Below are 56099 nucleotides of genomic sequence, written 5' to 3'. Positions count from 1 at the left end.
ACCAGCGGCTTTACTGGTGTCAATACCCCTATTTTTCAAGATGGCGATCATCTCATTCGCCTCTTTTTCAGAAAGGTCAGTGTAAAGGTTGTCTTTTCCGCAGCCTGCTAACGCAAGGACTATAATGGCCAGGAAAAGTTGAATAAATGGAAAACGTCTTTTTTTCAAATGGGAAAACTCGGTTATATATATAATTGATAAAGCGTGGAAAGCGTGTTGTCAATCCAGCAAAGCGATCCTTCTTACTGTGCGCGTAAGAGGCCTTGCACAGCATCCTTTACCCCTTTTAGAACAGATGAAGCCAGCCCCATTAAGGTAGATTTTACATTTACTTCATTTTGTATTTCCAAGACCATACGTTGGTTCATTGGAGACGTAGGGTCAGCATCGAGTTTGCTGATGATGTCCATTATCTTTGACTCACTTGCATGGTAGCGTTCCTTAACGCCCATAGTAGCATCCACAAGAGAGCCCAACATATTGTGCTTTGATCCTGTTTGCTCTGCGGCGGATTTTCCTGCTATGGAAAAGTCTTGCCGCATTTCGAAACTGGAATCCAGCTTATGGGCCCCCTGTGGCCCGCCTTTTTGTAACGGGCTATCGGGAATGTTTACCGTATGAGAGGGAATATCCTTACTATGCAGGGAAGGGTCCTGGGCCTTCATCATCTCATTGAATTTGGAAATAGCATCCTCCTTTGCAACCCCGGAAACATCCTTAGAAACGTCTCTTGCTTCTAGTGATTTCTTGGCTGCATCAGTAGCTTGTGCTGCTTTTCCTATCGATGGATCAATGGCCATATTATTTGTTATTCTCCTCTAGCGTTCTGTGTTTATAGTAATGCGTCAATTTCGTTGTTCCTAATTTCCTTTGCAAAGGCTACGACTTCCGGTTCGCGATTATCCTTTAGAATTTGTTCAATTAAGACGTCGCTATCCTTTTTGTCTCCTATCCTACGAAGGACAAGGGCTAAATGAGCTTTTGCGAAATCGTTCTCGGGATTGATTTCCAGTGCTTGAATAAACGCGTCACATGATTCCTTGAATCGGTGTTGCGCGAAATAAAGCATGCCTAAGGGAATCAATGGAATTTCGCTTTCTGGGCGCAGAGTCCTCAAGGCATCTATGATCGTTTCAGATTCCTTGAAACAACTTTTTATGATCCCTAAATGGCAAAGTCGCCCTAAGAGTTGTAAGAACTCACGTTCCACCGGAATCGATTTGAGGTCGAATTCTTCACCAAAGCTATGTTTGTAAATGCTCATAATCGTATTTGGGGTTGTTTAATAATATACTTAGAATCTGTTGTACATTGCTGTTGCAGCAGCTTTTTCAGCACCATAAATGGAGCTGTGCGCGCCAAGCGTCATATTGTATTGGTTCATTGCTGTTTGAAGTGCTTGTGCCAATCGTGATGTAAAAGCTGCATCCTTTCCTGAAGCTATTGCTTTGTCTAAATCGTCTTTATGTTTTGCGATCTCTTTTTCTTGCAAGTCTGCTAGTTTGTTGAGCGTGAGACTGATGCCTGTTAAATCTATACCTACTACTGCCATATTTTACCTTCTCCTTAATTGTTTAATGATTTTTTAAATTTACACCTTGTTTACGATAGCTTCAGCGGCGGTGATGCCGTGAATAATTTTTTCTAGAACTTTATATTCTTGAGGGTCTACACCTGCGTTGATCCTCGACTTCCATTTAGATTCCTCGCTCTTCAGGTAATTCAGGAGTTCTTTCTTGAACTTATCCTTTTCGTCACCTTCTAGGCGATCTTCCAAGTTTTTTAATAATTCATTTATTTTTGTCATAAACTACCTCCGGGTTGTATGGTTATTTGTTGATCTCCCCGTTTGAGGACGATTCCTTCCTTACCAATACTCTTCACTACGAATCCCCCCGGGAGCGTGCCCCCGGTAAATACTTTTTCGCCGCCTTTAACGACAATCCAACCGGTTTCACCGATGTTTACGCTATCTATTTCTGTGCTAAAGAACACTTTTCCAGCGCTTGCGATCATCACTTGGTTTTCCATCGGAACAGGGTAACCCATCTCTTCCCAGACAGCTACTCGGGCAGCTTTCCATGCATCTATCGATGATTCAGATATCGTTCCCACAACCTTAATGTAGTCCATCATCGGGAAAAAGTCAATTTTTCCATCTAATTCATATTCCGATAGTACTTTATTGGCAATCGCTTGCGCTTTTTTACCTGTAATAACTTCGTCTTGTAAGTAACGTATTCCCGCAACGTCTTTAGAAAGGTTTTTGCGGACATTATCCCAAACTTTATCATCCCCAACGTAGCCTATGGCCTTATAGACGCCTTTATCCGCTGTGGGTTCTATGGTGACGCTTACTTTGAGCATATTGATCAATTCCTGGGCATCCTCCATGATCTTTTCCTGGCTCCAGACACGGATGCTGATTCCTCCACCTAGGCGCATTAAAGCAAGCTCTATATCCTTTTTTTCTTCCCTAGCATCTACCCAACCCTCGACTGTGATACGGCCGGTGTCGCCATCGGTTCTAATAATAAAGTCATCCTCATGATCAAAATCTTGTAAAATGGCCTTGATCGCATTCGTTCGGTTTTCAATGGATTGTGCTTGAGGGATATCGTTCTTGGTGTTGCTGGGCATCAAGAAAATGACGGCCATTGCAAAGGCGATGAGGAGTATTCCCCCCACAGCGGCACCGAACACCTTATTGCTAACGCCAAAGATTTTTTGCTCTGGAACAATTTCAACAACAGGCTCTTCGGGTTCACCTTCTGCTTCAAGATTTGCGGCTGAAGCGGCTTTTCCTAGTTGTTCTTTTGTGACATCTTCGCCTACGGTAGGTTTAGCTTCTTCTTTGTCTTTTGTTAATGAAGGGGCATCTGCTGCGGAAATAGAGGGCCAATCTTCTGTGGCTGGGCCGATGACAATATGAGTCGTGCCCAGGGATATAAATTGAAAGGGGTTTATCTCGTAGGACTGCTTTTTGATTTCATTGCCGTCCAGATAGACGGGTAAGTCTAAAGGTGCAATCAGAATACTGCCTTCATCTGAGATGGTTACTTTAATATGCTGTGGGTGTATTAATACATCCGACAAAATTAAATCACATTCAGAATCGCTTCCGATAACTAAATCCCCCTTATCTAAGACGACTTCAGCGCCTTGATGGGGTCCGGATAAAATTTTTAATAAATATTTTTTTTCTTCAGGCATCTTTTACCTATATAGGGCATTCTCCCGAGTTATATTATGGATACTTTAAAACCTATCACAAATTTTGTGATTATCAAGTAAGGTAACCATTTTTTTCAAAAATCAAGTTTGTGCGATCCTTATTTTTATTTTAATGTTTGTAGATGTCTTTTTCAACTATCCTCTGATTTTTGATACGCAGTATATGGAACAAAAAATTGATCTAGAGGGGCATCGTGCTCGATTGCGTGGCCGTTTTCAAAAAAGCGGGTTTGAGGGCTTTCATGAATACGAAATCGTGGAACTTTTGCTAACGCTTTGCATTCCCAGGCGAGATGTAAAAAATTTAGCCAAACGCTTGTTTAATCATTTTGGTAGCATAAGAGGGCTTTTAGATGCGTCAGAGCAAGAACTACGCCAAGTCGAAGGCATAGGGGAGGTGACGCCTGTGGCCCTGCGCATTATAAGAGAAACCGCAAATCTTTATCTAAGACAAACAGCGGAAGAAAAAATTGTTCTTAATAACTCCACCGACCTGGAGGCCTTTTGGCGTGCTAGGTTGTCTCCGTTAACAAACGAAGTATTCGAAGTCGCATACCTAGATCATCGATTTCAGTTACAGAAAAATGGGGTAGAACGCTTGTCTGAAGGCACGGTTAACCGTACCGTTATTTATCCGCGACAGGTCATGGAATCCGCGCTAAGGCGTTCAGCAAGTGGGCTTGTACTGGCCCATAATCATCCCACTGGCTATCCGGAACCCTCCGCTCAGGATAAGAATTTGACGGATGCGTTGATCGCCGCCGGCAGGAGCCTCAATATACAAATTATTGACCATATTATCGTGGCAGCCAATAAAGTCTTTTCTTTTAGACGAGAGGGGTTAATCTCGTCTGTAGCCTGATTTTATATGGAGAAACTGCCCATTAGTCTTATTATTATCGCTCATAACGAAGCGCTCAACCTGTCTCGTTGCTTAGATTCCATCGCGCCTTGGATCAGTGAAATCGTTGCCGTGATAAACGACTGTACGGATGAAACAGCAACGATCCTTCAATCTTACAACGCAAAGGTTATCGAGCATGCTTGGATGGGGATGACAGAGCAAAAGAACATTGCGCTATCTCACGCGACACAGCCCTGGGTCATTAACTTAGATGCCGATGAAGAAGTGTCACCTCGCTTGGCAGAGTGTATTAGAGATTTCATTACAAATCAAAAGCAACATCAAGCTCTTGGGGCCTATTTCCCTAGAAAAACCTGGTTCTTGGGGCGGTGGATACGCCATGGAGATTGGTATCCTGATTATACTTTGCGCTTATTCTACCGTGCCGCAAGCAAGTTTGCCGGCGGAAAAGATCATGATAGTGTTACTGTTGACGGAACAACGTTAAAGCTCTCAGGCGACCTCTTCCATTATAGCTTTCCGAATCTAAACTTTTTGCTCCGTAAGATTATTTCCTTTAGCGATCATTATCTCGATCGTCAATTGGCCAAAAAGAAACGCTTTTCCACATTGGGGACTATCTTTCGCGCACTCTGGCGATTTGTCCGTTCCTACCTATTGCGATTAGGCTTTTTAGACGGTTTTCCCGGGCTATTTGTAGCGGTTCAACAAGCCTTTGCCACCTTCTATCGCCATAGCCGCCTTTATGAGCATGAGAAACGAAGCATAAAGCCTCAACCCGAAGCATCGGATTATGCCAAAAAGTAACGGGCAACGCCATGTCTTGATCTTCGAGCCACGGGTGGAGGGGCACCATATTCCCTATTTGGTCAACATCGCAAACGAACTCCTATCGTTAGGCAATACCGTTTCTATAGCCATTGATAACCGTACAGAAGAAGCTAAAAAACGAATTTTACAACAAGATTCAACCCTCCTCGCAAAAGTTGCCATTCTCGATTTGTTTACCCAGGAAGGCCGATTTAAAGGAGGTTCAAAACTCGCGGCGGGAGCCATTTGCTTAAACGAAACCCAGGCAGATGAGATTTTCTTTAACAGCCTGGATGAAGTTGCTTCTTCGATGTTCCGTAGGGCCGTAATCGGAATTTTCCCTCCCAAATCACTCTTTAAAAAAGTTTCTGGAATATACGTTCGCCCACGTCCACCGGATCCTTCTCAAAATGGGATAGGAAATTGGATAAAGCGAGTAGGTTTTCGAAAACTTTACAACAAGGGCTTTTTCCGTAGCCTCTTCTTGCAGGATGAATTTCTAGTACCTATTGTTGAAGCGCAATACCCGAATCTATCGGTTGCGTTTCTGCCCGAACGGCATACGCCATTGCCAACCCTTTCAACGGAAGAAGCGAGAGCAAAATTAGGCTTCAATACAGAAAGAATAGTACTGCTAAGCTATGGGATTGGTAGTCGCCGTAAGGGGCTTCACTTGGTGTTAGAGGCACTAGAGCACTTTCCTGAGCACCCCTTCTTTCTCTTGGTTGCTGGTGTGCAGGAGGATAAGGCAACCGTTGGACGGCTAAAACAACTCCAAGCAGCTGGCAAGGCGCTTGTGCTAGACCGCTATGTTTCAAGTGAAGAAGAGGCAGCGCTGTTTGCTGCAACTGATATCGTTCTCTTGCCGTACGTGTGCCATTACGGCTCGTCCAATGTACTCACGAAAGCCGCCTTTGCGGGGAAACCGGTTTTGGCTAGTGATTTTCATCTGATCGGCAAACGCGTCCAAACGCACGGGCTAGGGTGGGTGTTTAAGCATGAAGATGTAATCGACCTCCATAAACGTATGCAAGCATTGGCAGGGGATTCAAAAGATGCTATTAAGCCTTTTCGACAGGCACTAAACGATTATGCCAAACGATGCGATAGAACCGCATTTTCCAAAGCAATTCAGGCATTATTCTCATAAAAATACTTTGTAGTGGTGTTTTTATGCGTTCTCCATTTGACTTTCCCTTAAAAAGGTTACATACTATGTAATATGAAGCAAGAGTATATAGAAAACGTTTCCCCAGGTGACATATTGCGGGAAGAGTTCCTGAAACCACTGGAGCTGACTGCTGAATCGCTCGCTAAGGAGGTAGGCCTTTCTACGGCAACGATTAGCCGAATTATAAACGCCAAACAACCGATTACGGCCGATACCGCCCTTCGTTTTTCAAAATTCTTCGGCAACAGCGCTGAATTTTGGATGGGATTGCAGAATAATTATGAACTTCGGGAAGCTAGAATGAGTAGGGTAATTATGAATAAAGTGCGTAAAATAGCCGCTTTGCAGCAAAGAAAAAACCGAAAACCGGTTTCGCTCTCAAAACGCTCCTCCCGTAAACCAGCTACTTCAAGCGTACTTTAGTATTGTGATCCAATCATTCGCTTGCAAGGAAACAGAAAAGATATGGTATCAAATCCGTCCCAAAGGGCTTCCCTTTGATATCCTCAAGCGTGCTTTGATGAAACTGGATATGATAGATTGCGCTAGAGACATCAATGACTTACGAACTCCTCCGGGTAACCACCTTGAAGCCCTCAAGGGTGATCGTGCAGGCGAGCACAGTATAAAGATAAATGACCAATGGCGTATTTGCTTTGTCTGGGATAACGGTAATGCCCGTAACGTAAAGATCGAAGATTACCACAAATAAAAGAATGCCGGTTAAAAAAATCATTCTAGGCTTGATTTCAACAGCAATTCAGGCTATGATAGAATCATAGGAAATGTTCTTTGACTTGTTTACGCACGTTTATAGCTAGCAAGTTTATAATGAATCTGGGGGTGTTCCGGATTCGACTTTGTGAAATAGTCTATGACGGCATGCCGGAGATAATGGTTGGCTTCGTTAACAATCCATTACACTGATAAATGCAAATAAAAACGCAGACATCATTGAGTTCCCAGCAATGGGCCTCAAAAAAGCTGCTTAATCTATATATTAAGCACCGTCTTGGTTCCTATGTCTGTTAAGAACTGAAGACGCTACTAACAGATATAGCAGTGCCCGCGCATCCCAGGCCTGTCGTATTTTAGGATGATCGCACTCATGGAGCGCGCCGTTTCGCGCCACGCTTGTTAAACTAAAAACACGGATAAGCATGTAGATGTTATCGATGAAGGCACAGAGGACGCGGGTTCAATTCCCGCCACCTCCACCATTTTTTTACATTTTCCTATAAATTATCCCATTAAGAATCATCCCTCCATAGGGGTTGCTGTTATCGGCTAAAAACTTTCGTGATTGACCCCTGTCTTAAAGCAAGCATCATTTAATGCAATTAATAAAGCCATGACCTCTTCATTTAATTGTATAAGTAAACATTATTATAAATCCATAAATCAAAAAGTTTCTTTCTTAATTGTTAAGCAAACTGAGAGTCCATTTGATTCAGATAAAAAGTTAGAGCAAAAAAAATTCAAGAAAGCATGCAAGGCTTTAATTAGCAATAAATTGATAAAATTGATTAAAGCTGATATGGGCGCTGAGGTGTTTGAGGATGTTATGAAACAGGGATTTGTTTTTCAAAGCATTGCTCAACGTCGCAAAATCAAGAACGACATGAAAGATACTTATAAAGGTTTTATAAAGGAGTTTTTGAAGAATAATCCTAATGATCTCGATGCGTGTAAAGTGGCCTATTTTGAACTTCAAAAAATGAAGCTGACCACAGATACGATTACCATTTTTAAAGAGGGTTTAACCAAGTTATCCCAACGAAAAATCACTAAGCAAAACTAAATGATCTTAATGCTTGCGCGTCTATAAAATGAGATTGCGCTCGCATGGTTAATTTTGTTACCGTTAGGGGTGATTTTCTTCATGTGAATCCGCTTTATAATCGCATGAAAACCCTATTATCCCGAATAAAAAACAGTGCCTGGTCGAGCGTCTTGATTCTCTTGGTTGCGGTTGCCAGTGTTACGTTATTGATATTCGAACTCGAGTCTGAGCTCAATCCGCAACAAGCCCAGTTTGTCAAAAAGATAGACCTTCTGATCTCTTTCCTCTTTTTTGCAGACTTTTGTATCGGGATATATATTGCGGACAGGCGTTGGCAGTATTTTTGGAAAAACTGGACAGACTTGATTGCCGCCATTCCCTTAACCGATGGGGTTATTCAACTGTGTAACCAACTGGGCATTTTACGATTGGTACGGGTTCTACGGGTGCTTGCTCGAATTAAAAAATTGGCAACGATTGCTAATGCCATTGAGAGTGACAGCTCTAAATATATCTATGCCTCAACGATCACGACCATCTTTATATTGTCCGGTGCGATTGCCTTTTTTTCCCTCGAATATGGTATAAACCCCATGATCCATAGTTTTTTTGATGCGGTTTGGTGGGCCGTTGTTACAACAACTACTGTTGGCTATGGCGATATTTACCCCATCACGTGGGAAGGTAGAATAGTCGGCATGGTGCTTATGTTCTTCGGTATCGGCCTAGTCGGTACCGTGGCTGGCTTTACCGGTACCTATTTTTTAAGGAAACGCCACTTTAAGGATAGCAGCTCATCTGTATCAAATCACTCGAGCGAGTTGTGAGCGCTCCGTTTTTGTATAAGAACCTTTAGGAACAGGCTAATCAAGGGTTCATGATTGACTCGGGTATAGAACAATTTATCATTTTTAATTACAAAATTAATAAAATTATTGTCATGAAAAACGTAAAATTAACGAGAACTGAACCTGTGTTTATAGCACCAAAATCAACCGGCCCAAAGGGAGCCAAACGATCAGAAGAGTCATCACAAACAGTGACTATCGTGACACCTGACGAGGCTTTTAAAAACGCATGCAAACAAATCATTTGTGGTAAATTAGAGCAATGGGCCAAGTACGAACTAGGGTGCAATATCTCTATAAAAGACCGTACCGTTGTTTATCATGATGAAAAAGACGAGATTAAGGCAGAGTTAACGACGCTTTGTGACAATCTTATTAACTATTTTTATGAGAGCAAGGAAGCTCGTAAAAACCCCTATATGCGTAGACAGAAAAATATTGAGTCGTTTTTAATGCCACTGGGAAGCGTCAGAGAGGCTCAATATGCATTATATCTGTTAAAGGAAAAACAGAAACAAGACACCACAGATAACAAAGTATCGTTTGATGAAATTCCTTTAGTAGAGTCAAATTATATTGATTCAGACAGCGAGTAGCTCCTTAAAAGAACAAAACGATAATAAAAAAAGCTATTTACAACAGGCCACTCTTTCGTAAATAATACCCCATAATTATTTATGCAGTTTACTAAATATCACGCCCTTGGAAACGATTACCTTGTCCTCGATGCTCGCAATTATCCTGAGCCTCCGGATAGTGCGGATATCGTAGTCATCTGCGATCGCCACTATGGGCCGGGATCTGATGGTATTCTGTATGGGCCCACACTCTCCAAAAAGGCGGATTTTGGCCTGCGCATCTTTAATCCGGATGGCAGCGAGGCCGAAAAAAGCGGTAACGGGTTGAGAATCTTTGCCCGCTATTTGTGGAACCAGGATCTCGTGGGCGAAAAACCGTTTACAGTCGAGACCGAAGGCGGGGTAGTGACTTGTGTTGTTAATGATTATGACAGCAAGATCACCGTAGATATGGGCGAAGTAAGCTTCTTTAATAAAGACATCCCCGTAGAAGGCCCTCAGCGCGAAGTATTAGCCGAGACGCTAGAAGTAAGGGGTAAGCCCTACACCTTTTATGCGGCAACCATCGGCAATCCGCATTGTATCCTCCCAATGGATAAAATTTCAAAGGAAATTGCCTGTGAACTTGGCCCAGTGATTGAAAAGTTACCGATTTTCCCAAAACGCACCAATGTCCAATTCATGAAAGTGTTGGACAGAAAAAACATTCGTATAGAAATCTGGGAAAGAGGTGCCGGCTATACCTATTCCTCCGGGTCTAGCAGTTCGGCGGCAGCAGCAGTGGCTTTTAAAATGGGTGCTTGTGAGGCATCAATAGATGTCCATATGCCGGGGGGCATCGTCCATGTAGATATTGATAAAGACTACAATATACAGATGACAGGCCCGGTAACGCGTGTCGGAACCTTTGAGATTCACCCAGAGGCCTTCAGTCACGATATTCCCGAGCGTTGAAAAAAAATCCTGCTTTTTCCACATTAAAGCTTGCGTTCACCTATTTTTTTAAGATAATTTACTTTTCCAATATGAAAGCAATCATACAAACTCAAGGAAGACAATTTACAGTAAAAGAAGGTGATATCATCTTCGTAAATCGTTATGTCGGTTCGAAAGCAGGGGACAAGGTCACCATCAATGATGTCTTGGCTGTTGGGGAAATGGGGGCAATGGTTTTTGGTTCTCCAAAGGTAGAGGGCGCTTCTGTTCAAGTAAATGTTCTTGAAAATAAACGTGATAAAAAAATCACTATTTATAAGAAGAAACGTCGTAAGGGTTACCAAAGGAAACAAGGCCACCGCCAGGAAATTTCCGTCATCAAGGTCGAATCCATTAAGCAATAACTTTAATTTATAGGACGTCATGGCACAGAAAAAAGGACAAGGAACATCAAAAAACGGACGCGATAGCCAAAGCAAGCGTCTTGGCGTAAAAAAATTTGGTGGCGAAGCTGTTATCTCAGGTAATATCCTCATGAGACAGCGTGGCACAAAATACCATCCCGGCAAGAACGTCGGTATGGGAAGAGACCACACCTTATTCGCTTTAACCGATGGTAAAGTCGAATGGGATAGCCAACATAGGCTCGTCCACGTTCGCCCAGTATCAGCTGCGTAAGCAATCTTTTAGATCAATCTGATTTACACAGAAAGCAGGTTCTCCCAAGGAGCCTGTTTTTTTATTTAATGTTCAGGCACACTTGTTTTTAACAATGCTTGCCAACAGTATCTTCTGCTACAATATCATGTATGATTTGTTTTTGCCTTGTAGCTTCTGGATCGGCCTTGCCTTTCAAGGAAACAAGCGTAATTAACGCCTTCCATAAAGCCCAACCTCTTGCCCTGGTCCATGTGTCGCTATCTAATTGTACATGAGATTTAAATATTTGTCGGCTCGCTCCTTTAAGCAATGTCCAAGCAATCACCAGATCACAAGCAGGATCTCCTACGCCCATGCATCCAAAATCAATTACAGCTATTAATCGACCCTCTTTTATAAGGATATTTCCGCTACTGAAATCACCCTGAATCCATACAGGTTTTTTATCCCATGTGGAGTTGATCGCTTTTTCCCAAACAGCTGTTGCGGCACATGAATCAATAATCCCTTGTAACTCCTTAATGGCGGATCTGGTTTCAGTATCGTAAACCGAAGGATGCGCGCCCCGGTAATAGTTATGAGCGCCGGGAGAAGGCCCATCAGTAAGATCAATCGTATGTAGCTCGTTTAAAAATTGAGCTAGATCTAAGGCGAGTCGCTCTAAATGCAGGTTATCAACGCAAAGCATGTTCGCACTTGCCCCCTCAATCCATCGGTATATGGACCAATTCCACGGATAATGCTTGGAGGGTTGCCCCATAGCAAGCGGCTCAGGGATGTGGAGCGATAAATGGGGTGCTAGTACCGGTAGCCACTTTTGTTCTTTTTGAACTTGTGCGACATACCCTTCTGCACTGGGTATCCTGATTAGCATTCCTTCTCCCAAGCGAAAGGTGATGTTATCTATGCCTCCTGATGCGACAGGCCTAATGGGTAAATGAGCCCATTGTGGAAACTGCTCTGCAATAAGTTCTGTTACCAACGATAAAGTAATTTTTATTTCGCTCATAATAAAAATTACCCTACAAAACGCACCCCTATTACTCGGATTGCTTAACTCTCCCCACGCATAGCAGCTACTGTGCGCTTATATGTCTCTAGATTTTCAGGAGTGATGGCGGCAATGTATTGTTCGCTCACGTCAAACACATTACCCTCCGCACGCGTTTCCCCGTTCTCAATCCAGACAGCTCTGTTACACATATTGATGATCGTGTAAGGGTCGTGAGAGATCAATATGACGGTTTGCTCGGATGAAAACTTTTCGTTCATAGCTCTTCTGGATTTTTCCGCAAAATGAGCATCACCCACACCCAGCATTTCATCCAGGAGTAAGATATCCGGTTCCGCGACAATCGCTACAGAGAAGGCCAAACGAGAGACCATGCCAGAAGAATAGGTTTTGACAGGTGCATCAAAGAATTCCCCTAATTCAGAGAACTCACGAATCTCATGCAGCCTTTTCAGCATATATTTACGGGTTTTTCCAAAGAGCATGCCATTTAGAATAGCGTTTTCTCGTCCGCTGAGGCTGCGCTCGAAACCAACACCAAGCGAAAGGAGCTGTATATGTAGTTTTTTATCTACAATTACCTGCCCTTTGTCTTGGCAAAAGATCCCTGTCAGGATTTTCATTAAAGTACTTTTACCGCAACCGTTACGGCCGATGATGCCTAATTTTTCGCCTTTATACAGATCAAAAGAAACATCCTTAAGTGCCCAGAAGTTGCCGGAAGTCTTCGTAAAGATATTCTTATCTCGGCGATAGCAAAGGCCGAGGTTACGAACAGAAAGGACGACTTCTTTTTCTTTAGTCGTTATATCAAGATTTTTTGGCGTTTCTTCACTCGTAATCATGCTATTAAAATCGGTTATTTATATTATTATAAAGAAATGTCTTTGGTAATCTTTTGGTCAAAATGCTTGCATATATAAAAACCAATGCAACACAGTGTAAGCCCAAGAGCCAGTATATACCCCATTAGATAGAGGCTAGGTGCGGTGTTATCGATAATAACAGAGCGGTAGTTATGAATCATCGCCGCGGCAGGGTTTGCCAAGAACCAAGGTATTAGTTCTGCTGGGATTTTATCTATCGAGAAGAATATACCCGAAATAAAGAATAAAATTCGAAGCATGGACTGTACAATGGTAGTCAAGTCATTCAAGTAAGCGCTTGCAACGGAGAGGATTAAAGCAATCCCGATAATAAAGGTCAGGTGAATAACAATCAGTAGGGGAAGATAAAAGTAGTTCCAGTTGGGGTAGAACTTGAAGATGGAGGCAAATCCAATCAAGACAACAAAAACGAATAAAAAGCGCCAAGTATCCGCAAATATATGAACTAACGGAAATAAATACTTCGGGAGAGGGATTTCCTTCATGATGTGTAGTTTAGCTTTTATCGCTCCCATGCCGGAGTTGATGCAACTTTCAAACCACTGCCAAACCACCATACCGGTTAACAGGAATACAACATATTCGCCGCCACGGTTGCTCCACAACACACCAAAGACCACGTATAGGATAGCCGTTGTGATCATGGGTTGGAGTAAAAACCAAACATAGCCTAGGTAGTTCTGCTGGCTTTCAGCCTTTAATTCTGCCCAGGTACGATATAAAACGATGTCTCTGTATCTACTAAAATTGCTAATCATATATAAAAATGCTTATTGGCTATATTCCACTCCCTTATTTTTTAAAGGGTATAATAAGCATTTTCTTACAAAAAATCAACCTTTTGATTCAATTGACAATTATTGGCCTCTGGAGTGAGTTTTTTTGCCAATTCACAATAACTTTTGGATAATTACGGGCATCACTCCTTCTTAGACTTATCCGTCACCTGTGTACCGAAGAATACTTCATAAAAGCTGTTGGATACCTCTTCTTTTGCTTCACATATACCGGTTACATCAAAGGGATCCAGCGGGTTTATTTTAAAGTAGCAGTGCCCTTTATCTGAGTGTGAGCCGTAAGAAAACTTCGGATTAACCCAAGGGTCATGTATCGGCATTGTTTTACCATCACCTAAACTATTCTTGAGGCCTTCAAGATAATTACTAATCTCAATACCTGTAAAATTCTTTGATATCCATTCGATGACTATTTTTCCTTTATCAGCATGCATTTTTAAGAAACCCTTACCGCAATCTTTTACCCCTCCCTTAAAGAATCCTGTCAAAATAGCAGTCGTAACACGTTTATACAGGTTAACTTCCTTTTTGTTATCGGTAAATTTTTCTATAGCTCCATTGAAATAGGCCGTGGAGATATCAATTTGAGTATAATGTTTGATAATGGCTGAGGTGATGTAAGATCCCCCTTGGATTGCCCCTTTAGAAAATCCTTTACTCCAGGTTCCCTGGTTAACGACAGGAAGCTCGGAATCTTTACTGTCTTTGTTGTTTGATTCTTCATTTCCACGAACATAAGTCACAACGCGCTCTACTAGTGCCATTCCGCCATCTTTACATACAATTGTAAACATTCCTTGAGTAACCCCGTGACAGAGTCCATTAACCACCGAGTTACTTGCGAAAGGTAAATAGCCTTCTACTACAGGCCAGACGGCTTTAGTGAAAACGCTATTCAAAGCAAATGTAGCACTAACGTTGCCTATGCCGCATATAACAGATTCTTTTGACGGAACCACCTTTTGGTAGAACCAACCTGCCCAACCTAACTCCTTTTCTTTTGTGAGATCCTTTACGATTGGATTATTATTGTCATTAGAATCGGAATAATTAAAAGAAGTTCTATGATTATTACTTCCCTGTATTATCTTATTGTTCATTCTTGCGCCTTTACTTTAATTATAATTGTTATAAACAATTATATAGTAATTATAATAATAAGTAAATATTATTATTAAAGTAATTATAGCATCAATTAAATCACAGGCATCACTTCTTCTTAGACTTGCCCATTTCCTGAGACTTTAAGAATATTTCATAAAAGCTATTTGAAGAATCTTCAATTGCTTCACACCTACCAGTTACATCAAAGGAATTCAGCGGGTTAGTATTAAAGTAACATTGCCCTTTATTTGAGTTGGAACCATAGGAAAACTTCGGATTCATTCCAGGCATATATACCGGCATTTTTTTATCCTTGTTGTTACCCAAGGCATTTTTGAAGCTGTCAATATAAGGGCTGATCTCGATTCCTGTAAAATTCTTTGAGAGCCAATTGATGACCGTTTTGCCGGCCTCAAACTGCATATTAGTTAAAAATACGCTGAACTCTTTTTTGTTTCCTGCAACAAACCCTGTAAGGATGGCAGTTGTAACGCGCTTATATAGGCGAACTTCCTCTTTGTTTTTGGCGAAATCCTCTATGGCTGCACTGAAATAGGCCTTGGAAATATTAATTTGCATATAATATTTTACCATTGTTGTGGGGATATAAGATATCCCTTTGATTGAGCCTTTATAAATTCCTTTGCTCCAGGTTTCCTGATTAAAGACAGGAAACGAGGAATTTTTACCATCCTTATTGTCTGGCTCTTCATTACTCATAGTGTAATTCACTACCTCTTTACCTACCGCTATAAATGTTCCTTGAGCGACCGCTTTAACGATTCCCTGCAAAAAGGGGTTGCTTGCGCAAGGTACATAGCCTTCTACGACAGGCCATACAGCTTCGTTAAAAAGGGTGTTCAAAACGTAGGAAACCTCGGCTTCCCATACGAAATTTATAACAGTTTCTTTTGATGGAATCACCGTTTGGCGGGCCCAATCCATCCATCCTAACTTTTTTTCATGTGTTAAATCAGTTACAGTTGGAGTGCCATTCTCAATGGAATTTGTATTAAAATCCAGTTTATTAACATCGTTAACCGGATATCTACCGCTTGTTGAGTTTATTGAGCTATTCATTTGATTAATATTACTAACATCTAATTATGCTTAATTTACGCTTAAGTGCAATCGTTTTTTATTTAAAAAGTAAAATAGTTAGTCTGTGTATGTAAATTCTCAAATCGAGTATAGAAGGTTTAGTACCCGCCTCTTTCTCAAATTATTCCTACTTCAAGAGGTTTTTGATGCGTAGCGAGGATAATACATTGTTCTGCCACCGGTAATTTTCGGTTTTTTGGAGCAGTATTTTCAACGCTTCATTGTTTTTTAGGTTCTCAAAAAGATCATACAACCCCCATGCGTAGTCAACATTGATGCCTTCATCTTGTTTTGATAGTATACTCAGGAGATTATATGTGAATTTGAGATCCAATTCTCCCGGGAATGCTTCACCCAAAAGTTCTAGAAAATATTGAAAGCGCAAGCCTAGTATGTTTTTGACGTGTTTTTCTAAATAATTATTAACTAGATCAACGTCCATCGTCTTTCCTTCGTTAAGTGAAAATTGTTGCTTTAAAATGGAAATGATATCCCCGCGGTGCTTTTCCATAAGCTTGGCATAGGTAAAGCCTTTTAAACGAGGTTGAAAAAAGGCTTCTAATAGGATTTCCGTCAGCCGTGTTTTTTTATACGTTTTATCTTCAGTACTGATTTCTGCGCACAGAAGGAGGAGGTAAGCAGCCACACTTTTTGAACGACAGACTAGCGCATAATTAAACATATTTGCCTCATTCTTGGGGTAAAACCACATTGTATTTTTAATCAGAGAGGGATCTTTTTTGAGCCATTTTTGGAATTCAATCATATCGTCATTTCTAATACAGGCTTCAATGCGCAATACCTTGACGAGTTGGGTCAATACGACTTTTCGTTGTTTCAAAAGCTCTATAACAGTTTTGGGATTTTCTTCTACCATGTCCTCTTCAATAGAGGCGAGTTTTGGGTAATATTGGCAGTCTGGCATATAGGGTAATTTCATGCCTGAGGACCATTTATCTAGTTTAAGTGATTTTAATGTGTGTATATATCCGGATACTTCTTCTTCCAGTTCATTATCGGAATCATTGATTATACTTTCCAGCGCATCTGCAAGCTTGTTGATGTCGATACCTCTTTTAGCGAAGGGATGTTTTTTGTAAACGAGATCTACAATCTCTTTCCAGTTTTTAGAATACATACTCATGAAGCTCATATCATGGTCAATTTTAGCAAAATGATATTCAATCTTTTGTTGCTCATTGTTCCACTGTTTTGCCAGGAAGAGATTGGCTTCGTGGGAATCCGGGTCACTACAGAGTAACAAGGACGCAAGCAATTTATAATAATTTTTATCTTCTCGAAGATCGTTTGAAAAAATCCCATTGTATACGAAGCCTCGATAGCCGTTCACTTCGGCTTGCTCATTTTGAGTAAATTGGTAACCACCCAGTAATTGAAAATTATGATCTAGAAATTTAGAACCCATGTGGCATTTATCTTTCTTCTGATTGTAAATGAGAACGATATCGGGCGCGCAGCCTCCCAAATTCGTCTTGCAGTATCTTTTGTAAAGATTCCCTAAATACGAATTTATCTCGTCTGTACGAAAGGCACTGGTCGTTACCATATAATAATGATCCGTTTTCTTGTGCTGGTAGAGCGCTTTCAGCGGCCGATTCCGAAGTTTTTCCGTGCCGTTTCTATGATCTTTAATAAATTTAAAATGATTGAGCGTTTCAATTTCAGTAAACGATTTCACCAATCGAGCCAGCGCGGCATCTTCTTTTGATAACTTCCAATCTCCCTCCTTAAGCTGATTTATGGTGTAGCTTGAAAGTTTCTTTAATAATTTTGGGTGAATCGATTTTGTTTCGGGAAAGGTTTTGTTGAGGAAATTTTGAACGTTCTCTAATTCAACGTTCTCGCAATCAATCATTTTCTCTTTTTTACCGTCAAGATGAAGTGTCTTGTGCGAGAGATTTTGTTTCTCGGGCTTTTTGTTAGTAATAGCGTTCACTGGGAATTTTTTTATTCAATTATTTATAATGCAATATAGTTTGTTCAGGATAATATTATCTGTCAATAGTTATGAGAACTAGATAAATTTGTTTTGGAAATCTTATAATCAGTTATTAAAGGATTGACTGATAGGGTTTTCTGGGTCACAGTTTGAGCCTTAACAACACATTCATCCCCCTATGAAAAAAATGAAGCCCCTATTTCGCCTAGCAGCGACTGTTTTAATTACCTCTTGTTGTTTAGCCCCATCCATTGTGGCTTGTACAGGTATTCAAATACAAACTAAAAACAACGAATACGTCACCGGTCGTACGGCCGAATTCGGTGTTCCATTACAACTCAATGGCTTAATAATTCCTCGCCACTACACCTTTACTGGTACTACGGATAAGGGGAATGGCTTAATCTATAAATCAAAGTATGCTGCTGTAGGAGTAAGCGCCTATGGTTCTAACTACGTGCTCGATGGTTTCAATGAGAAAGGGTTAACCGTTGGCATGTTCTATTTCCCTAATTTTGCCAGTTACACGCCCCTCGATGCTCAAAATCAAAGCCGCGCAGTAGCGCCTACAGAATTTGTTAACTGGATCTTAACTCAATTTGCTTCCATCGAAGAGGTGAGGAACGCGATCGAAAGGAATGAAGTTGTTATTGTCCCGACAACCGTAGTGGACTGGGGTGGAATACCTCCCATGCACTACATTGTTTATGATAAACAGGGCAAATCCATCGCAATCGAGCCAATTGCCGGCCGTTTACAAATAACGGATAACCCTGTGGGTGTTTTTACCAATTCTCCTGAATTCTCCTGGCACTTAACGAATCTTTCCAATTATATCAATCTATCCACGATTAACGTAGAAGAGGCAAAAATTAAGAACTATGAGATAAAGCAACTTGGTTTAGGTACTGGCTTGCTGGGTATGCCAGGGGATTTTACACCACCGTCTCGTTTCGTAAGAGCTGCTATTTTTGCAAATGCGGCAACGCCGGTAGACACGTCTTTGGAGGCCGTTTTTGAAACATTCCATATATTAAATCAATTTGATATTCCTCCGGGTTCTGCACGCGCTCCAGGTAAGGAGAATGCGTTTAAACCAGGCAGCATGGATATTACGTTGGCTACAGCGGTGAAGGATCCTAATACGCTTATTTATTATTATAAAACGTATGATAACCAGAATATTCGCTCCATAGACCTTAAGCGGTTTGACTGGAATAACGAGCATTTGCAGCGTATTTCATCAGACCAGGGCCCAACTAAGGTAGAGGATGTTTCTCACTTGGCAACGCCGGACAAAGCATAACAACTTTACGTTATAAAAAACATAAAACCCCTTCCGTTCCCGGTGGGTTTTTTTTTATTTGGTTAAATAAAAAAAATGGCTGCCCGAGTAGGATTCGAACCTACGACCAAGTGATTAACAGTCACCTGCTCTACCGCTGAGCTATCGGGCAGCAATGGTACCTTATTTAAGGTGATTTTATGAAAACGTTTTTTGCCGTTTTTGTCAATGCTTAGTTCGGCTTTTTGAGAAAAAAAGTACCGGCTATTGTGTCCTGATGATGTATTCGCTTTCTGCTTTAAGCTTATCCTGCAGGCGATCAAAGGCTTGTGCGACCTCTTGTTCTCCAAGGGTACGGTCAAATGCACGGTAGCGTAGGTTAAATGCCAAGCTCTTTTTCCCTTCAGGGATTCCTTTACCTTGGTAGTGATCAAACAATGACACTTCTTCCACGGTGAAAGCGCCGCTCACAGCTTGCTTTGCGATTTTCTCGATGGTGCTTTGCACGTCATCCGCAAGTGTAGTTGCGTCCACGATAACAGAAATATCTTTATTAGAGGAAGGGTAGGGGCTAAAGGCCTTAAATACCTTTGGCTGACCGCTTTTATCAAACAACTCGGGCTTGATTAATAGCTCACAAGCCAGTACAGGAGAGTCTAACTTCAAGTCTTTGATTAACTTCAGGTTCACATGTCCTAATGTCATACGGAAACCATCTTGCAAAATATCATTACCGGTCGCGCTGTGGTTATCTTGCCACATTAACTCTCTACTTAACGGTTTGAGCGCGATCATTTTTTCTGGAATAGCTGCCAAGGAAATTAAATCCATCAAAACGCGTTTAGCTAGGAAGAAATCAGGTTTCTCGGTTGCCCGCCATCTTCTTTCTTCAGAGTTAACGCGTGTGACAAATCCGATAGACAAGAGTTCCCATAATTTGCCATCGATAAAGCGAAATACGTGGCCAATCTCAAATAGGTTGTCCGCAATATTATTGTGGTCTTGGTTATGTTTGAGTGCTTCACAAAGCCCTGGAATTAAGGAGGGGCGTAGGTGAGTATGGTCACTCGTCAACGGGTTGCCCAGGGCGAGTCCTTGGGCTTGCTTTTCGCCAAACCAAGTTTGCAGATCTGCTTTATCTCGAAAGATATAATTGTAACATTCGCTAAAGGATTTTGCTGCTAGGTAATTACGCGCTTCACTGGTAAAGCGATCAATTCGGTCGTCATTACGGGCAAGGGCTTGGAACTGCGGTTTGCCTTCCGGTATGTTAACGGTGCCGTGTATGCGTAAAAATTCTTCTACCAAGTCGATTGGTCGGTAGACTTCGGGGCGATAGGAGGGTACTGTTACCGTCCATAAGCTTTTATCAGATTGGTCTACGGTATAACCTAAACGCTTAAAAATGCTAGATATCGCTTCGTCAGTGCTATCAAACCCACATTTCGCACGTATAAAATCAGGAGAAACTTCAATCACATTTGCTTCTCGGGTTGGTTTGCCCAAGACCACTATTGGGCTGGAGAGCTTTCCGCCGGCGATTTCTAAAATCATGTCAACGGCCCGCAGGGAGGCTTGTAGGGTCTGTTGCGGGTCAATGTTTCTCGCGAAGCGGTATGAGCTATCTGTACTGATGTTCAGCTTGCGCGCGGTCTTGCGTACCGATACGGGCTCAAAATAGGCACTTTCTAGAACGATATCAGTGGTTGTCTCATCGACTTCTGCATCAAGGCTCCCCATAACGCCGGCAATCACGAGGGGTTTTTCAGTATCTGCAATCACCATCATCGAGGCATCCAGCGTATGCTTTTTGCTGTCCAGGGTCGTGATGATTTCCTTATCCTTGGCTTGGCGTATGATAATCTCGCTTCCGTTTATCTTGTTAGCATCAAAAGCATGTAGCGGCTGGCCGCTTTCCATCATCACCCAGTTAGTGATGTCTACAACGTTGTTAATCGGTCTTAACCCAATTGCTGTAATCGCTTTTTGTAACCACTCTGGGCTGGGCGCTATGGTAACGCCTTTTATTGAAATTGCGGTATAGTAAGGGCAATTTTCGGTATCCAGGGAAAGTTTTTTCAACAAGCTGTCTGCGGCAGGGGCAGTAGCTATGGGAAGGTTCGTCTTAACTTCAGGTTGCTTGATGGGAAGATTGTACCATGCGGCTAGCTCTCGAGCAACGCCTAGGTAGCTCAGGCAATCACCCCGATTGGCGGTGACTTCTAAATCGAAAACATAATCCGAATCATTAAAAATATCATTAATCGGGGTGCCGATTTCCGGATTACCTTCAAGGATCATTAATCCTTTGGCATCTTCACCCAGGCCAAGTTCTGTCGCGCTACACATCATGCCAGATGAGGGCACGCCGCGCAGTTTTGTTTTCTTAATTTTAAGATCTCCGGGCAAGCGAGCTCCTACAAGGGCTACCGGTACACGGTCACCGACTTTAAAATTAGAGGCACCGCACACAATTTGCTCTGTTGCGCCAGACTTGTCTATCGCAACTTCACAAACGCTCAATCGATCCGCTTCCGGGTGTTTTTCTTTTTTAAGAACTTCGCCAACCACAATGTTTTCGAGTGGCGGAAGCCCTAGGCACTCCACGGATTCTACTTCCAAGCCGAGCATCGGGAAAACGTGCTCCAATTCTTCCGTAGACGCGTTGATATCAATATAACGTTTGAGCCAGTTAAGACTGATTTTCATGAGAAAAAGTAATGTTTGCTGTTAATTAACGGAATTGGCGAAGAAAGCGAACATCGTTCTGGTAAAAATAACGAATATCATCAATGCCGTATAAAATCATCGCAAGGCGTTCCTGGCCTATACCAAAGGCGTAACCGGACCATACTTCCGGATCGTAGCCAACGGATTTAAATACCTCCGGGTCTACCATCCCGCAGCCCATAATCTCAATCCACCTATTGCTCAATTTACCAAGCTTGGGTGACATAAAGTCTAGCTCAAAGCTAGGCGAAGTGAATGGAAAGAAACTTGGCCTGAGGCGTGTTTTAGCCTCTTTGCCAAAAATTTCATGAAACAGAAAATCAAGTGCCGCTTTTAGGTCTTTTACCGTGACATTCTTATCCACGTACAAGCCTTCAAATTGATGAAAATTGGCGCTATGGGTAGCATCCACCGTGTCACGGCGGAATGCCCGACCGGGAGCCAAAATCCTTAACGGTGGTGTTTCTTTCAACATCGTACGGATTTGTACCGTAGAGGTGTGGGAGCGCAATATATACCGCTCGTCACCTTTCTTGGAAACATTGCCCATTTGAGTATTCTCGGGCAAGAAAAGCGTATCATGGTCGTCCCTTGCAGGGTGAGACTCCGGGGTGTTCAGCGCGTCAAAGCAATACCACTCCGTGTCTACTTCCGGCCCTTTTGCGATAGAAAAACCTAGTTTACGGAAAATACGGGTTACTTCTTCGCAAATCTGAGTCAATGGGTGCTTTGTTCCATAAGACGCAAAAGGCGAGGGGAGTGTTGGGTCCACTTCTGGTCCCAATTGCCCAGCTAATGCCTCTGTTTCCAAAGATTCGTGAATACCAGCCAATAGGCCTTCTATTTCACTTTTAACTTCATTGACCACTTTGCCAATCAAGGGGCGCTCTTCAGGGGAGAGCTTTCCAATCCCTTTGGCAGTAACTGTTAAAATACCTTTAGGCCCAAGAAATTTGGACTTAAAGGTATCAAAATCACTAAGAGAGCGTAGATCACTCACGCCCTCTTTAGCTTGTTTTAAAATTAGCTTAAGCTCGTCTTCCATAGCTTTTCAGTATGTGTTATGAGCTTAATGTGTCCTTACGCAGCAGTGGATTGCTTTGTCTTCAAAGCTGCTTGAGCCGTTTCGACCAAAGCTTTGAAGGAAGCCTCATCATGAATGGCCAATTCGCTTAACGATTTGCGGTCCATCTCGATGTTTGCTGCTTTTAGACCTTCAATCAGGCGACAATACGTAATACCTAAAGGACGGCAAGCCGCGTTTAGACGTACAATCCATAGTTGACGCATAGTAGACTTCTTCTTCCGGCGGTCGTTATAGGCAAATTTGCCCCCGCGGATGACAGCGTCTTTCGCGTAACGAAATAGACGGGATTTGTTTCCGAAGAAACCTTTAGCTGCTTTAAGAAAACGCTTTCTACGATTTCTAGTTGCTTGTGGATTTGTTGCTCTTGGCATGTTTGTTCTTTCTTTTTAGTAGACCAGCCAGGTCGCCTTCACCTGGTCCGTTCTTGGTTAATTATTATAATTGATATTCAAGAATTACGCAAACGGCATTGCTTGCTTGTAACGTGCTTCCATTCCAGCACCCATGCCTTGGTCTTGACCCATGCTACGACGCTGCTTTGTAGACTTGCGACGTAGAAAGTGCCTCTTACCAGGCTTGCGGCGTAGAAGTTTGCCCGTTCCTGTCTTCTTGAATCGTTTTACGACTGATTTTTTGGTTTTATTCATTGCTAAAACTTGGAATTACTAAGTAAAACGGCTTTCCCATTAAATGTAAAGGGAAAAATCCATATTTCGATAAAGCATTTACACGCGTAATCGCTCACCGTAGGAGTGAATACCCTAAATTTTCAGTATGTTTATTTTCTGTAAAAAATGCGTGTCTAGATTTCTCATATTTCGGCAATAGGCTTGCTTTCATGAGGGTTAAATATTCATATTACAGGTGTAACTCCCTCATTTTACTCACACAATGTCCCTACTACCGGATCAAATTAAACAGGCTCTCAGTAATAACCTCGTCTTCCATGGCCTTACGGAGGAGCAGTACCGTGAAATTACCCCGTTCTTTAAGCAAACAACGTTTCCGGCTAATACCGTTTTTATAGAACAGGATACTAGGGAAAGAAATCTATTCATTATCATAAAGGGACGGGTTAGTGTCATGAGAAGCGATGCGGATAATACGCTCCACCGCATTGGCACGTTGTCTAATAATGATACCATTGGAGAACTCGCTTTTGTCGATAAAAGTCTTCGTTCTGCTTCTGTCAAAACAGAGGAAGATACTACGCTCATTACGCTGGATATTCCGAAATTCTGTGAGTTTTTTAAACAAAGCCCCGTTCTTAACCTCATCTACAAAAATTTAGCCAATCATTTCAGCTCTCGTCTTCGACACACGAATGAAACGGTTGTCATGTCTTTGAGAGAGAATTTGAAGCAGGCTCAAAAACAGGCCAGTCTCGGTCGTCTTACCGTCACAACGCTCATCATTCTTGCTGTCTTTGTTTTTTCCCTCAATGCCATTCAGGCGATTTCTCATAAAATGGCCTATACGACCATCTTGACTCTGCCGCTGCTCGTCCTCACCTTTATTGCTATCGCATTGAATATCAAGCTCAGTAGCTACCCACTCCAATTCTACGGGATTACGTTAAAGAATTATAAACCGGCCATCATTACTGCCGTCCTCTATACTATACCGGTGCTCGCATTCATTACTTTTCTTAAATGGTATACAATCAAGGCTATACCTGCGCTTCATAATGAGCCTCTCTTCAATCTCAGTTCAAGTCTGATTACAAATTCAACTACCCAAACTGTTATTCTTGTCCTGATTGCTTCAGCATACATCCTCATCTCTTCTCCGATTCAAGAACTCATCTTTCGTGGGGTGCTCCAATCAAGTCTCGAGGAATTTTTGGTGTCAAAATACAACGTCCTTCTGGCCGTCCTCGTCACCAATCTTATTTTTGCAATGATGCACTTGGCCATCTCTTTCGTCCTGGCCGCTTCTTCTTTCTTCGTTGGTCTCTTTTGGAGTTTCCTCTACAGAAAACACAGGTCGCTTGTAGGTGTCACACTCTCGCACCTCATTATTGGTTTCTGGGTCTTTTTCATTCTTGGTATCAAGAATGTGCTTGCTCAATTAATGTAAGTGGTTGGCCTATAGTTTATCGGTGGCAATACCGGCCTTTTTGTAGAGGTCTTCCGGTTTAATAAAACTTCTTCTTTATCTGAACCGTAACTCCTGTAATTCACCATAAGTTCAGTGCTGTCTCATTCTGTTCTATCACGCCACGATATAGAATCGCTATACTATTTTGTATTCGAAGTCTACATTGTTTACCAAGATAATGATTGACAGTCAGCAAGATATTGCGATTCTTATTTAACAACAAAAGTTTTGCTTTTATATTAATACATTATACATGGATAATACTCCCAATAATAAGGTTCGCGTTCGTTTCGCCCCCAGCCCAACGGGTTTCTTCCATATTGGAAGCGCTCGTACCGCCCTTTTTAACTGGTTATATGCCCGTCATACGGGGGGCACATTTGTCCTCAGAATTGAAGACACGGATGCCGAACGCAACACCCCTGAAGCGTTACAATGCTTAATGGATGGCATGCGCTGGCTAGGCCTTGATTGGGATGAGGGCCCCGAGGTCGGGGGAGCTCATGGTCCTTACTTTCAATCTCAACGTACAGAGCTTTACAAAAAATACATCCAGCAGTTATTGGATGAGGACAAGGCTTACGAAAAGGATGGCGCTATTTGGTTTAGGGTCTCAGGCGAAGTACAGGTCATTGAGGACGAAATTCGTGGCCGTGTCGAGCGTCTCGAGGAAAAGGACTTCGTCATCGTCCGTTCCAATGGCATGCCGGTCTTCCACTTTGTGGTTGTTGTGGATGATATTACAATGGGCATCACACACGTCATCCGTGGCGAGGATCATCTTTCTAATACCAGTAAACACACGGAGCTCTTTAAGGCATTCGGAGCTCCCGTACCAAAGTTTGCCCATATTCCTTTAATTCTAAAATCCAATGGGCCGGGCAAAATGAGCAAGCGGGATGTCGGCGCTTTGATCGAAGAATATCAAAAACGTCACTTCCTCCCTGAGGCCGTTCGTAACTATTTATGTTTGCTCGGGTGGTCTCCTAAAGATGACCGCGAGGTACTGCCGATCGCAGAAACCATCGAGCTCTTTGAACTCAAGGGGGTTAATAAAAACAATGCTCGTTTCGATGAGCAAAAACTTTCTTTCATGAACGCGGAGTATACTCGTAGCCTCCCATTGGAGACATTTGCTGAAATAGCGCGCCCTGCGCTTGTTTCCGCTGAAGAACTTCCAGAGGTGGGTAACCGCGGAGATTATCTCCTACAAGTCCTGGCGCTTTGTCAGGAAAAGGTTCGTTCGATCGAGGAACTGCCACACTTCATTCGCTACTTTTTTAATGATAGCTTCTTAATCGATCATGATACCGAAACTAAAGTCTTTAAGAAGGGCGATCCCGTCAACCGCTTACAACTCGTAAAGGCTGGCTTCGCTCAGCTCGAAGCGTTTACAGCCGAGGCCATCGAGCAATGTATCCATCAGGTTGCTACTGAAAATAATTTAAAACCAAACGAATTCCTGCTTCCTATTCGCTTTGCCGTATCCGGTATGGGCATGGGGCCTTCTTTCTATCCAATGCTCAGCGTACTGGGTAGGGAAATTGTATTAAATAGGATTGATCAATTCGTGGAAAAATATTACGATAGGGCCACTTCATAAGTTATGATAGACATGCACACACATCTTGGAGGGGCAGTACCGTCATCGGTACTATGGGAGATCTTGTGTGATAGTGGTCTGCAAACAGAATTCAAGACATTTGACGATCTTCACAACTTCTTAACTGTTGAGCAGGGCGCCTTGCGCGATTTAGACGACTTCTTGGGTCGGTATTTTCACGCAACCGAGTTGATACAATCTTCTCCTCAAGCCGCAAGTGTCGCTGCTTATCAAGCCGTTGCCAAAGCCTACCGCCGAGCCCATATCACCGGCATGGAGGTTCGTTATAATCCTTTAAAACGCCTACGTCGCGGGCAGCACACGCTCGATGCCATTATTTTGGCTACTATTCAAGGTCTCCAGAGAGCATCAGTACACTATAATGTGCGCACAGGCATTATTTTTTCCCTTGGTAAAGAGCTTTCTCATGAAAACAACTGGAAAATCGTAGAGGCTGCTGTCCGTTTTCGTAACCATGGCGTACTGCACGGCGCTTATGGCGTAGTGGGTATCGATATGGCTGGCCCCGAATCCCTCTTGAGAGATCACGACAAAGAATGGCTTGCCGAGGTTGCAACAATGGTCGAAGCCGCCAGAAAGGTAAATCTTGGTGTCACTTGGCACGTTGGCGAAACAGAGCACACGGGTGTAGATGGTATTGCAAACGTCCTTGACATCATCCAGCCGGATCGTATTGGCCACGGTATCCAGGTCATTAAAGCAGAGGGTAAACAAAAGAAGCGCATTTTTGATCAACTTCGTAAAAAGAATGTCTGTTTTGAAATTTGTCCTTCCGTAAACATTGTCACGCGTTCTGCTCCGAATTACGCAATGATAGCGGATGTTATTCGTCTCCTCGAAAAAGAAAAGGTTCCTTTTAGTATTAATACAGATAACCCATACCTCATCCACACCAATCTCCAGCGTGAGTATGATGTTCTTATTAAGGAACTGGGAGAGGATTTTCACTTGGTTGAAAAGGCGCGTGAGTTTATTGAAGAAGCCACTTTCTTGCAATTACCGGGATAAAAATTAACCGATTAATCTGTTGACGCTTCTCTAAAATTTCTTTTTTTATAAAGCATAGGCTATGCTTGTTTTTTCATTACTTTTTTCAGTAACAATAAACAATCATAGTTTTTTTTGTTTTAATCCTTAAAAGAAAGAACCGGTATCATGTTTAATAAATGTAAAAAACCACTTCAAAATCTTATAAAGTTCAACCAGAATTTTATCATCAATGATAATGGTTTAAAACTACTCAAGAACTACAACATCCTGTTCTCGCCTTTTGATAGTCAAACACGCTTGTACTCGAAGGATTCTAAATTTCAGTTTAATCCAAGCGAGAAAAAAAATAGAATCATTGATGTCGAATTCGAAGAATTTGATCTCCAAAAATCAAAACAAACAAAACAGTTATCATGGCGTAATAAAGAGGGTACCGATATTGCCCCGCACCGCCAGGCGCTCATCAATTACATCATAGAAGGATGGAGGGCCTTTCAGGCCTCGGCCTGTGAGTGGATGCTGAATTTGAATGAGGGGCTTAATAATGGAAAAATTTCTTTTGATTTGAGCGGAAAGCTTGCCACTGAACTCCTTGACTACGCGTCTTCGGATCACTCAAAAACGATCAAGGAAACTACAGAACAAAAGATCCATAAGCTGCTTTCAGACAAGGAAAAATCACCTTATCATATCGCCGTTGAAGTTACTTTTCTTAAAGATAACTTGGTTGAGATTAATCGTACCACTCACCGAGTTGAGGGTGATGAGTATGTCGAAAGCCGCATCGTCTACAAACTTAATACCGATAAAGAGGGTAACGTTACTTCCGTAACCCGAGTCTCTAAAATCGTTTCATCTAGCTCGGAACACAAGGCTTTCTCTGTAGAAGAACGCGGAGCCGAAACTTATATTCCGTACGAAAATTAATTCAAAATAATCACGTACTGAAAGTTTGAATACCCGTTTGAGATAGACACTAGAGTTTCAATATAATACACTCGGGCTAACTTATTTTGTTAACCCCTAAAGAAAGTGTATTATGTTGAAGCTTAAAAAACTGATTGATCCTACCTCCTTCTATAAGATATCGACCAACCTCATTGTTGGATCTCTGCAAAAGAGAACAGTTCACATAAAGCAAGAAGGTATAAAAATTCCCTCAAATATCCAGTCCTATAGTACGGATAGCAAAAACAAGGCACCTCTTTCACAACGTCTCCTCGAAAGCTCAGTTAAATATCCCATCCTCTCGCTTCCCGAAACGGCTACTCCTATTAAGGTCGAGATCACTCCTCTCGAAAGTACTCAAACAGAAACGGATCCCTATACCGTAATTCATAACAACTGGAACACAGAAAGAGGTAGCTCTGTACCAGCCAAAAAGGCGCGTTGGCTAAACCTTCTAAAAGACACGTGCGAAAAAATCTATTCTTCGGAGGATTCTAAGAATAACATTTTGAACGATGCTAAGGGCACTATCAAAAAACTCCTTCACGCAGAGGGGTTGACGTCAGATACCGATGATATCCGAATTTATCATTACCCGCCTGAATATTTTGAAAATATTTATGGCGAAAACATTTTTTCTATAAACTTCTGCTATAGGGGTTCACATGGTAAAGAATGCTCTTTTAATGCTTTGTATACAGTTTGTTTAAACGAAAATACAAATTCTGTAACAAGTATAACTAGGCAGAATCAGACGTTTTATAAAGGGTTTGAGAAAAAGGAAAAGCACGATCCTGAAACCTATTTTCTGAAAGAAATCAAAGTGCCTACTCTGGTTCACGGGCTTATCCCTAAAATCCTTGAAGCGAGGGCAGTTTATTTAAATGCGGCTACCGTTGAGTCAAAATACCTTCAAAAAAATTTAAAAAACGAAGCGCTTAAAAAATTAGCTAACTATATTCACGGATATTTCGAGCAGGAAAATTTAATTTACTCCTTCAATAAAATTGAGTTCCTGGGTAAGAATAATATACGCATCCATTTTGGCTACGGTCTGTTTGATGGTGCCAAAATATTCGAACTGTGCTTGCATGAAAATGGCCTCGTCTCTTCCCTGTTAGAAATGGGAAGTGAGCCAACGGTATATTAACCATAAAAGGGCGTAGATAACCCAGGGTTATTTTTATTCTACAAAACTGCCTACCATAAGCTTGCCTTCTCCCTGTTTCCCAAATAAGCTTTATCCTCGGGGTATCACTTTATTATGGGAAACAATCTTCATCCAGAAACATCTGTTGTACACGAGGGGGTAGGGCAGGATTCCGCGTACCACTCAGTCAGCACACCTATTTACCAAACCATCAGCTTCGAATTCGACTCCCCGGATAGCCTCCCAGAGCACCACTACACACGTGTCAGTAACCCCACGCGGAATGCTTTAGAGGATAACCTAAACGCCCTGGAAGGCGGCGCGGGCGCTTTCGCTACGGGAGGGGGCACCACGGCCATCTTTTTAGCCATGTCTTTGCTCAAGGCGGGTGACCACGTGATCGCGGCTAATGACCTCTACTGTGGTACCTACAGGCTGCTAACAGAGTACTTTTCTAAGTTCAACATAGAGGCAAGTTTTGTAAGTCTCTACGATTCCGGTGAGGTTCGCCGTGCTGTTAAGCCGAATACCAAGCTCATTTGGATGGAAACGCCTAGCAACCCTTTGCTTCGTATCGTAGATATCCCGTCAATCGTTAAAATCGCCCAAGAGCACGGTCTCTTAACGGGTATCGATAATACTTTTATGACGCCGCTCTGGCAAAGTCCTATGCAAATGGGGGTTGATCTGGTTGTCTACTCGAGTAGCAAGTACATTAGCGGCCATGGGGATGTTCTTAGTGGAATCGTTATCGCTCGTACACAGGAGCTCGCTAATGAAATCGCTCGTTGGAGAAATCTGCTCGGTATCAGCAGCAGCCCTATGGAGTCTTGGATGGTTCTGCGTGGTTTAAAAACATTACCTCACCGTCTCAAGGCACATGAGCGTAACGCGCAAGCTTTGGTCGATTTTCTGTCTCACCTGGATTTTGTTAAACAAATCTACTATCCAGGTCTCAAAACCCATCCGGGGCACGACATTGCGGCAAAGCAGCAAAAAAGTTTCGGGGGCATGCTTTCTTTTGAGGTCGATGAGGATCAAATCGATATCAAGCAATTTTTCTCAATGCTAAGGCTCTTTAAGCTCTCCATGAGCTTGGGTTCCGTAACGTCTCTCATTTCTCAGCCGTGGGCTATGTCTTTTAGTGTTCTTTCACTGGAAAAGCGTCAAGCAATGGGCATTCAGTCAAACCTTATTCGCATCTCTACGGGCATCGAGCACCCGGATGATTTGATAGCGGACTTGTCTCAAGCCTTGAATAAATCCCACAGAGCAAAAGCGCACTCTGAAAATTTTCCCCTTTCCTCTGTTTCGGTAAACGCTTAGTATACCAACTATGAATATTATCGCTGGCGCAGGCATTTTTATTTACCCTCTTGGCCTTTGTTCTCTCCTGGCTGTTTTTATCATCGTCGAGCGTTTGTTCTCTTTGCGGACAAACAGGGTTATGCCTAAAAATTACGTGGCTGCTTTTATCGCGGGTAGGCTCCCTTCTAGTGATGCAGATGATTGTTCCGTGGTTGGTCGTATGGTTCGTTTTTATAAAGAAAACCGGCCGGATCCCGATGCCCTTAAGGCCTATGCCCAACTCGAGGTCACGCACATGGAGCGTGGCTTGTATGTGTTAGATATTATCATTTCAGCTGCCCCTTTGATCGGGCTTCTGGGTACGGTTGCGGGTTTGGTTCAGGTTTTTTCAAATATTTCTCTCGAAACGGGCATGCCGGATCCGGGTACTTTTGTGCAGGGGATAGCCCTTGCGCTCACCACAACGCTCATCGGTCTCTCGATCGCCATTCCCGCAATCGTGGGTAATCGCTATCTCTACCGGCGTGTGGACAAATTTACTTCCCAGATCAGTGTTGCCTTGGAACGTCTCATAGATCTCTCTAAAGAAGATGAAGCTTCAGCTTAAAAAAAGGCCTAGCGCGGATGTTAATATCGTGCCGCTTGTCGATGTCCTCATCGTCTTGATCTTCTTTTTTATGATAACGATGCAGTTTCGTAATGAAAATGTGCTCAATATTACCCCGCCGGATATGGAAACCGCGGGTCGCAATCAGCCTAACCAACAGCTCACGATTGGTATTGATAAACAGGGCACCTACTATTTTCAGGATGTGGCTGTAGGAGAAAAAGATCTCTCCGCGCTTATTAAGGATGCTTCCTCTAAACAAAAACAAAGCGTCCTCATCGTTTCAGATCAGGACACTGCTTTAAAATATACCACTCAGGTAATGGATCTTTGTAGAATAAACGGTCTGGATAAAATTCGTCTCCAGACCCGTTAATTCTTCTGCTAAATCCTTACATGTTTACGCTCTTGAGCTCATTCGGGAAATCAACTTCTAGCTCGACATCTTTTTCATAGTCGACTCCGGAGAGTCCAAACCCAAATAGCCTCAAGAACTCTTCTTGATACCCTTTGAAATCAGATAGCGTATCGATATTCTCCGTGCTCACCATCGGCCACAAAGAGAATACTTCTTTTTGCACGTCTTCACGCATCTCCCAATCATCAACTCGTATACGCCCTGCTTCATCCAGTTGAGGACCCTTAGGGTTATACAAATGATCAGCCAGTAAGCGGTACATCTGCTCAATACAGCCTTCATGAAGATTCTTTTCTTTCATTACTTTGTACAGAAGAGAGATGTATAGCGGCACGACAGGAATGGCGGAGCTCGCTTGTGTTACCAACGCTTTATTAACAGAAACATACGCATGGCCATGAAGCGCCTGCAATTTCTTGTTAATGGCTTTCGCGGCACGCTCTAAATCTTGCTTCGCTTTGCCAATCGTACCGTCTTTATAGATTGGCCAGGTTACTGATGGCCCTATGTAAGAAAAGGCTACACTCTGTGCGCCTTCGGCTAGGAGACCTTCTAGAGATAGTCTATCCATCCACATCTCCCAGTCTTCACCGCCCATAACTTGTACCGTAGCTTCAATGTCTTCTTCATTGCCCGGTTCAATGGTCACTTCGTTGATGACTTTCTTGTCTGTATCCAAATTCTTACTATGGAAGGGTTCGCCAACGGTCTTAAGCGCAGACTTGTAAACAACGCCTGTCTTCGGGTGCGTTCTTCTAGGGGAAGCTAAGCTGTAAACAACCAGATCCACTTTGCCCATGTTTTCTTTGATTAACTCAACGGCTTCGTCTTTGACTTCATCTGAGTACGCATCGCCATTGATGCTTTGAGCATACAGCCCTTGCGCTTGCGCGGCCTTCTCAAATGCCACGGAATTGTACCAGCCAGCGGATGCCGGGCGGCCGTTACTCGCAGGTCTTTCCCAGAAAACACCGACCGTGTTTGCTTGCGCGCCAAAGCCCGCAGCTATCCTGCTCGCTAAGCCATACCCTGTCGATGCCCCGATAACAAGCACATTCAGCTTATCTTTAATAGCAGGTTTAGACTGTATAAATTCAATTTGCTCTTGCACGTTTTTCGCACAACCTTCCGGATGTGATGTAATGCACACAAATCCACGTATCTTCGGTTTTATTGCCATAAGTTTTATGTTGTTCCTCAATATGGTACAAATTTTCACTATAATACTGAAGTTAAAAATGCTTCAACTAACGAAAAATCTTGCCAGTCGGTTCCTTTCCCCTCATGTTCGTTTAATGCTGTTAGGAGCGATTTTTGATTGGGATGGAGTTATTATAGATTCCATTAACCAACATAAAGAAAGTTGGATAAGATTAGCCAAAGAAGAATCCCGTACCCTCAACCCAGCCAACTTTCATAAGGGTTTTGGTCGCAAAAATACGGATATTATCCCCAATCTCCTCCAGTGGACAACTGACCCTGACGAGATTCACCGTATTTCTACACGTAAGGAAGAACTCTACCGTGAGGTTTTAGGGGAAACTGGCCTTTATTGCTTGCCAGGCGTACAAGATTTGCTAGAGTGTCTTCAAGAGGCCAATTTTACCTGCGCCATCGGCTCCTCTACCGAACGCAAGAATATTGAACTCGCCCTCGATATGTTGAATTTACGTTCATACTTTACCGCAATTGTTTCGGCAGACGATGTTGATCGAGGCAAACCGGATCCGCAGGTCTTTTTAAAGGCCGCTATGGCAATTAACCGCGATCCCAAAAACTGTGTTGTCTTTGAAGACGCCCCTGTTGGTATACAAGCAGCTCTCGCCGCAGGCATGAAGGTTGTCGGAGTAGCGACCACTCATTTCGCAGATGCGTTGGCTAACGCCCATAAAACCGTCCAAGCTTTATCAGATCTCGATCGTTCCTTCTACCAGGAACTTTGGGCTTAATTTATTACTAGAAGAAAGGTTATTTTTTTATCATGAAGTTGAAATTACATTGGCAGATTCTAATCTCCATTACCTGTGCGCTTTTACTGAGTATTTTTATCCGATCGTTTGATTTGCGTGAGGCCTTTTTTGGCACCGCTGTCATCGGGGTTTGTAACTTCGTGGGTACCGTTTTCTTAAACGCCCTGAAAATGATCGTGGTTCCTCTGATCGTTGCTTCAATCATCGGCGGCATGATCGGTATCGGTAATGAGAAAAGTTTCGGCCGCATGGGTCTCAAAACAGTGGCTTATTACGTGGGAAGTACTCTCATAGCTGTTTTAGTAGGTCTTCTTGTAGTTAATATCATGAAACCCGGCCATGTGGACTCCGCTACAGCAGAGGCTATGCTGGCTCAAGCTCGCGATCCTGGTCAATTTGAGGAAAGGCTCGGCAAGACCGGCGCCGAAGAGGTTATCCAGGTCTTCATCCGCATGATTCCGTCTAATATCATCGATGCTGCTGGTGATAACAGCCAAATCCTCGGTATTATCTTTTTCTCTCTCTTGTTTGGCTATTTTGTCACGCGGCTTCCTGAAAAGCAGCGAGAGTTCCAAGTCAAGCTCTGGCAGAGTTTGCAGGATGTCACGCTCAACATCGCCGACCTCATCCTGCTGTTTGCCCCCATTGGTGTGTTCGGTCTCGTCACGCCCAAATTTATAGACTTTGGTTTCCAACTTTTCCTCCCCATTATGAAGTTTACGATGACGGTGCTGCTGGGTCTCGGCATTCACTTCTTCATCGTCATGTCCATATTCTTGTTCTTGGCAGGGATTAAACCTTGGCTCCATTTCCGTGCCATGGCACCTGCTTTATTAACCGCTTTCTCAACCTCATCTTCCATCTCGACGCTCCCGATTACCATGGAGTGCTGCGAAAAAACTGCAAATGTCTCCAATCGTGTCAGCAGTTTTACGCTTCCTTTAGGTGCTAGTATTAATATGAATGGTACCGCTCTGTACGAGTGTGTTATCGTCATCTTTATCGCCCAATTCTATCAAACGCTCAATCCTGCTTTTGAATTTGGTATAACATCCCAAATCACCGTTGTCCTCTTGGCACTTATGACTTCTTTTGGGGTCGCGGGCATCCCAGCAGCCAGTATCGTGGCAATCGCGATCATCACGGGTGTCGTCGGCTTACCGTTTGAATACGTGGGCATCGTGCTCGTGGTAGACCGTATCCTCGATATGTGCCGTAGTGTCGTCAATATCTTTAGTGATAGCGTTGGCGCGGTCGTTATCGGCAAAAGCGAGGGTGAGACGGAAATCTATAAAAAGGAACGACCTCTCAGTATCCATCTTTAGGATACAAGCCAACTCCCTTCCTGAAGTATGCTAAAGAATGTTCCATTCCGGCTCTCTTCAGAATTTGAGCCCAAGGGCGACCAGCCTCAAGCCATTGAGGCGTTGACGCAGTCTATCCGTCTGGGCAATAAATATCAAACGCTTCTCGGTGTGACGGGTTCTGGCAAAACGTTTACAATGGCTAATGTCATCCAGCGTCTCCAGCGTCCTACGTTAATTATTTCTCATAATAAAACACTCGCGGCCCAGCTTTATTCAGAGTTTAAAACATTTTTCCCGGATAACGCCGTAGAATACTTCGTCAGTTACTATGACTACTATCAGCCGGAGGCCTACATCCCGCAAACAGATACTTATATCGAAAAGGATGCTTCCGTAAACGAGGAAATCGACCGTCTACGCATCTCAGCAACCAGTTCTCTGATTAGCAGAAAAGATGTCATCGTGGTTGCCAGCGTCTCTTGCATCTATGGGTTGGGTTCGCCGGAGGATTTCACTGATCTCATGATTCCGCTCAAACGGGGCGAAACGCTACGTCGTGACCATTTTTTGGAGCGTCTGGTCGAAAACCTTTACGTGCGTAATGACGCTGCTCTTATTCGGGGTAATTTCCGGGTCCGCGGAGAGATCGTGGATGTCATGCCGGCATACATGGAAACTGCCGTGCGTATCGAGTTTTGGGGAGACACCATCGAGTCTATCCAAGAATTCGACCCGGAAACAGGCGAGTACTCCGATCCTATAGACTCTTTTCAAATCTATCCTGCTAATCAATTCATCACGCGTCGTGATAAGCTCGAGGGCGCCCTCGAGTCCATTAGAGAAGAGCTCGATACGCGGGTTACCCAGCTGGAAAAAGCGGACAAACTCATCGAAGCTCAACGCCTGCGTATGCGCACCGAGTACGATCTCGAGCTTATGCGCGAAATGGGTTTCTGTTCCGGTATCGAAAACTATTCCCGCCACCTCAGTGGCAGGCAGGAAAATGACCGGCCTTCTTGCTTAATAGACTTCTTTCCTAAAGACTTTTTGCTCATCCTTGACGAAAGTCACGTCACCGTCCCTCAAATTGGGGGTATGTATTTTGGAGACCGTTCTCGTAAGCAGCGTCTCGTAGAGTATGGTTTCCGCTTGCCTTCTGCTATGGACAATCGGCCTCTTCGTATCGAGGAGTTCTGGTCCATCGCTCATCAAACATTGTTTGTTTCCGCAACGCCCAGTAAACACGAGTTCGAGGTCTCTTCTGTCATCGCGGAACAGCTCATTCGCCCTACAGGCCTTCTCGATCCTATTATGGATGTGCGTCCCGCAAAGGGCCAAGTGGAGGATATGATCGGCGAAATCCACAAAGCTGTTGCAGAAAAGGAACGTGTCCTGGTCACAACGCTTACAAAGCGCATGTCAGAGGATATTACGCTTTTCTTGCGAAAGGCCGGTATCCGTGTCGAATACTTGCACTCGGATATCGATGCCATCGAGCGCGTTGAAATTCTTCGCAATCTCCGTCGAGGTGAGTTCGATGTCCTCGTGGGCGTAAATCTTCTTCGCGAGGGTTTGGATCTTCCGGAGGTCGCGCTCGTCGCTATTTTAGACGCGGATAAAGAGGGTTTCTTGCGTAGTCAAACAAGTCTTATCCAAACCGCTGGTCGTGCCGCCCGCCATGAAAAGGGTCGCGTCCTCCTCTATGCGGATAAAATGACAAATTCTCTCAAAAATACGCTCGAAATCACCCACTATCGCCGCGAAAAACAAGAGGCCTACAACCGCGAGCACGGCATCACGCCTCGGGGTGTCCGTCGCAAGTTGGATGACAGCCTTCAGGTCATCGATTCTCAAATTGAAAAGGATCCCATCTTGCTCTCAGACGCTCATGGAGACCGCGATCTCGCCGCTGTCCTCGCCCAACTCGAAACCGAAATGCTCGATGCTGCCCGAGAGCTCAACTTCGAACAAGCCGCCGTCATCCGTAACCAAATCAATACGCTCAAGACCGGTACGCCGATTAAACCGAATACTAAAAAGCCTCGCAATTGATAGTGCTCAAATGATCATATCTTTTCGGCGTTTTTGTTTCAGGTGAAACAAACTGCCTTCCTCATAAAAGCCTTATTAGGAATTTATATATAGTTGGCGCATAGGAGGGCTTTGCCGGAAAAACATCCTGCGACCCTCCCTAAGACCAGTTCCTTGTGAAAGTTAAATTACTTATAGATAGCACTTTTATTAACAATCAGGCTACAGATTTATTTCAAAATAAATTCGTTATAAAATAAGGTCTTACCTCACTTGCTCACCCTTGCCTTATAACCGCTTGTCACAAACTCGGGTCCTCGGGCAATTAACCCGTCTATAATGCTTATGCTAGAGACAATAACGGTCTCGATTCCCATCTTTTCCATGGTTGCGTAAATTAATATTAAGTCCGTTAAATGGCTTTTTACAAACTCCGGGTTCGGTCTATCTGCGGAATACCGGCTCATGGCCTCATCGCCTTTGCCTGCCAGTTGCATGATGGCCTGCTTCAGCTCTTCTTGGCTAAATGCTGTGCATGCTCTACCGTTTAGCGCTTCCAGTGTCCGGGCCGCAGTACGTTCATGAATCGGGCTTATGCCGTAAACGATCCCGCCATTAGTCGCTATTACTTCCTTTATTCTACTTTCATCGTTTGGCTCAAATCCCAAATTTAACTTTGCGAGTGTAATGGCTTGGTCGATTTCTCGCATTGTCATGGGGTGTGGCGAGTGGTGTCGGCTTGTTCGTTTAATCTCTTCACGTACCTTGTAGGTGAAGTTTTGTGTCGCAAGGCTACTTTCGGCGGTTATAAAGCTGTTCTGATCGCCTTTAGTAACGATTTGCATGCTTCCGCCACCAATATCCCACACCACAACGTTGTCCTGCTTCACGTGTGTGGCAATGCCTTCATAGCCTAGCTCGGCCTCTTCTTTTTGGGAAATAATCCTTATGGGAACACCGGTTTTATTATAAACGCGGTCTCGTAAATCGTCGCCATTAAACGCTTTTCTCCAAGACGCTGTGGCAACACCGTAATATTCAATGGCTCCATTATGGCCATACTTCGCTTCCATGTAGGCTTTGATGGTTTCAATGGCTTGAATGCCTTTTACGATAACGGCTTCCGAGAAACGGTTGTCTTGGCTGTTTTCTAGATCCAGGGCATAATGCACGGGTACGTAGTCGTCAAACAGGGTTATATAGGTCCCTTTTTCTGAATCAAGGCTGTAAGTGGTGTATTTTGTTCCTGCAGACCCTATGTCAAAATAGGTGACGATTTTATGGGCAGCTTCGGCACAAAGACTAGCCAGAACCAGGGTGATTGTGAAAATGAGTTTTGTTTTATGTTTTATGATATGCATATAATTACAATTAAGATGGTCTTTTTTGTAATTGATTATGCTAAATTAGTCAATATTAGATCAGTAGATCGGAATGAGCGAGGATGAAGAATGATTCAAAAGCCTTTCAACACAAACTCAGGACCACGGGCAGCCAGGCCGTCTATGCTGCTGGTTTCTGTGGTGATTACTTTCTCAACACCCATCTTTTCCATCGTTGCGTAAACGAGTATCAAGGCCGTTAAATGGTTTTTTGTGAACTCTGGGTCCGGCCTGTCTGTGGAATACTTGGCGAGTACGTCATCACCCTTGTTGGTGAGCTGCTCGATGGCATATTTCAGGTCGGCACGGGTAAATTCTTTATGTTCTAGGCCCGTTAAGATAGCTAATGTCTTAGGAACAACAAACTTATGAAGCGGGCTAATACCATAAACAACTCCTCCATTGGAAGCAATGATCCGCTTTATTGCCGCTTCATTGGCGGCGTTAAATCCCAAGTTTGCTTTCGCTAGGGCAATCGCTTGGTCAATTTCTTGTGCATGCATCGGGTTCGGGGACTCATACTGGCTAATGTGCTTAATGTGCTCGCGTACTTTGTTGGTAAACGTTTGAGCAGCAAGCTTTCCCTCAGTCGTAATGAAATCACCTTTATCGTCTTTGGTCACAAATTGCATGCTCCCGCCACCTATATCCCAAACGACAATGTCTTTCCTGTGCACTTTGTCTACAACGCCTTCATAGCCTAATTCGGCTTCTTCTTTTTGCGTAATAATTTTTATCGCAACGCCGGTCACTTCATAAACTTGGTTTTGTAATTGTTCGCCATTCTTAGCGTTTCGCCAAGCAGCCGTGGCAACGCCGTAATATCCTACTTCGCCGCTTTGGCCGTATTTGGCATTCACGTATTCTTTGATTAATTGTATCACATGAACACCTTTTGCTTTGATGGCCTCCGAAAAGGTATCGTCACCACTGGTTTCTAAATCCAAAGAATAATGCACAGAAATCATATCGTTGAACAATTTCTTGTGGTCTCCTTTTTCTAAATCAACCCTGTAAACAGCGTATTTTGTTCCGGAAGATCCCACATCATAATAGGTTATTATTTTTGTGGCTGCTTCGGCACAGAGACTGAAAAGAGAAAATGTGGTCGCAACAAAAAAGAGCGTTATGGTTATCTTGTTTCTTATCATAAATATTTTTTTGTCTTACCTAATATATGTTAATGTGTAACTTTTGTCAAAATAGTTAGATATATTATTTGTTTTATAAACAATAATTAACAAATTACTCTTATGTACCCCATCTCAAACTCGAAGTGCACCAGTGTGGTGAAATATTGTTGCAATGGAAAAACGATACAATCACTTAACCTTAGAAAAACGACACCTAATTAAACTCATGCTCCCTGAAAACGCCTTAAAGTCTATCACCTTTGACAATGGTCTCGAATGTTATGATCACCGCTTTTTGAAAGAAAAATTTGGGAATCGCCACTTATTTTTGCGGCTCTTACAGCCCTTGATGGCTAGAATCAGCCGCATTCCAAGGAGATCCCTCCACTACTTATCGCCCATGGAATATTTCTTGCTTTTTTCTTCCGGTTCCTTAAAACTCTTTAACTTTAATTCCGCATATGTTGCACTTCGAGTTTGAACTCGGCTCCTGACCCTATATCATATATCTAAAAATAAATTAAATTACTACCAAATTTGAAATTTAAAAATAATGTTGTATTGTTAGTTTATGAACTTCTTTAAAACATTGTTTGGTGGTGGTCCGAGTAGTCGATATGACAGTCGATCGGAGTCGGAGAAAGAATCTAAAACTTCAAATAGCAATAGCCTAATTTCCAATAGAGAGATTCGAAAGGAAGTGAGCGACGAGAAAAACTTCATTTCAAAAGTGGTTTCCATAGAGGGAATGAAGGTCAAGGACCTCCAGAATCGAGATGTCAGTACCGTGGTTACTTTGACGTTTGGCGAAGATAAGAATAAAAAGAATTTTAACATACAGGTTATAAGTGTTCTAACTGAATTAAAAGCTGGGCTTAGTAATAAAACATTAGGAAAATCTGAGGTTATCAATTTTTTAGCAAAGCCGCTTAGCAGCAGTAAAAATGCGCTACTGTGTGAGTTATCGAAGGAGGACAGTGATTTAGACCTGTATTTGGGTGAAGTATTAACCTCCCTTAAGAAACGAGGCTTTTCTGCAAAAGATTTTGAGGAGCTTTTCGATACCGCCATTAAAAATAGCAATAGCGAGGATCAAACGCTCTACTCAGATATGGCGAGAATTTTAAATAAGTGTAACGATAGCAATCAAATAGTCTTTGGCAAAGTATTTATAAAAGAAGCTACTGGTATTGAGGTAGAAGTAAAAGGGGAATTTTCCAATATAGAGGAAAAACTCGACCTAACAGAACCGGTAGAAAACAAAGATGAAGAGATTAAAGAGAAAGTTTCTAATACAAACGAGGAGTTCAAGCTAACAGAACAGAAAGAGGTAAAAAAGGAAATTTTTGATATAAATGATGAATTTGAGATTGTGGAAGACAAAAATGATGTAGGGTTTTTGGATCTTTTTGACTACAATACCAGCTTTGGAATGCGATCTATTGATAAACAATTACTGAGAGGCATTGAACAAACCACCGAAATAATAGAAGAAAACTACATAGGGAAGAACGAAAATCCTAGAGAAAAAGCATTCAAAATCTTCAACTATCATGATGCTTCTAACGAAAAACCTTTGGTAAAGTTATTCGAAGCATCAAATGACAAAAATAAGCTTAACCAAGAGCTCAGTTATTTGAAAGAACATTATAGTTTTTCAACAGAAGAGATGGAGATTCTGTTAACACCAGTAAATAAAAAGTAATTTACTTTAACAATACAGCACAAAAGGGTAAGAAGCTGTCCTGCTAAACGAGGCGCGCGGTAAGGATCCTAAACATAGCGACACGAATGGTGTTCTCTGAATAAGAAGGGTTATGCTCATAGTCCTCCCCATCTCAAACTCGAATTGCAAGAGTATGATACAATACTGTTGCAATGGACAAACAAAACTACTTTTGGGAGCCAAAATGCACTCCAGAAGCTCCGAGGAAACGATAGGCTATATGGCAACCATCTCGATCCACTTACCTAAAAACGCCTTGAAATCGATCACGTTTGATAACGGCCTGGAGTTCTATGACCATCAGATGCTTGCCCTAAAGTTCAATATCCCGACTTACTTCTGTGACCCTACTCCTCTCATGGCAGAAGGGGGGAGTAGGGAATGCTAATTGCTAATGGCCTCATCAGGGGTCGCTACGTGCCTAAAGGCTCTTCTGAAAAGGATTTTTCCCCTTATCAGCAACAAACCTTCATCAAGAGAATTAATCATACTCCAAGAAAGTACCTCAATTACTTAACGCCTATGGAATCTTTCTTCCGCTTCCTTCACCCTCTTTTCTTTCTTTTCACCTAGTGTTGCACTTCGAGTTTGAAATCGGCTTTCAGAAGGCTCGATTGCTATTTTTTTTGATATTAATCTCAATTTTAACTTTTCGCTCAGGCAGTGTTTTTTTGCTTTGAACAGTTTTTTTCTCGAATGTGTACGGATTAACTTCGTCAATTTTTTTCTTAACTTCAGTTGGTTTTTTTTCTTTAGTCTTTTGGCTGCTCTCGATGTCGCGGTCAAAGATGCTGCTAACATCTTCGCTTAAGAATGAGGAAAAACGGCTCCTGCCTTCAGATTTTCCGGTGTCTATGCTTCTGCTACTAAAATGCTTAGAAGTAAATTCTGGCTTACTACTGTATTCGGATTTTACGGTTAATATGTTCTTTATTGATTTTAGCGACTTAAATATTGAATTCATAGTTGATAGTAACTCATTTTTTACTAAAATCAAATTATTGATTCACTTTTGTTATTAGTAGTTGTATGTCTATTTTTGTGACCTAATCGCTAAGCGTGCCCACCAAAGCCTTGGCGTAGGCGGTCCGAACACTCCCGTTTAATTGGCATAGCTCTTGCTCTATCAGGAGTATGAATCCAGGATTAGATTACGGTGCCTCTGCTCTCAATGCCTTACAGAAATGGCAGGATGTCACAGCGCTCAATATCTCCTCTAATGTCTACACGGGGCATAAGCAGCAGGTCGTTGCGTTTGAGGCCGCTGGTGGTACTAAAGATGCTTCTTTTGATAATGTTATGCAAGCGGTTACGCCAAAGGCTGTGGTGACAACAGATTTTGCCCCGGGTAAGGTAATCCCTACGGGTAACCCCACCGATATCGGTATCACAAGCGCTAAGGGCTTTTTTAAGCTCGAAACCCCAGGGGGGGATGTTGTTTACTCTCGTGATGGCGAATTTCACTTTAATCAAGATTATACACTCGTAAATAAGCAGGGCTACATCGTCCAGGCAAATGGGGGCGCTATTGTTAAAAATCCCAACAAGGGTGAAATTAGCATAAATCCCGATGGTAAGGTTTATCAGGGTAAAACCCTTATCAATCAACTGACTTTGTATGATTTTAACGATAAAGCAGCTCTTATTAAGGTCAATGGGGGATATTCTTTCCCTCCAGATAAGCCAGTTCCTGAGGAGGCCGTAGAAAAGCCTACTTTTCTTCAGGGTGCTTTGGAGCATTCTAATTCCAATCCTATAATGGAGATGGTCGCTTTGATTCAAGTATCTCGTGCCATGGAATCTAATATGACGGCTATGAAGAGCCTGGATGAGCAAATGGGTCGCGCTATCCAGTTTCTTAACCCTATGGGCTAATATTAATGTTTTTTACAATTGATTTTTAACGACTAAACGCAGGACAAATTATGGGATTAGCTATATACGCAGGCGGTACAGGGATGGATGCAGAGCAAATTAATCTGGATATCATCGGTAATAACTTGGCTAACGTGAACACTGTGGGGTACAAGCGTTCTAAGGCCGAATTTCAGGACTTGTTGTATCAAAATGTCCAAGCCATCGGCGCGGACTCTGGTACGGGTAATGAGGTTCCCACGGGCGTCCAGGTCGGTAATGGTGTGAAACTAGTCTCAACGAGCAAAATATTCACTCAGGGCGAACTCACGCTTACTAATGAGGATAAGGATATTGCGATCGATGGTGTAGGCTTTTTCGAGGTCACTATGCCGGATGGTACCAAGAGCTACACGCGTGATGGCGCTTTCAAGGTAAACTCCAACGGAGAGTTCACAAACAACAGTGGTTATTTGATCTCAGGTTTTCAGTCGCTTCCGGCGGATGCGCAAAAGATATTTGTTTCCGATAATGGTCAAATTACGGTCCAATCGGCGAGTGGCTCCCAAACCTATCGTCTCCCTATTTACCGTTTTGCTAACCCAGGGGGCTTGAAGAGCATCGGGGGGAACTTATTAGTCGAAACGGATGCCAGTGGTACAGCCGAACAGGGTAACCCTGGTGAGCTCGGTTTTGGTACTTTAAAGCAGGGTTACTTAGAAATGTCCAACGTGAAGCCGGTTACCGAAATGGTCAATTTGATTGTCGCTCAGCGCGCCTACGAAATGGATTCCAAGGTCGTCCAGGCTGCTGATGAAAATATGTCCAAGATCAACCAACTGAAGCGCTAATTTAATTAAGGTACAACCATGAGATACCTCGTCATATCACTCCTAATGTTCGTCTTCACAGCCTTACAGGCTGATTTAGCTTCAATTCTCGAGCCGATAAGTCTGCCGTCTCTTTCTCAGCACAAGGTAACGGGATCGCTCAGTAAAACCCCAATTACAGTAGCTCAGAATGATACTGTCTCAAGGGTGTCTTCAGAGAAGAAAATCGAGAAAAAGATTTTTGTTATTACTTGGGCGGATGTTTCCAATGCCTTGAAGGAACAACTTTTCCTTAAATACGAACTTAAGGGTGATTTTAGAATGACTCCGGCAACGCTTTGGAGTGGGGTCAGGGCAACTAACCCCGATTGGTCCGTTGAATTAAACTATACCCCTCCCGATGGCATTTCTTCACGTTTTGTTATAGGGTTTGCGATCTACGCGGATGGCCAAAAACTCGGGGAATGGAAAATCCCTGTCCAATGCGAGCTCTGGAACCCGATCCTGGTCGCTAAAGAGTTTATACGCCGCGGGGCAGCTCTCGATAGGAGCATGTTTGAAGAACAGTCAATTGATACCCTAAGGGTAAAACAAGATATCCTACCCAGGGATGTTGAGATCGATCACTACGAATCCGCCCATGCCATATCCGTTGGCAGACCTCTCCTGTGGACTTCTGTTATCGAAAAGCCCCATATTCGCAAGGGTCAAGTCGTAGAGCTTGTTGCCAAAGAGGGTATGATGAGAATCACCACTAAGGGCCAAGCCCTCCAAAATGGGCTTGTCGGCGAATTCATCAGCATCCGCAATTTAAAATCCAGAAAAGACATCCAAGCCCAAATTCTAGATGAAAATACCGTACAAGTATATTTTTAACCTGTTTTTAATAACCGCATTTTCTTTCACTTCGGCAAATGCGATTTCGTTGTGGAGAAAATCCACAAACAACGAACGTGGCATGTTTGCAGACAAAACGGCCAGCCAGGTTGGTGACATACTCACCATAATTGTATCTGAAAGCACCACAATGAAAAACGAAATAAAGACGACCACTGATAAAGTTGCCGGCATCGACAACACCGTAACCCAATTCCTATACAGCGCCGCCGTAGACAAAGTCACCACCGTAGGCGGCGAATTCCCCAAAACCAAAATCGACGGCAAAAATACTTACACGGGTGGCGGTAAAATAGAAAACAGTAATACGCTTAATGCTCGTGCCGCTGTAACCGTGATCGATGTCCTCCCTAACGGTAATTTGGTAATCGAAGGGGCTCGCATGATTTCTTATTCAGGGGAGACTCGATTTGCTATTCTGCGTGGGGTTGTTCGTCCTTATGATATTTCAACAGAGAATACAGTAGCTTCTACCAACATTGCAGATGCCCAAGTAGAATTCATTTCTGAAGGCGAACTGACAGATGCTCAAAAGAAGGGTTGGTTGCTGAGATTTAACGATTTTGTTAACCCCTTTTAATCTTTCCATGAAATTTGTTTTATATATTTTGATTCTAATGATGAGCTCCATGGTCACCCTCATGGGCTCAAGAATAAAAGATCTCACGCATATAGAAGGCACACGAGATAACCAACTCATCGGATATGGTTTGGTCGTGGGTCTTGCGGGCCAGGGAGATAGTAATGGGATTAAATACACATCACAAGCGTTGGTTAACGCGTTAAAGGCGTTAAAGGTAAATGTAAATCCAGATGACATTAAGTCTAAAAATGTCGCTGCTGTGATGATTACCTCAAACATAGGTCCTTTCATCAGAGAAGGATCTAAGATAGATATCACCGTTTCTTCAATTGGAGATGCGAAGAGCTTACAGGGCGGGGTTTTACTACAAACCCCGCTTGTGGGCGCTGATGGTGTTGTTTATGCGGTTGGTCAAGGGCCAATCGCGGTTGGTGGTTTCCTGGGAGGCTCCGGCGGAGAGGGGGGGGCAACGGTTCAGCAAAATCACCCGACGGTCGGCATCATTACAAGTGGCGCTATTGTGGAACGGGAGATCCCAACGGAATTCATGCATCATGGAAGTTTAAACTTATTGCTGGAGAGTCCTGATTTTGTTTCTGCGGTTCGTGTTGCGGATGCCGTTAATAAAATTTTCCCAGGCACATCACAGGCTATGAACTCTGCAACGATTAATGTCCTTGTTCCCCCTGAGTATCGTGGGCAAGTACCAAATTTTATTGCTTCTATCGGAGAACTGGATGTTATACCGGATCTTGCCGCTAGGGTCATTATTAACGAGCGTACAGGAACGATTGTAGCTACGTCTAATGTTCGTATATCAACGGTTGCCATCAGTAATGGTTCGTTAACAATTTCAATTTCGAATACTCAAGGGGTAAGCCAACCAAACGCATTGAGTAACACAGGGGATACCACAACATACTCCAATACGGAGACGAATGTGGATGAAACAAAAGGCGTTTTCCAGGTCGTTGAGGATTTACCTACTATCGAGCGCTTAACCGCCGCACTCAACGCGCTTGGGGTATCTACGCGTGAAATGATGTCTATTTTGCAGGCGATTAAAAGTGCTGGGGCGCTTCACGCAGAACTTATTTTAAATTAATTTATCTTTATTTGATAACATGTCCGAAATTCTCAATAGCAACTCGCTCAATGAAGCCAATAAGCCTACTTATATGGGTATTCAGGAGCTGCGTGTGCTTAAGGGCAGTAAGAAAATTTCGGAAACGGACAAATTATCTGAAATGGACCGTCAGTTCGAATCAATTATGGTACGCATGATGCTTAAAGATGCTTTTAAAGACATTAAGGGATATGACTACTTTGTTACAGATGTTCTCGCCGATAGTATTACCTCTCGTGAACGTTTGTTCGGAATCAACTACAGTTCTCAAATTAAACAACTTTCTAACCCGCAACAGTAATAATAATAAATACTATGTTTGCCATGACTAACCAATTTCACAATCAACTTTACCAAAGTCTTGTCGAAGCGCTTCGATCTGAGATAGAAGAATATGGGGGTTTGTTAAACCTTCTGGAGGAGCAGCAAACCTATATACTGAAGCACGATTCTGTAAATGTCCTGGAGTATAAACAAAAGATAGATGAACAAATTGCCATTAACCAAGATCTTCGCAACAAGCGGGAGTTGATTATTGAATCTCTGGGCAAAAATTTGGGAGTTGCTGTAAACGGTTCTATCCTAAAACTGTTACCTCTTTTTCCGGAACAAATACGGGGATTAGTGGAGGCGCTTGTGTTGGAGGTCATTGCGCTTATTGATAAAACGCAACGAAAAGCAGGCCAGTCTCATTTGCTGCTTTCTCGGGCGTACGAAGTTACAGAAGAGGTCATACGCGCCTTTCAACCCCACAAGGTCATGAAGACTTACGATCGCAAGGGGTCTCTTTCTCTCAAAACAGGTTCAGATGGTTCTCATGTGAGTGCTTCCGTCTAACAAGTTTTTTAATAATATATGTCAGGATTATTTTCAGGATTAAAACAAGCAGCAACGGCCTTGGATATCCATGCCAAGCAGGCTACGATTGCGGGCAATAATATTGCCAATCTTAATAATGATAAATACGCGCGTCAGTATGCCATTATCTCTACAGCGGGTTCTACGTTAGCGGGTAGTGGTGTGGAAAGCTTAGGCATCGAAATATCTACCATTCAAAATGTACGTAATGTCATTTTAGATAATCAAATTGTGAAAGAGGGCATGGTGCAGGGTTCTCTAAAATCACAACAAATTTTCTCTGCAAGTATCGAAACTGCCATTGGCGAAAAAATCGATCGCTCACAAACTACAAGTTCTATCAGTACTACGAGTGATAATGGTTCAACCGGGGGAATAGCACAGGGTATTGATGATTTTTTTAACGCCTTTAAGGGATTGTCTGCTACGCCTACCGATTCTAGCCAAAAGGTTGTTTTGGTGGAAAAGGCATCTGCGTTGGTAAGTAAGTTGAACCTCGTTTCTAGTCGTCTGGCAACGGTCGATGCCAGTGCGGTTGAGACGATTAATGGAGATGTTAATAAGGTAAATGATCTCTTGGGTAAAATCGCAACTTTTAACACCGCTATATCCCGACTTGAGGTGGGTAAACCGGGATCCGCACTTGAAGTGCGGGATGAATTACAGGGGGTATATGAAGAATTAGCCCAATATGTTAATTTTAATGTAAAACCGATTGATAGTTCGCCGGGTAATGTACAGGTTGTTATCCAGGATACTTCAGGAAATGATATCGTTTTAGTCAATAAAGGCGTGGTTGATAACGCGCTCAATTATAATGGTACGAGCTTTGTTGCTAGTGGGACTTCATCGGCTACTTTGGATGTTAAATCCGGCTCACTAGGTGGGGTTCAATCTGTTAGAACCGGTGTTTTAGCCCAAACCCAAACGCAGCTGAATGCGCTCACGTCGCAAATTGTTGGTTCCGTTAATACAGCTTATAATCCTACAAGCGCCACAGGCCAGGATTTCTTTTTATCAACGGGAACAACGGCGGCAACGATTGCGCTTGATCCCAATCTTACAGTAACTTCGCTTAAAACAACGAATACGTCAGCCGCTTCTGCGAACGAGCTAGCCATTGCCGTTGCTGGTCTGGTAGACCAGACTTTCTCAACCGGTTCGGGAGCCTCAATCAATGGTACGTTTACGGATTATTTTAATCAAATAAACACCGGTGTAGCCAAAGAGGTTACGTCTGCAAAATCTGCATTATCTGGCTCAGATCTTGCTTTACAGTCCTATAAGAAACAACGCGCAACGATCGGCGGGGTTTCACTGGATGAAGAGGTCACGAATCTTATGAGATATCAGAAAGCATACCAGGCTAGTGCGCGCGTAATGTCAGTCATTAGTCAGTTAATGGACGAGCTCGTCGGATTGGTTCGTTAATTAAAGAGGCAAGCCGAGTATAAACTTTAAGGAAAAAAGGAGACATATAATCGATGAGTGAAATAATTAGAGCAGCCAGTAATACTTTTACGACAGACTTACAGATGAATTTAATGAAGCTGAATGGTCGTCAATTTCAATTAATGGCTCAAATTTCTTCCGGTCAAAGAGTGGCCGTTGCGAGTGATGATCCCGCTGCCGCAGCTCGAGCGATTGGTTATCAGTCTTTACAGCGAGATTTAACTCAATATCAAAAAAATGCTCAAAGAGCAGAAAATGTGCTCAATATGAGCGTGAATGCTATTCAAAGTCTTAAGTCAACCGTCAGCAGAGCTCAAGAAATTGCAACGGTTACGCAATCCGGAGTTTCAACAAGAAATTACACAGACTATGCAAAAGAAGTAAATCAGCTTCTGGAGCAAGCGGTATCATCCTCAAACTCGGAATACCTGGATGACCCTCTGTTTGCGGGAACAGCAACGTCTGCAAGTCCTTTTTCAACAACGCGTGATTCAAATGGGAAAATAACCGCCGTAACTTATGTCGGAAATAGTGGTTCCGCTAGTTTTTCCATTTCCGAAAATGCCATGGTGGATCCCCATACCGGTGGGGCTGAAAATAATAAGATGCTGACTGCCATTAATAATATTTTGAATTTAAGGGACGCTTTGGAATCAAGTAATACAACCGCTGTTACTTCCTCCCAGACTGCTTTAATCACTTCTGAGAACGACATCGTGGACAGTCTCAGCACCATGGGTGCAAAATTAATGCGGGTTCAGACCGCTAAATCTCAAAATAGCGCATCTTATCAAAATTTGGATAAAAGTATTTCCGGTGATGTTGATGCGGATATGTCACAAACCATTTTAGAATTAAATAAAATTCAGACAGCTTACACGGCAGCCATGCAGGGCGCCGCTAGAGTAATGAGCGAGTCTCTGATGAATTATATCAGGTAGAGCAATTTCACAATTAACCCCACAAATACTATGTACATGAAGTTAGATCAAGATAACGCGATAACAATGGAAATGCCCAAAGATGCCCATAAGATCAAGCTCGTTCGGGGGTTGCTTGGGTTTTCGGAATTAAGAGAAATGGAAATCGTTTATGATGAGGGCGAACTCCCTTTTATGCGATTAAGAGAAACGCAACAGGGTCCTACTAAGGAAGAGGCGCTGGAATTCTTTGTGGTAGAACCAGCGGGCTTAATCGATAACTACTCAATCAGAATTTCTGAGGATGATGTCGAGCAGCTCAATATTTCTGAATCGGATGGTACTTGCTTGCTCAATATTGTGACAATACATAATACCGGTGGCGGCAGGGTTGTTACGGTTAATTTGGTAGCTCCGTTATTGATTAATAAAAAAACCTTGAAGGGGAAGCAGGTTATCATAGAGAATTTTAATGAATATTCTCCCAGACACTTGCTTTATGAAGATTAATACTCTAACAAAACTCAGCTTTAATAAGAGGAGGAATCTCCTATGTTAGTTCTTTCAAGAAAAGAGGGGGAGTCTATTATTATTGGCTCCGGGGAAGACGAAATCTTAGTTAAAATAGCCAAGATAGAGAAGGATCTTGTCAAGTTAGCCATCGAGGCTCCTAGAAAAATCTCTATCTTCCGTAAGGAGGTCTTCGATTCCGTGATGGAGAGTAATAAGGAAGCTGCTTTGCGTAAGCAAAAGGGAAATCAGCGCCTGTCCTTGCCTAAAGAGGCCTTGAGGGCTGTCCAAGATAAGAAGACCAAAAATACTTCAGCTTCTTTCTTGCAAGAATAAAGCAGCTTTAACCGATTTTGTAGGCTCAGCACCCTCAATTGAATCACAATAGACAACAAAAAAGCCAAAAACATTGTTTTTGGCTTTGAAAATAGATTTGAGCATCTTATAGCACCCTAAAGTGCTATATAAACTACCAAGTACGCTTCTTATGGCGATTCTCGCGGGAACGTTTCCTGCGTTTGTGCTTGTTTATCTTTAAACGTCTTTTTTTCTTAAGATTTCCCATAATGATATAAATTACTTCAAAAATGCTCTTTAGTGAAGATACAAGCAAAATACATTTTGGGAGGTATGTAAAGCTTTTTTTTCATTTAGTGGATCATCGGGAACGAGATGCTTGTTTTTTAACCAATTAACTGACTTGAAACGTTATCGCTTTGGCCGGAAGGGGGCGGGTGTCGATAACATGGAATAAAAAATTTACAGTGCTTATTTTTGATTCAGCGAATTAATTATATTGGCATTTCCGGAACCGTTGTTTAGGATTTTGCCCTTCTTGATAATAATCTAGCTCCCTCAATTAACCTATTACATATCTCAAAAATAACAATGAAAAATTGTAGCTTTCCTCGACCTCTCTTTGTGCAAAAAATAATTTTCTGTGCCGCAATGATTGCTATTAGCCATGTCGCTTTCGCACAGGGAAATGACCATAAACTTAATGTGGTAGCAACCTACAGCATCCTTGGCGATTGGGTTCACCAGGTTGGTGGAACTGATATTAACCTCACTGTTCTGGTTGGGCGTGAAAGCGATGTTCATACGTTTGAGCCTACGCCCGCGGATGCCATTGCACTTGCGGAGGCTGATGTAATATTTGAAAATGGCCTTGGGCTGGAATATTGGCTGGATAAGCTATACAAGGCTTCGAATTCGAAAGCCGAACGTGTTATTATTAGCGATGGTATAGCATTCCTAACTGCCTCAAGCTATCTGGAACCAAGAAATAAGCAACAACCGCTCCTTGATAAAAAGGCTTGTAAACCTTGCTGCTGTTCTTGCGCACATGAGGATAAAGAAAAGCAAATCGATGCTAATAAGCCTGCTGCCGTTGCTAACGAAGCTTCAGCAACAGAGTCGCACCACGCGCATGATCATGGTGAGTATGACCCTCATTTCTGGTTCGATGTTAATCGTGCCATGATTTCGGTACTCACGATTCGGGATACGTTAGCGGATATTGATGAAAAACATGCTGCCTATTATGAGGAGCGTGCCAATACCTACATCGCCAGTTTGGTTGTTCTAGACAACTGGATAAAGAAGCAGGTGAGTGTATTACCTAAAGATCAGCGCATTTTAGTTTCTAACCACGATAACTTGGCATACTTTGCCCAGCGTTACCACTTTTGCTATCTCGGAAGCGTTTTAGACTCCGTTACAACCGATACTCAGGATCCTTCAGCTCAAAAGTTTGCGCAATTAGTTGACCTTATTAAGGCCAATCAGGTTCGGGCCGTTTTTGGTGAAAATATACAAAACCCTATCTTGATTGATCAGTTGGCGCGTGAGGCGGGTTTACCTAAACCTATTTTGCTCTACACAGGAGCGCTGGGTAAAGAGGGCTCTGAGGGGAGTACCTATGTTGACATGATGCATTATAATGTGAATGCTATTGTCAAAGCTTTGAATAATAAGTGATTATTAGATTGTGAAATTCCCCTATCAAGGACCCTGTGAACATGAGAAACTCCTGGCTGCTCCGGCACTAGAGGCTCACCATGTTTATTCGGGTTATCCGGGGGGCAATAGATCCGCGCTCAAGGATATTTCTATTACGATTGCCCAAGGCATGCGAGTTGCTCTGGTGGGGGCTAATGGCGCTGGTAAATCCACTCTCCTCAAGGCTATAGCAGGTCTGTTGCCTATTGTTTCTGGTACATTAAAGGTCTTTGGCCATAACGTGGGTGGATGTCTTCACCAAGTTGCTTATTTACCTCAAGGAGCCGCTATTGACTGGTCATTTCCCGTTTCGCTGTTCGATTTTTTATTAGCGGGTAGGTACGTTCATCTCGGGTGGTTACAGTATCCTTCTAAATCGGATCGCAAAATAGTGAATGAAACGCTGGAGCTCCTTCAGCTAGTAGAACTGAAAAATAACTCCATTCAACATCTTTCCGGAGGCCAGAAGCAGCGCGCTTTGCTGGGTCGAGCTTTAGTTCATAAGGCAGATTTATTTTTACTCGATGAACCTTTGAGTGCGATTGATGCTCGTAATCGGCACATTATTTCAATTGTCTTGGATGATTTGCGTAACAAGGGTAAAACAGTTTTTATGGCGACTCATGACTTAGGAGGACTGGAAACAGATTTTGATAATGCATACTTTATGCATGATGGTAAACAGGTCAACTCTGCTCAATGGGCCAGTAAGCATAAAATGGAGGATTCTTAATATATGCTATCTTGGTTAACAGACCCCTTTTCTTACCCTTTTATGCAAAAGGCGATATGTGGTGTTGCGCTCGCAGGGATCAATTGCTCCATTATTGGTACTTATGTTGTGCTCAGGCGTATGTCTTTTATCGGGGGCGCTCTTTCCCATACAATACTTCCGGGTATCGTATTTGCTTACATAAAGGGGTTTGCCATGGTTTGGGGAGCTTTGGGAGCTAGTGTAATAACCGCATTTGGTGTGGGTTGGCTTTCTTCGCGAAAGGAAATTAGAGAGGACACCGCCATAGGCGTCGTTTTATCTGCCATGTTTGCCTTGGGTGTTCTGATGATGAGTTTTATTCGCTCTTTTCGTGATTTTGGTAGCATTCTTTTTGGGAGCGTTTTGGGCATTACTTCACAGGATTTGCTGTTTATGAGCGGCGTTACAATTGTCGTATTGAGCGTGGTCTTTGCCTTATATAAGGAACTGAAACTGAGCTCTTACGATCCGGACTATTCCAAAACGATTGGAATTAATCCGGGTAAAATTCGATACGTTTTACTCTTTTTAATCGCTCTCAGTGTCGTTTCAGCCGTGCAGATTGTGGGCGCTTTGCTGACAACTGCCTTACTGATCACTCCTGCGGCAAGTGCTTGTCTTATTGGCCGATCAGTGAAGTCTATTATGCTAGCTTCTGCTTGCATAGCCGTCTTTTCGGGCATAGCGGGATTGGTTATATCCTACCACTTTAGAATATCATCAGGTGCCGCAATCGTGATTGTGTGCTCGCTTATCTTTTTGATCACATGGTTCTATCGCACAATTTCGGACAAATTGTGGCAGAATAAATCTGTGTGCTGATATTATTCTTTAGCGTGTTTGCCTTTATTGAAGATGAGGGCAAGGATAACGTAGAATACCACAATAATGAAAAAGACATAACCCGGAATGCGTATATAACCCATAATATCGATCACTTTAAGCAGAAGGGCAGGGGTCATTGCCAACACCGTGGTGCGTAGACACTGTAAATAGGTGAAGTGCGCGCGGATGATTAAGCTAAGAATAAGGGTCAATATCGATAATAAGAGCGCGTACAGAATTCCGGAGATATATAAGCCCAGTACAATAAGCGGGTAGAGTGTGATTCCGGACCATTTGACTGCCATGTTTAGCCATTTGTAGGCCATCTTTTGGTCTACATGGAGGTCTTTTATGTTCGCAAAGCTATACGTTCTTGTTTCGTAGCTGTTTTTGCGGATGATTACCTCTGTGCGCTGTACCAGGATTTTTGGCTCTTCTCCGTTCTCAGCAAGGGTAGCGTTCGTGGGTGAGATGAGGGCAATCAGCTCCTGTGTATCGGTATCGCGTATTTCGTACGTTTTATTGTTTGGGGTAGAGAGAATGCCTTCTTTAATATTCATATCAGGCATCTGGTCCACAAGGCCTTGTACATCCTTTTGAAGGGTATTGCCAATCCCAACTTGTATGACGAATGCTGCGGGTACAGCCAGGAGAGCTGCTAGAAAGAAGAGGAAGGCGAAGCCGGTTCCTGTCCAATTGCGGGCAACATCTCTATAAAAAGCTTTTGAGTAAAAACTCATTATTAGGGCGTAAATGGCATTGTATTTTCTCATAACGTCATGGGGTGTAGGGTTACTTACCAACAAGTAACTCTTAACCTAATGGGTTAATGCTAAACGAGCAACACAAAATTACGCTTCTTAGATGAGGCCAAGTTGCATTTTGCCTTCTTCCGAGATCATGTCTTGATTCCAGGGAGGATCCCAGACAATGTCAACAGTCGCGTCTTTGATTCCGTTGACTGCCAAAAGTTGGTTCTTTGCGTCTTCGGCGATGACCGGGCCCATGCCACAGCCGGGCGCTGTCAATGTCATGTGGACGAGTACATGGTTTCCTCCCGTTTCCAAAGGAGTGGTTTGGAGGGAGTAAATGAGGCCTAGATCGACAATGTTGACGGGTATTTCTGGATCGAAGACCTTTTTAAGGGCTGACCAGAGGGCTTCTTCGTCAACCGAGCCATCATGATTCTCGGGTGTGCTTTCTTCTTCTTGGGGGACTTCGGCAGGGATAGGCTCACCGATGGCATCAGCATCTTTACCTTGAATCCGAAACATGCCGTAATCTGATGTGACGGTGAAGTTGCCGCCCAGGCGGTGAGTAATGGTCACTTTAGTGCCGGCGGGCAGGTTTACATGATCGCCGACCGGGATCATAGTGGCCTGGCATTCGCGGGAAAGAATTTTATGGTTTTCCGAAGACATAAGGGTGCGCACGCAAGTTAAAGGCCACTAAGCTATCATCTCATGCCCCGATGTTGCAAGAAGGAATATTTTGCAATTTTACCACTCAGGTTTTCCCGACTCTGTTTCCCAAAGGTGTTGCACTTGTATTTCTCTTTCCAATTTGTGGCTGCGTTTTCGGCATCTCAGATCCAAACCTTCATCAATAGGATCAATTAATCTCGAGGAAATTCTATTTATGATTTAACTTTTGTGGAATTTTTCTTCCGTTTTTGCGCCAATTCTTTAACTCTTTTTAAATTTTTTTCAACAAATGTTTCAATTCGACTTTTCAATCCCTTTCCATCTCAGATATAATGGCTTGAGATCGTCTTTCTTAAGCCCTACCTCCTCTAAGGTTTTGATTAAATCTTCATTGTCTTCACCACCAAATAAAAGCGTGTAGCCGTCCTTATTTGTGATGGACAGGAGTTTTATGATGTCTTCTGGGGAGAAACCGCTGTCTTTTAACGCTATTATCATCGCTGGCAATTTGCCTTCCCTTGCC

At 42.9% G+C, this 56099-nt stretch carries 62 protein-coding genes, 1 tRNA gene, 1 other RNA gene and 2 pseudogenes (1 of these 66 running past the window's edge); 42 read left to right on the top strand and 24 right to left on the bottom strand.

Annotation, left to right across the window (positions count from 1 at the left end; all coding sequences use genetic code 11):
• From AUJ82_07700 to AUJ82_07675, 6 genes are all read right to left on the bottom strand, one after another.
• On the bottom strand, positions 1 to 168 hold the 5' end (the start) of the coding sequence (locus AUJ82_07700; GenBank protein OIO58862.1) for an EscJ/YscJ/HrcJ family type III secretion inner membrane ring protein. Its footprint begins 603 nt before the window's first position; only the first 168 of its 771 coding nucleotides appear in the window; the start codon lies at positions 166 to 168; the stop codon falls past the left edge of the window.
• Positions 169 to 242: 74 nt separating this feature from the next.
• Positions 243 to 800 (bottom strand): hypothetical protein, encoded by a 558-nt coding sequence (locus tag AUJ82_07695; protein ID OIO58861.1) that lies wholly within the window; start codon positions 798 to 800, stop codon positions 243 to 245.
• Between the two features lie 32 nt (positions 801 to 832).
• Entirely contained in the window at positions 833 to 1264 is a 432-nt protein-coding gene (locus AUJ82_07690; protein ID OIO58860.1) for a hypothetical protein, read from the bottom strand.
• A gap of 30 nt (positions 1265 to 1294) precedes the next feature.
• A complete protein-coding gene (locus tag AUJ82_07685; GenBank protein ID OIO58859.1) occupies positions 1295 to 1552 on the bottom strand; it encodes a hypothetical protein in 258 nt (85 codons plus the stop codon).
• Positions 1553 to 1591: 39 nt separating this feature from the next.
• On the bottom strand, positions 1592 to 1807 hold the full coding sequence (locus tag AUJ82_07680; GenBank protein OIO58858.1) for a hypothetical protein: 216 nt from the start codon (positions 1805 to 1807) through the stop codon (positions 1592 to 1594).
• Positions 1804 to 3213, bottom strand: coding sequence for an EscD/YscD/HrpQ family type III secretion system inner membrane ring protein (locus tag AUJ82_07675; GenBank protein ID OIO58857.1), 1410 nt, complete (start codon positions 3211 to 3213; stop codon positions 1804 to 1806). The genes AUJ82_07680 and AUJ82_07675 overlap by 4 nt, the downstream gene beginning before the upstream one ends.
• A 184-nt stretch (positions 3214 to 3397) precedes the next feature.
• Between AUJ82_07675 and AUJ82_07670 the strand changes: the two genes are divergently transcribed.
• The 12 genes from AUJ82_07670 (at position 3398) to AUJ82_07615 (ending at position 10903) form a co-directional block, all read left to right on the top strand.
• Entirely contained in the window at positions 3398 to 4096 is a 699-nt protein-coding gene (locus tag AUJ82_07670) for a hypothetical protein (protein ID OIO58882.1), read from the top strand.
• Between the two features lie 6 nt (positions 4097 to 4102).
• Positions 4103 to 4906 carry a hypothetical protein gene (locus AUJ82_07665; GenBank protein OIO58856.1) on the top strand — a complete coding sequence of 268 codons (804 nt, stop codon included), beginning with the start codon at positions 4103 to 4105 and terminating at the stop codon, positions 4904 to 4906.
• Complete coding sequence (locus tag AUJ82_07660; protein ID OIO58855.1) at positions 4893 to 6059, top strand: hypothetical protein; 1167 nt, start codon at positions 4893 to 4895, stop codon at positions 6057 to 6059. The genes AUJ82_07665 and AUJ82_07660 overlap by 14 nt, the downstream gene beginning before the upstream one ends.
• Before the next feature lie 72 nt (positions 6060 to 6131).
• Positions 6132 to 6503: an addiction module antidote protein, HigA family gene (locus AUJ82_07655; protein ID OIO58854.1), complete on the top strand. Its 372-nt coding sequence runs from the start codon at positions 6132 to 6134 to the stop codon at positions 6501 to 6503.
• 4 nt (positions 6504 to 6507) lie between these two features.
• Entirely contained in the window at positions 6508 to 6792 is a 285-nt protein-coding gene (locus AUJ82_07650) for a plasmid maintenance system killer (GenBank protein ID OIO58853.1), read from the top strand.
• A 127-nt stretch (positions 6793 to 6919) separates the two neighbouring features.
• Positions 6920 to 7300: a transfer-messenger RNA gene (ssrA, locus tag AUJ82_07645) on the top strand.
• A 131-nt stretch (positions 7301 to 7431) separates the two neighbouring features.
• Positions 7432 to 7881: a hypothetical protein gene (locus AUJ82_07640; protein ID OIO58852.1), complete on the top strand. Its 450-nt coding sequence runs from the start codon at positions 7432 to 7434 to the stop codon at positions 7879 to 7881.
• A 44-nt stretch (positions 7882 to 7925) separates the two neighbouring features.
• A complete protein-coding gene (locus AUJ82_07635; protein OIO58851.1) occupies positions 7926 to 8690 on the top strand; it encodes a hypothetical protein in 765 nt (254 codons plus the stop codon).
• A gap of 50 nt (positions 8691 to 8740) precedes the next feature.
• Complete coding sequence (locus AUJ82_07630; protein ID OIO58850.1) at positions 8741 to 9307, top strand: hypothetical protein; 567 nt, start codon at positions 8741 to 8743, stop codon at positions 9305 to 9307.
• An 81-nt stretch (positions 9308 to 9388) separates the two neighbouring features.
• A complete protein-coding gene (locus tag AUJ82_07625; GenBank protein ID OIO58849.1) occupies positions 9389 to 10243 on the top strand; it encodes a diaminopimelate epimerase in 855 nt (284 codons plus the stop codon).
• A gap of 71 nt (positions 10244 to 10314) precedes the next feature.
• Positions 10315 to 10629 carry a 50S ribosomal protein L21 gene (locus tag AUJ82_07620; GenBank protein ID OIO58881.1) on the top strand — a complete coding sequence of 105 codons (315 nt, stop codon included), beginning with the start codon at positions 10315 to 10317 and terminating at the stop codon, positions 10627 to 10629.
• A gap of 19 nt (positions 10630 to 10648) precedes the next feature.
• On the top strand, positions 10649 to 10903 hold the full coding sequence (locus AUJ82_07615) for a 50S ribosomal protein L27 (protein OIO58848.1): 255 nt from the start codon (positions 10649 to 10651) through the stop codon (positions 10901 to 10903).
• Positions 10904 to 10991: 88 nt separating this feature from the next.
• Here the strand turns inward: AUJ82_07615 and AUJ82_07610 are convergent, their stop codons facing one another.
• The 6 genes from AUJ82_07610 to AUJ82_07585 form a co-directional block, all read right to left on the bottom strand.
• On the bottom strand, positions 10992 to 11894 hold the full coding sequence (locus AUJ82_07610) for an acetyltransferase (protein OIO58847.1): 903 nt from the start codon (positions 11892 to 11894) through the stop codon (positions 10992 to 10994).
• A gap of 44 nt (positions 11895 to 11938) precedes the next feature.
• The gene (locus AUJ82_07605; protein ID OIO58846.1) at positions 11939 to 12742 is read right to left on the bottom strand and encodes a hypothetical protein; all 804 of its coding nucleotides are present in this window, start codon (positions 12740 to 12742) and stop codon (positions 11939 to 11941) included.
• 26 nt (positions 12743 to 12768) lie between these two features.
• A complete protein-coding gene (locus tag AUJ82_07600) occupies positions 12769 to 13542 on the bottom strand; it encodes a hypothetical protein (GenBank protein OIO58845.1) in 774 nt (257 codons plus the stop codon).
• Between the two features lie 161 nt (positions 13543 to 13703).
• Positions 13704 to 14681 (bottom strand): hypothetical protein, encoded by a 978-nt coding sequence (locus AUJ82_07595; GenBank protein OIO58844.1) that lies wholly within the window; start codon positions 14679 to 14681, stop codon positions 13704 to 13706.
• Positions 14682 to 14790: 109 nt separating this feature from the next.
• Positions 14791 to 15765, bottom strand: coding sequence for a hypothetical protein (locus AUJ82_07590; GenBank protein OIO58843.1), 975 nt, complete (start codon positions 15763 to 15765; stop codon positions 14791 to 14793).
• Between the two features lie 148 nt (positions 15766 to 15913).
• A complete protein-coding gene (locus AUJ82_07585) occupies positions 15914 to 17743 on the bottom strand; it encodes a hypothetical protein (protein ID OIO58842.1) in 1830 nt (609 codons plus the stop codon).
• A 181-nt stretch (positions 17744 to 17924) separates the two neighbouring features.
• Here AUJ82_07585 and AUJ82_07580 point away from each other — a divergent pair, with 181 nt between their 5' ends.
• Complete coding sequence (locus AUJ82_07580; GenBank protein ID OIO58841.1) at positions 17925 to 19052, top strand: hypothetical protein; 1128 nt, start codon at positions 17925 to 17927, stop codon at positions 19050 to 19052.
• Between the two features lie 76 nt (positions 19053 to 19128).
• On the opposite strand, the gene AUJ82_07575 is transcribed toward AUJ82_07580, so the two are convergent.
• The 5 genes from AUJ82_07575 to AUJ82_07555 all read right to left on the bottom strand — a co-directional run bounded on the left by AUJ82_07575 (position 19129) and on the right by AUJ82_07555 (position 23495).
• Positions 19129 to 19203: transfer RNA gene (locus AUJ82_07575), tRNA-Asn, on the bottom strand.
• A 92-nt stretch (positions 19204 to 19295) separates the two neighbouring features.
• A complete protein-coding gene (locus AUJ82_07570; protein OIO58840.1) occupies positions 19296 to 21740 on the bottom strand; it encodes a phenylalanine--tRNA ligase subunit beta in 2445 nt (814 codons plus the stop codon).
• Positions 21741 to 21765: 25 nt separating this feature from the next.
• Positions 21766 to 22806, bottom strand: a complete 1041-nt coding sequence (locus tag AUJ82_07565; GenBank protein OIO58839.1) for a phenylalanine--tRNA ligase subunit alpha — start codon at positions 22804 to 22806, stop codon at positions 21766 to 21768.
• Between the two features lie 35 nt (positions 22807 to 22841).
• Positions 22842 to 23219, bottom strand: coding sequence for a 50S ribosomal protein L20 (locus AUJ82_07560; GenBank protein ID OIO58838.1), 378 nt, complete (start codon positions 23217 to 23219; stop codon positions 22842 to 22844).
• 84 nt (positions 23220 to 23303) lie between these two features.
• Positions 23304 to 23495, bottom strand: coding sequence for a 50S ribosomal protein L35 (locus AUJ82_07555; GenBank protein ID OIO58837.1), 192 nt, complete (start codon positions 23493 to 23495; stop codon positions 23304 to 23306).
• Between the two features lie 244 nt (positions 23496 to 23739).
• Here AUJ82_07555 and AUJ82_07550 point away from each other — a divergent pair, with 244 nt between their 5' ends.
• The 8 genes and pseudogenes from AUJ82_07550 (at position 23740) to AUJ82_07515 (ending at position 31951) form a co-directional block, all read left to right on the top strand.
• Positions 23740 to 24927 carry a hypothetical protein gene (locus AUJ82_07550; GenBank protein OIO58836.1) on the top strand — a complete coding sequence of 396 codons (1188 nt, stop codon included), beginning with the start codon at positions 23740 to 23742 and terminating at the stop codon, positions 24925 to 24927.
• 274 nt (positions 24928 to 25201) lie between these two features.
• Entirely contained in the window at positions 25202 to 26551 is a 1350-nt protein-coding gene (locus AUJ82_07545; GenBank protein OIO58835.1) for a glutamate--tRNA ligase, read from the top strand.
• 3 nt (positions 26552 to 26554) lie between these two features.
• The gene (locus AUJ82_07540) at positions 26555 to 27580 is read left to right on the top strand and encodes a hypothetical protein (GenBank protein ID OIO58834.1); all 1026 of its coding nucleotides are present in this window, start codon (positions 26555 to 26557) and stop codon (positions 27578 to 27580) included.
• Between the two features lie 147 nt (positions 27581 to 27727).
• Positions 27728 to 28489, top strand: coding sequence for a hypothetical protein (locus AUJ82_07535; GenBank protein ID OIO58833.1), 762 nt, complete (start codon positions 27728 to 27730; stop codon positions 28487 to 28489).
• 112 nt (positions 28490 to 28601) lie between these two features.
• Positions 28602 to 29660 (top strand): hypothetical protein, encoded by a 1059-nt coding sequence (locus tag AUJ82_07530; GenBank protein ID OIO58832.1) that lies wholly within the window; start codon positions 28602 to 28604, stop codon positions 29658 to 29660.
• A gap of 183 nt (positions 29661 to 29843) precedes the next feature.
• A pseudogene (locus AUJ82_07525) lies at positions 29844 to 30986 on the top strand (hypothetical protein).
• A 10-nt stretch (positions 30987 to 30996) separates the two neighbouring features.
• Positions 30997 to 31575 (top strand): hypothetical protein, encoded by a 579-nt coding sequence (locus AUJ82_07520; GenBank protein OIO58831.1) that lies wholly within the window; start codon positions 30997 to 30999, stop codon positions 31573 to 31575.
• Positions 31559 to 31951 (top strand): hypothetical protein, encoded by a 393-nt coding sequence (locus tag AUJ82_07515; GenBank protein OIO58830.1) that lies wholly within the window; start codon positions 31559 to 31561, stop codon positions 31949 to 31951. The genes AUJ82_07520 and AUJ82_07515 overlap by 17 nt, the downstream gene beginning before the upstream one ends.
• A gap of 16 nt (positions 31952 to 31967) precedes the next feature.
• On the opposite strand, the gene AUJ82_07510 is transcribed toward AUJ82_07515, so the two are convergent.
• Entirely contained in the window at positions 31968 to 33173 is a 1206-nt protein-coding gene (locus AUJ82_07510) for a trans-2-enoyl-CoA reductase (GenBank protein OIO58829.1), read from the bottom strand.
• 115 nt (positions 33174 to 33288) lie between these two features.
• Here AUJ82_07510 and AUJ82_07505 point away from each other — a divergent pair, with 115 nt between their 5' ends.
• The 3 genes from AUJ82_07505 to AUJ82_07495 are packed head-to-tail and all read left to right on the top strand — an operon-like array spanning position 33289 to position 37322.
• A complete protein-coding gene (locus AUJ82_07505) occupies positions 33289 to 33942 on the top strand; it encodes a hypothetical protein (protein OIO58828.1) in 654 nt (217 codons plus the stop codon).
• Positions 33943 to 33980: 38 nt separating this feature from the next.
• Entirely contained in the window at positions 33981 to 35288 is a 1308-nt protein-coding gene (locus AUJ82_07500; GenBank protein OIO58880.1) for a dicarboxylate/amino acid:cation symporter, read from the top strand.
• Between the two features lie 27 nt (positions 35289 to 35315).
• Positions 35316 to 37322, top strand: coding sequence for an excinuclease ABC subunit B (locus AUJ82_07495; protein OIO58827.1), 2007 nt, complete (start codon positions 35316 to 35318; stop codon positions 37320 to 37322).
• A gap of 248 nt (positions 37323 to 37570) precedes the next feature.
• Here the strand turns inward: AUJ82_07495 and AUJ82_07490 are convergent, their stop codons facing one another.
• Positions 37571 to 38662, bottom strand: coding sequence for a hypothetical protein (locus AUJ82_07490; GenBank protein ID OIO58826.1), 1092 nt, complete (start codon positions 38660 to 38662; stop codon positions 37571 to 37573).
• A gap of 95 nt (positions 38663 to 38757) precedes the next feature.
• Complete coding sequence (locus tag AUJ82_07485; protein ID OIO58825.1) at positions 38758 to 39834, bottom strand: hypothetical protein; 1077 nt, start codon at positions 39832 to 39834, stop codon at positions 38758 to 38760.
• Between the two features lie 208 nt (positions 39835 to 40042).
• On the opposite strand from AUJ82_07485, the gene AUJ82_07480 reads away from it, so the two are divergent.
• The 4 genes from AUJ82_07480 (at position 40043) to AUJ82_07465 (ending at position 42115) form a co-directional block, all read left to right on the top strand.
• Positions 40043 to 40297: a hypothetical protein gene (locus tag AUJ82_07480; protein OIO58824.1), complete on the top strand. Its 255-nt coding sequence runs from the start codon at positions 40043 to 40045 to the stop codon at positions 40295 to 40297.
• A 219-nt stretch (positions 40298 to 40516) separates the two neighbouring features.
• The gene (locus tag AUJ82_07475) at positions 40517 to 41521 is read left to right on the top strand and encodes a hypothetical protein (protein OIO58823.1); all 1005 of its coding nucleotides are present in this window, start codon (positions 40517 to 40519) and stop codon (positions 41519 to 41521) included.
• 205 nt (positions 41522 to 41726) lie between these two features.
• Complete coding sequence (locus tag AUJ82_07470) at positions 41727 to 41930, top strand: hypothetical protein (protein ID OIO58822.1); 204 nt, start codon at positions 41727 to 41729, stop codon at positions 41928 to 41930.
• Complete coding sequence (locus AUJ82_07465) at positions 41924 to 42115, top strand: hypothetical protein (GenBank protein OIO58821.1); 192 nt, start codon at positions 41924 to 41926, stop codon at positions 42113 to 42115. The genes AUJ82_07470 and AUJ82_07465 overlap by 7 nt, the downstream gene beginning before the upstream one ends.
• Positions 42116 to 42143: 28 nt before the next feature.
• Here the strand turns inward: AUJ82_07465 and AUJ82_07460 are convergent, their stop codons facing one another.
• Entirely contained in the window at positions 42144 to 42506 is a 363-nt protein-coding gene (locus tag AUJ82_07460; GenBank protein OIO58820.1) for a hypothetical protein, read from the bottom strand.
• A gap of 170 nt (positions 42507 to 42676) precedes the next feature.
• Here AUJ82_07460 and AUJ82_07455 point away from each other — a divergent pair, with 170 nt between their 5' ends.
• From AUJ82_07455 to AUJ82_07390, 14 genes are all read left to right on the top strand, one after another.
• The gene (locus AUJ82_07455; GenBank protein ID OIO58819.1) at positions 42677 to 43417 is read left to right on the top strand and encodes a hypothetical protein; all 741 of its coding nucleotides are present in this window, start codon (positions 42677 to 42679) and stop codon (positions 43415 to 43417) included.
• Positions 43418 to 43467: 50 nt separating this feature from the next.
• Positions 43468 to 44247, top strand: coding sequence for a flagellar basal-body rod protein FlgG (locus AUJ82_07450; GenBank protein OIO58818.1), 780 nt, complete (start codon positions 43468 to 43470; stop codon positions 44245 to 44247).
• A 45-nt stretch (positions 44248 to 44292) separates the two neighbouring features.
• Positions 44293 to 45102, top strand: coding sequence for a flagella basal body P-ring formation protein FlgA (locus AUJ82_07445; protein OIO58817.1), 810 nt, complete (start codon positions 44293 to 44295; stop codon positions 45100 to 45102).
• Complete coding sequence (locus AUJ82_07440; protein ID OIO58816.1) at positions 45074 to 45703, top strand: hypothetical protein; 630 nt, start codon at positions 45074 to 45076, stop codon at positions 45701 to 45703. Before AUJ82_07445 ends, AUJ82_07440 begins: the two co-directional genes overlap by 29 nt.
• A gap of 7 nt (positions 45704 to 45710) precedes the next feature.
• Entirely contained in the window at positions 45711 to 46811 is a 1101-nt protein-coding gene (gene flgI / locus AUJ82_07435; protein ID OIO58815.1) for a flagellar biosynthesis protein FlgA, read from the top strand.
• A gap of 19 nt (positions 46812 to 46830) precedes the next feature.
• Positions 46831 to 47133 (top strand): hypothetical protein, encoded by a 303-nt coding sequence (locus AUJ82_07430; protein OIO58814.1) that lies wholly within the window; start codon positions 46831 to 46833, stop codon positions 47131 to 47133.
• Between the two features lie 14 nt (positions 47134 to 47147).
• A complete protein-coding gene (locus tag AUJ82_07425) occupies positions 47148 to 47669 on the top strand; it encodes a hypothetical protein (GenBank protein ID OIO58813.1) in 522 nt (173 codons plus the stop codon).
• 18 nt (positions 47670 to 47687) lie between these two features.
• Positions 47688 to 49121 carry a flagellar hook-associated protein FlgK gene (locus AUJ82_07420; protein ID OIO58812.1) on the top strand — a complete coding sequence of 478 codons (1434 nt, stop codon included), beginning with the start codon at positions 47688 to 47690 and terminating at the stop codon, positions 49119 to 49121.
• Between the two features lie 53 nt (positions 49122 to 49174).
• Positions 49175 to 50083, top strand: coding sequence for a hypothetical protein (locus AUJ82_07415; protein ID OIO58811.1), 909 nt, complete (start codon positions 49175 to 49177; stop codon positions 50081 to 50083).
• A gap of 36 nt (positions 50084 to 50119) precedes the next feature.
• Positions 50120 to 50572: a hypothetical protein gene (locus AUJ82_07410; protein OIO58810.1), complete on the top strand. Its 453-nt coding sequence runs from the start codon at positions 50120 to 50122 to the stop codon at positions 50570 to 50572.
• A gap of 42 nt (positions 50573 to 50614) precedes the next feature.
• On the top strand, positions 50615 to 50908 hold the full coding sequence (locus AUJ82_07405; GenBank protein OIO58809.1) for a hypothetical protein: 294 nt from the start codon (positions 50615 to 50617) through the stop codon (positions 50906 to 50908).
• A 552-nt stretch (positions 50909 to 51460) separates the two neighbouring features.
• Positions 51461 to 52552: a hypothetical protein gene (locus tag AUJ82_07400; protein OIO58808.1), complete on the top strand. Its 1092-nt coding sequence runs from the start codon at positions 51461 to 51463 to the stop codon at positions 52550 to 52552.
• A gap of 10 nt (positions 52553 to 52562) precedes the next feature.
• The gene (locus tag AUJ82_07395) at positions 52563 to 53306 is read left to right on the top strand and encodes a hypothetical protein (protein ID OIO58807.1); all 744 of its coding nucleotides are present in this window, start codon (positions 52563 to 52565) and stop codon (positions 53304 to 53306) included.
• 3 nt (positions 53307 to 53309) lie between these two features.
• Positions 53310 to 54149, top strand: a complete 840-nt coding sequence (locus AUJ82_07390; protein OIO58806.1) for a manganese ABC transporter permease — start codon at positions 53310 to 53312, stop codon at positions 54147 to 54149.
• Between the two features lie 2 nt (positions 54150 to 54151).
• Here AUJ82_07390 and AUJ82_07385 read toward each other — a convergent pair whose 3' ends face one another.
• The 3 genes and pseudogenes from AUJ82_07385 to AUJ82_07375 all read right to left on the bottom strand — a co-directional run bounded on the left by AUJ82_07385 (position 54152) and on the right by AUJ82_07375 (position 56099).
• On the bottom strand, positions 54152 to 54925 hold the full coding sequence (locus tag AUJ82_07385; protein ID OIO58805.1) for a hypothetical protein: 774 nt from the start codon (positions 54923 to 54925) through the stop codon (positions 54152 to 54154).
• A gap of 87 nt (positions 54926 to 55012) precedes the next feature.
• The gene (locus AUJ82_07380) at positions 55013 to 55573 is read right to left on the bottom strand and encodes a putative Fe-S cluster assembly protein SufT (GenBank protein OIO58804.1); all 561 of its coding nucleotides are present in this window, start codon (positions 55571 to 55573) and stop codon (positions 55013 to 55015) included.
• A 297-nt stretch (positions 55574 to 55870) separates the two neighbouring features.
• A pseudogene (locus tag AUJ82_07375) lies at positions 55871 to 56099 on the bottom strand (hypothetical protein).

This window comes from Verrucomicrobia bacterium CG1_02_43_26 (assembly GCA_001872735.1).
Classification (GTDB): domain Bacteria; phylum Verrucomicrobiota; class Verrucomicrobiia; order Opitutales; family CG1-02-43-26; genus CG1-02-43-26.
The sequence above is the reverse complement of the archived record's forward strand: the minus strand, read 5'-3'. Positions and strand labels throughout refer to the sequence as shown.

What these genes read in the sequence shown, in the direction of transcription:
- AUJ82_07540 (OIO58834.1), top strand. Translation starts at nt 26,555, where the DNA reads ATGATAGACATGCACACACATCTTGGAGGGGCAGTACCGTCATCGGTA.
- AUJ82_07695 (OIO58861.1), bottom strand. Translation starts at nt 800, where the DNA reads ATGGCCATTGATCCATCGATAGGAAAAGCAGCACAAGCTACTGATGCA.
- AUJ82_07565 (OIO58839.1), bottom strand. Translation starts at nt 22,806, where the DNA reads ATGGAAGACGAGCTTAAGCTAATTTTAAAACAAGCTAAAGAGGGCGTG.
- AUJ82_07660 (OIO58855.1), top strand. Translation starts at nt 4,893, where the DNA reads ATGCCAAAAAGTAACGGGCAACGCCATGTCTTGATCTTCGAGCCACGG.
- AUJ82_07625 (OIO58849.1), top strand. Translation starts at nt 9,389, where the DNA reads ATGCAGTTTACTAAATATCACGCCCTTGGAAACGATTACCTTGTCCTC.
- AUJ82_07675 (OIO58857.1), bottom strand. Translation starts at nt 3,213, where the DNA reads ATGCCTGAAGAAAAAAAATATTTATTAAAAATTTTATCCGGACCCCAT.
- AUJ82_07670 (OIO58882.1), top strand. Translation starts at nt 3,398, where the DNA reads ATGGAACAAAAAATTGATCTAGAGGGGCATCGTGCTCGATTGCGTGGC.
- AUJ82_07515 (OIO58830.1), top strand. Translation starts at nt 31,559, where the DNA reads ATGAAGCTTCAGCTTAAAAAAAGGCCTAGCGCGGATGTTAATATCGTG.
- AUJ82_07635 (OIO58851.1), top strand. Translation starts at nt 7,926, where the DNA reads ATGGTTAATTTTGTTACCGTTAGGGGTGATTTTCTTCATGTGAATCCG.
- AUJ82_07505 (OIO58828.1), top strand. Translation starts at nt 33,289, where the DNA reads ATGCTGTTAGGAGCGATTTTTGATTGGGATGGAGTTATTATAGATTCC.
- AUJ82_07445 (OIO58817.1), top strand. Translation starts at nt 44,293, where the DNA reads ATGTTCGTCTTCACAGCCTTACAGGCTGATTTAGCTTCAATTCTCGAG.
- AUJ82_07380 (OIO58804.1), bottom strand. Translation starts at nt 55,573, where the DNA reads ATGTCTTCGGAAAACCATAAAATTCTTTCCCGCGAATGCCAGGCCACT.
- AUJ82_07455 (OIO58819.1), top strand. Translation starts at nt 42,677, where the DNA reads ATGAATCCAGGATTAGATTACGGTGCCTCTGCTCTCAATGCCTTACAG.
- AUJ82_07400 (OIO58808.1), top strand. Translation starts at nt 51,461, where the DNA reads ATGAAAAATTGTAGCTTTCCTCGACCTCTCTTTGTGCAAAAAATAATT.
- AUJ82_07535 (OIO58833.1), top strand. Translation starts at nt 27,728, where the DNA reads ATGTTTAATAAATGTAAAAAACCACTTCAAAATCTTATAAAGTTCAAC.
- AUJ82_07595 (OIO58844.1), bottom strand. Translation starts at nt 14,681, where the DNA reads ATGAACAATAAGATAATACAGGGAAGTAATAATCATAGAACTTCTTTT.
- AUJ82_07545 (OIO58835.1), top strand. Translation starts at nt 25,202, where the DNA reads ATGGATAATACTCCCAATAATAAGGTTCGCGTTCGTTTCGCCCCCAGC.
- AUJ82_07690 (OIO58860.1), bottom strand. Translation starts at nt 1,264, where the DNA reads ATGAGCATTTACAAACATAGCTTTGGTGAAGAATTCGACCTCAAATCG.
- AUJ82_07485 (OIO58825.1), bottom strand. Translation starts at nt 39,834, where the DNA reads ATGATAAGAAACAAGATAACCATAACGCTCTTTTTTGTTGCGACCACA.
- AUJ82_07410 (OIO58810.1), top strand. Translation starts at nt 50,120, where the DNA reads ATGAAGTTAGATCAAGATAACGCGATAACAATGGAAATGCCCAAAGAT.
- AUJ82_07600 (OIO58845.1), bottom strand. Translation starts at nt 13,542, where the DNA reads ATGATTAGCAATTTTAGTAGATACAGAGACATCGTTTTATATCGTACC.
- AUJ82_07665 (OIO58856.1), top strand. Translation starts at nt 4,103, where the DNA reads ATGGAGAAACTGCCCATTAGTCTTATTATTATCGCTCATAACGAAGCG.
- AUJ82_07450 (OIO58818.1), top strand. Translation starts at nt 43,468, where the DNA reads ATGGGATTAGCTATATACGCAGGCGGTACAGGGATGGATGCAGAGCAA.
- AUJ82_07440 (OIO58816.1), top strand. Translation starts at nt 45,074, where the DNA reads ATGAAAATACCGTACAAGTATATTTTTAACCTGTTTTTAATAACCGCA.
- AUJ82_07420 (OIO58812.1), top strand. Translation starts at nt 47,688, where the DNA reads ATGTCAGGATTATTTTCAGGATTAAAACAAGCAGCAACGGCCTTGGAT.
- AUJ82_07680 (OIO58858.1), bottom strand. Translation starts at nt 1,807, where the DNA reads ATGACAAAAATAAATGAATTATTAAAAAACTTGGAAGATCGCCTAGAA.
- AUJ82_07590 (OIO58843.1), bottom strand. Translation starts at nt 15,765, where the DNA reads ATGAATAGCTCAATAAACTCAACAAGCGGTAGATATCCGGTTAACGAT.
- flgI (OIO58815.1), top strand. Translation starts at nt 45,711, where the DNA reads ATGAAATTTGTTTTATATATTTTGATTCTAATGATGAGCTCCATGGTC.
- AUJ82_07580 (OIO58841.1), top strand. Translation starts at nt 17,925, where the DNA reads ATGAAAAAAATGAAGCCCCTATTTCGCCTAGCAGCGACTGTTTTAATT.
- AUJ82_07495 (OIO58827.1), top strand. Translation starts at nt 35,316, where the DNA reads ATGCTAAAGAATGTTCCATTCCGGCTCTCTTCAGAATTTGAGCCCAAG.
- AUJ82_07490 (OIO58826.1), bottom strand. Translation starts at nt 38,662, where the DNA reads ATGCATATCATAAAACATAAAACAAAACTCATTTTCACAATCACCCTG.
- AUJ82_07610 (OIO58847.1), bottom strand. Translation starts at nt 11,894, where the DNA reads ATGAGCGAAATAAAAATTACTTTATCGTTGGTAACAGAACTTATTGCA.
- AUJ82_07390 (OIO58806.1), top strand. Translation starts at nt 53,310, where the DNA reads ATGCTATCTTGGTTAACAGACCCCTTTTCTTACCCTTTTATGCAAAAG.
- AUJ82_07385 (OIO58805.1), bottom strand. Translation starts at nt 54,925, where the DNA reads ATGAGAAAATACAATGCCATTTACGCCCTAATAATGAGTTTTTACTCA.
- AUJ82_07510 (OIO58829.1), bottom strand. Translation starts at nt 33,173, where the DNA reads ATGGCAATAAAACCGAAGATACGTGGATTTGTGTGCATTACATCACAT.
- AUJ82_07555 (OIO58837.1), bottom strand. Translation starts at nt 23,495, where the DNA reads ATGAATAAAACCAAAAAATCAGTCGTAAAACGATTCAAGAAGACAGGA.
- AUJ82_07615 (OIO58848.1), top strand. Translation starts at nt 10,649, where the DNA reads ATGGCACAGAAAAAAGGACAAGGAACATCAAAAAACGGACGCGATAGC.
- AUJ82_07570 (OIO58840.1), bottom strand. Translation starts at nt 21,740, where the DNA reads ATGAAAATCAGTCTTAACTGGCTCAAACGTTATATTGATATCAACGCG.
- AUJ82_07640 (OIO58852.1), top strand. Translation starts at nt 7,432, where the DNA reads ATGACCTCTTCATTTAATTGTATAAGTAAACATTATTATAAATCCATA.
- AUJ82_07630 (OIO58850.1), top strand. Translation starts at nt 8,741, where the DNA reads ATGATTGACTCGGGTATAGAACAATTTATCATTTTTAATTACAAAATT.
- AUJ82_07530 (OIO58832.1), top strand. Translation starts at nt 28,602, where the DNA reads ATGTTGAAGCTTAAAAAACTGATTGATCCTACCTCCTTCTATAAGATA.
- AUJ82_07465 (OIO58821.1), top strand. Translation starts at nt 41,924, where the DNA reads ATGCTAATTGCTAATGGCCTCATCAGGGGTCGCTACGTGCCTAAAGGC.
- AUJ82_07470 (OIO58822.1), top strand. Translation starts at nt 41,727, where the DNA reads ATGCACTCCAGAAGCTCCGAGGAAACGATAGGCTATATGGCAACCATC.
- AUJ82_07685 (OIO58859.1), bottom strand. Translation starts at nt 1,552, where the DNA reads ATGGCAGTAGTAGGTATAGATTTAACAGGCATCAGTCTCACGCTCAAC.
- AUJ82_07425 (OIO58813.1), top strand. Translation starts at nt 47,148, where the DNA reads ATGTTTGCCATGACTAACCAATTTCACAATCAACTTTACCAAAGTCTT.
- AUJ82_07605 (OIO58846.1), bottom strand. Translation starts at nt 12,742, where the DNA reads ATGATTACGAGTGAAGAAACGCCAAAAAATCTTGATATAACGACTAAA.
- AUJ82_07550 (OIO58836.1), top strand. Translation starts at nt 23,740, where the DNA reads ATGTCCCTACTACCGGATCAAATTAAACAGGCTCTCAGTAATAACCTC.
- AUJ82_07430 (OIO58814.1), top strand. Translation starts at nt 46,831, where the DNA reads ATGTCCGAAATTCTCAATAGCAACTCGCTCAATGAAGCCAATAAGCCT.
- AUJ82_07560 (OIO58838.1), bottom strand. Translation starts at nt 23,219, where the DNA reads ATGCCAAGAGCAACAAATCCACAAGCAACTAGAAATCGTAGAAAGCGT.
- AUJ82_07655 (OIO58854.1), top strand. Translation starts at nt 6,132, where the DNA reads ATGAAGCAAGAGTATATAGAAAACGTTTCCCCAGGTGACATATTGCGG.
- AUJ82_07480 (OIO58824.1), top strand. Translation starts at nt 40,043, where the DNA reads ATGCTCCCTGAAAACGCCTTAAAGTCTATCACCTTTGACAATGGTCTC.
- AUJ82_07520 (OIO58831.1), top strand. Translation starts at nt 30,997, where the DNA reads ATGAATATTATCGCTGGCGCAGGCATTTTTATTTACCCTCTTGGCCTT.
- AUJ82_07405 (OIO58809.1), top strand. Translation starts at nt 50,615, where the DNA reads ATGTTAGTTCTTTCAAGAAAAGAGGGGGAGTCTATTATTATTGGCTCC.
- AUJ82_07620 (OIO58881.1), top strand. Translation starts at nt 10,315, where the DNA reads ATGAAAGCAATCATACAAACTCAAGGAAGACAATTTACAGTAAAAGAA.
- AUJ82_07415 (OIO58811.1), top strand. Translation starts at nt 49,175, where the DNA reads ATGAGTGAAATAATTAGAGCAGCCAGTAATACTTTTACGACAGACTTA.
- AUJ82_07460 (OIO58820.1), bottom strand. Translation starts at nt 42,506, where the DNA reads ATGAATTCAATATTTAAGTCGCTAAAATCAATAAAGAACATATTAACC.